This is a genomic window from Asticcacaulis sp., assembly GCF_035497195.1.
Lineage (GTDB): Bacteria > Pseudomonadota > Alphaproteobacteria > Caulobacterales > Caulobacteraceae > Asticcacaulis.
Genome location: NZ_DATJDZ010000014.1, coordinates 798,873 through 856,543, shown reverse-complemented (window position 1 = coordinate 856,543; position 57,671 = coordinate 798,873). Strand labels below are relative to the sequence as shown.

Annotated in this window: 38 protein-coding genes (2 of these 38 cut by a window edge); 15 read left to right on the top strand and 23 right to left on the bottom strand. The window is 60.9% G+C overall.

Features of this window, described 5'->3' with window-relative positions; genetic code table 11:
- Nucleotides 1-1,337: the 5' portion of a PQQ-binding-like beta-propeller repeat protein gene (locus tag VL130_RS08045; protein WP_325362249.1), read on the bottom strand. The gene continues 775 nt to the left of window position 1, outside the view; the window shows 1,337 of its 2,112 coding nt (coding positions 1-1,337); it begins with the start codon at nucleotides 1,335-1,337; its stop codon lies beyond the left edge, outside the window.
- Nucleotides 1,338-1,480: 143 nt separating this feature from the next.
- Between VL130_RS08045 and VL130_RS08040 the strand changes: the two genes are divergently transcribed.
- On the top strand, nucleotides 1,481-2,359 hold the full coding sequence (locus tag VL130_RS08040; RefSeq protein WP_325362248.1) for an MBL fold metallo-hydrolase: 879 nt from the start codon (nucleotides 1,481-1,483) through the stop codon (nucleotides 2,357-2,359).
- A 7-nt stretch (nucleotides 2,360-2,366) separates the two neighbouring features.
- Here VL130_RS08040 and VL130_RS08035 read toward each other — a convergent pair whose 3' ends face one another.
- From VL130_RS08035 to VL130_RS07985, 11 genes are all read right to left on the bottom strand, one after another.
- Complete coding sequence (locus tag VL130_RS08035; protein ID WP_325362247.1) at nucleotides 2,367-3,101, bottom strand: hypothetical protein; 735 nt, start codon at nucleotides 3,099-3,101, stop codon at nucleotides 2,367-2,369.
- A gap of 167 nt (nucleotides 3,102-3,268) precedes the next feature.
- Nucleotides 3,269-4,387 carry an endo-1,4-beta-xylanase gene (locus VL130_RS08030; protein ID WP_325362246.1) on the bottom strand — a complete coding sequence of 373 codons (1,119 nt, stop codon included), beginning with the start codon at nucleotides 4,385-4,387 and terminating at the stop codon, nucleotides 3,269-3,271.
- Nucleotides 4,387-5,946 carry a glycoside hydrolase 43 family protein gene (locus VL130_RS08025; protein WP_325362393.1) on the bottom strand — a complete coding sequence of 520 codons (1,560 nt, stop codon included), beginning with the start codon at nucleotides 5,944-5,946 and terminating at the stop codon, nucleotides 4,387-4,389. The genes VL130_RS08030 and VL130_RS08025 overlap by 1 nt, the downstream gene beginning before the upstream one ends.
- A gap of 149 nt (nucleotides 5,947-6,095) precedes the next feature.
- Nucleotides 6,096-7,652 (bottom strand): MGH1-like glycoside hydrolase domain-containing protein, encoded by a 1,557-nt coding sequence (locus tag VL130_RS08020; protein ID WP_325362245.1) that lies wholly within the window; start codon nucleotides 7,650-7,652, stop codon nucleotides 6,096-6,098.
- Nucleotides 7,649-9,160 (bottom strand): glycoside hydrolase family 28 protein, encoded by a 1,512-nt coding sequence (locus VL130_RS08015; protein WP_325362244.1) that lies wholly within the window; start codon nucleotides 9,158-9,160, stop codon nucleotides 7,649-7,651. The genes VL130_RS08020 and VL130_RS08015 overlap by 4 nt, the downstream gene beginning before the upstream one ends.
- Nucleotides 9,161-9,348: 188 nt before the next feature.
- Nucleotides 9,349-12,465, bottom strand: a complete 3,117-nt coding sequence (locus VL130_RS08010) for a TonB-dependent receptor domain-containing protein (RefSeq protein WP_325362243.1) — start codon at nucleotides 12,463-12,465, stop codon at nucleotides 9,349-9,351.
- A gap of 601 nt (nucleotides 12,466-13,066) precedes the next feature.
- Complete coding sequence (locus VL130_RS08005; protein WP_325362242.1) at nucleotides 13,067-15,571, bottom strand: glycoside hydrolase family 9 protein; 2,505 nt, start codon at nucleotides 15,569-15,571, stop codon at nucleotides 13,067-13,069.
- An 80-nt stretch (nucleotides 15,572-15,651) separates the two neighbouring features.
- Entirely contained in the window at nucleotides 15,652-16,683 is a 1,032-nt protein-coding gene (locus VL130_RS08000; protein ID WP_325362241.1) for a cupin-like domain-containing protein, read from the bottom strand.
- A gap of 5 nt (nucleotides 16,684-16,688) precedes the next feature.
- Complete coding sequence (locus VL130_RS07995; protein ID WP_325362240.1) at nucleotides 16,689-17,411, bottom strand: SapC family protein; 723 nt, start codon at nucleotides 17,409-17,411, stop codon at nucleotides 16,689-16,691.
- Nucleotides 17,412-17,441: 30 nt separating this feature from the next.
- Nucleotides 17,442-18,932 carry a tryptophan halogenase family protein gene (locus VL130_RS07990; RefSeq protein WP_325362239.1) on the bottom strand — a complete coding sequence of 497 codons (1,491 nt, stop codon included), beginning with the start codon at nucleotides 18,930-18,932 and terminating at the stop codon, nucleotides 17,442-17,444.
- 89 nt (nucleotides 18,933-19,021) lie between these two features.
- Nucleotides 19,022-22,162, bottom strand: a complete 3,141-nt coding sequence (locus VL130_RS07985; protein WP_325362237.1) for a TonB-dependent receptor — start codon at nucleotides 22,160-22,162, stop codon at nucleotides 19,022-19,024.
- 772 nt (nucleotides 22,163-22,934) lie between these two features.
- Between VL130_RS07985 and VL130_RS07980 the strand changes: the two genes are divergently transcribed.
- Together VL130_RS07980 and VL130_RS07975 are read left to right on the top strand one after the other, a co-directional pair.
- Nucleotides 22,935-23,825 carry a ThuA domain-containing protein gene (locus tag VL130_RS07980; protein WP_325362236.1) on the top strand — a complete coding sequence of 297 codons (891 nt, stop codon included), beginning with the start codon at nucleotides 22,935-22,937 and terminating at the stop codon, nucleotides 23,823-23,825.
- The gene (locus tag VL130_RS07975) at nucleotides 23,822-26,071 is read left to right on the top strand and encodes a glycosyl hydrolase family 95 catalytic domain-containing protein (RefSeq protein WP_325362235.1); all 2,250 of its coding nucleotides are present in this window, start codon (nucleotides 23,822-23,824) and stop codon (nucleotides 26,069-26,071) included. Before VL130_RS07980 ends, VL130_RS07975 begins: the two co-directional genes overlap by 4 nt.
- Nucleotides 26,072-26,074: 3 nt before the next feature.
- On the opposite strand, the gene uvrC is transcribed toward VL130_RS07975, so the two are convergent.
- Nucleotides 26,075-28,000, bottom strand: coding sequence for an excinuclease ABC subunit UvrC (gene uvrC, locus VL130_RS07970; RefSeq protein ID WP_325362234.1), 1,926 nt, complete (start codon nucleotides 27,998-28,000; stop codon nucleotides 26,075-26,077).
- Nucleotides 28,001-28,209: 209 nt separating this feature from the next.
- Here uvrC and VL130_RS07965 point away from each other — a divergent pair, with 209 nt between their 5' ends.
- Nucleotides 28,210-29,397 carry an acyltransferase gene (locus VL130_RS07965; RefSeq protein ID WP_325362233.1) on the top strand — a complete coding sequence of 396 codons (1,188 nt, stop codon included), beginning with the start codon at nucleotides 28,210-28,212 and terminating at the stop codon, nucleotides 29,395-29,397.
- Between the two features lie 154 nt (nucleotides 29,398-29,551).
- Here VL130_RS07965 and VL130_RS07960 read toward each other — a convergent pair whose 3' ends face one another.
- A complete protein-coding gene (locus VL130_RS07960) occupies nucleotides 29,552-30,025 on the bottom strand; it encodes an NUDIX domain-containing protein (protein ID WP_325362232.1) in 474 nt (157 codons plus the stop codon).
- A 241-nt stretch (nucleotides 30,026-30,266) separates the two neighbouring features.
- Here VL130_RS07960 and VL130_RS07955 point away from each other — a divergent pair, with 241 nt between their 5' ends.
- Nucleotides 30,267-31,016, top strand: a complete 750-nt coding sequence (locus VL130_RS07955) for an SDR family oxidoreductase (RefSeq protein ID WP_325362231.1) — start codon at nucleotides 30,267-30,269, stop codon at nucleotides 31,014-31,016.
- A 73-nt stretch (nucleotides 31,017-31,089) separates the two neighbouring features.
- Here the strand turns inward: VL130_RS07955 and VL130_RS07950 are convergent, their stop codons facing one another.
- From VL130_RS07950 to VL130_RS07940, 3 genes are read right to left on the bottom strand one after another with little or no spacing between them, the layout of a single operon-like run.
- Nucleotides 31,090-32,613 carry a helicase HerA-like domain-containing protein gene (locus tag VL130_RS07950; RefSeq protein WP_325362230.1) on the bottom strand — a complete coding sequence of 508 codons (1,524 nt, stop codon included), beginning with the start codon at nucleotides 32,611-32,613 and terminating at the stop codon, nucleotides 31,090-31,092.
- A gap of 30 nt (nucleotides 32,614-32,643) precedes the next feature.
- A complete protein-coding gene (locus tag VL130_RS07945) occupies nucleotides 32,644-33,897 on the bottom strand; it encodes an acyltransferase (RefSeq protein WP_325362229.1) in 1,254 nt (417 codons plus the stop codon).
- Complete coding sequence (locus VL130_RS07940) at nucleotides 33,851-34,888, bottom strand: polyprenyl synthetase family protein (protein ID WP_325362228.1); 1,038 nt, start codon at nucleotides 34,886-34,888, stop codon at nucleotides 33,851-33,853. The genes VL130_RS07945 and VL130_RS07940 overlap by 47 nt, the downstream gene beginning before the upstream one ends.
- A 270-nt stretch (nucleotides 34,889-35,158) precedes the next feature.
- Here VL130_RS07940 and VL130_RS07935 point away from each other — a divergent pair, with 270 nt between their 5' ends.
- Entirely contained in the window at nucleotides 35,159-35,929 is a 771-nt protein-coding gene (locus VL130_RS07935) for a methyltransferase (RefSeq protein WP_325362392.1), read from the top strand.
- Here the strand turns inward: VL130_RS07935 and VL130_RS07930 are convergent.
- The 4 genes from VL130_RS07930 to VL130_RS07915 all read right to left on the bottom strand — a co-directional run bounded on the left by VL130_RS07930 (nucleotide 35,895) and on the right by VL130_RS07915 (nucleotide 41,606).
- Complete coding sequence (locus VL130_RS07930; RefSeq protein WP_325362227.1) at nucleotides 35,895-37,754, bottom strand: acyltransferase family protein; 1,860 nt, start codon at nucleotides 37,752-37,754, stop codon at nucleotides 35,895-35,897. The two genes, VL130_RS07935 and VL130_RS07930, sit on opposite strands and share 35 nt — an antisense overlap.
- Nucleotides 37,755-37,833: 79 nt before the next feature.
- Nucleotides 37,834-39,120 (bottom strand): hypothetical protein, encoded by a 1,287-nt coding sequence (locus tag VL130_RS07925; protein ID WP_325362226.1) that lies wholly within the window; start codon nucleotides 39,118-39,120, stop codon nucleotides 37,834-37,836.
- A gap of 102 nt (nucleotides 39,121-39,222) precedes the next feature.
- Nucleotides 39,223-40,317, bottom strand: a complete 1,095-nt coding sequence (locus VL130_RS07920) for an NADH:flavin oxidoreductase (protein WP_325362225.1) — start codon at nucleotides 40,315-40,317, stop codon at nucleotides 39,223-39,225.
- Nucleotides 40,318-40,493: 176 nt separating this feature from the next.
- The gene (locus tag VL130_RS07915; RefSeq protein ID WP_325362224.1) at nucleotides 40,494-41,606 is read right to left on the bottom strand and encodes an Mrp/NBP35 family ATP-binding protein; all 1,113 of its coding nucleotides are present in this window, start codon (nucleotides 41,604-41,606) and stop codon (nucleotides 40,494-40,496) included.
- An 87-nt stretch (nucleotides 41,607-41,693) separates the two neighbouring features.
- On the opposite strand from VL130_RS07915, the gene miaA reads away from it, so the two are divergent.
- The 4 genes from miaA to VL130_RS07895 all read left to right on the top strand — a co-directional run bounded on the left by miaA (nucleotide 41,694) and on the right by VL130_RS07895 (nucleotide 48,623).
- Nucleotides 41,694-42,560 carry a tRNA (adenosine(37)-N6)-dimethylallyltransferase MiaA gene (gene miaA, locus VL130_RS07910; RefSeq protein ID WP_325362223.1) on the top strand — a complete coding sequence of 289 codons (867 nt, stop codon included), beginning with the start codon at nucleotides 41,694-41,696 and terminating at the stop codon, nucleotides 42,558-42,560.
- Nucleotides 42,561-42,631: 71 nt separating this feature from the next.
- Entirely contained in the window at nucleotides 42,632-44,611 is a 1,980-nt protein-coding gene (locus VL130_RS07905) for a S9 family peptidase (RefSeq protein ID WP_325362222.1), read from the top strand.
- Nucleotides 44,612-44,646: 35 nt separating this feature from the next.
- Nucleotides 44,647-46,659, top strand: coding sequence for a S9 family peptidase (locus VL130_RS07900; RefSeq protein ID WP_325362221.1), 2,013 nt, complete (start codon nucleotides 44,647-44,649; stop codon nucleotides 46,657-46,659).
- Nucleotides 46,660-46,682: 23 nt separating this feature from the next.
- Complete coding sequence (locus tag VL130_RS07895; protein ID WP_325362220.1) at nucleotides 46,683-48,623, top strand: S9 family peptidase; 1,941 nt, start codon at nucleotides 46,683-46,685, stop codon at nucleotides 48,621-48,623.
- Nucleotides 48,624-48,684: 61 nt separating this feature from the next.
- On the opposite strand, the gene araD1 is transcribed toward VL130_RS07895, so the two are convergent.
- Complete coding sequence (araD1, locus tag VL130_RS07890; protein WP_325362219.1) at nucleotides 48,685-49,692, bottom strand: AraD1 family protein; 1,008 nt, start codon at nucleotides 49,690-49,692, stop codon at nucleotides 48,685-48,687.
- 131 nt (nucleotides 49,693-49,823) lie between these two features.
- On the opposite strand from araD1, the gene VL130_RS07885 reads away from it, so the two are divergent.
- From VL130_RS07885 to VL130_RS07870, 4 genes are all read left to right on the top strand, one after another.
- Nucleotides 49,824-50,642, top strand: a complete 819-nt coding sequence (locus VL130_RS07885) for a FadR/GntR family transcriptional regulator (protein ID WP_325362218.1) — start codon at nucleotides 49,824-49,826, stop codon at nucleotides 50,640-50,642.
- A 228-nt stretch (nucleotides 50,643-50,870) separates the two neighbouring features.
- Complete coding sequence (locus tag VL130_RS07880) at nucleotides 50,871-52,073, top strand: aldose epimerase family protein (protein ID WP_325362217.1); 1,203 nt, start codon at nucleotides 50,871-50,873, stop codon at nucleotides 52,071-52,073.
- A 9-nt stretch (nucleotides 52,074-52,082) separates the two neighbouring features.
- Nucleotides 52,083-53,882, top strand: a complete 1,800-nt coding sequence (locus tag VL130_RS07875) for an IlvD/Edd family dehydratase (protein WP_325362216.1) — start codon at nucleotides 52,083-52,085, stop codon at nucleotides 53,880-53,882.
- Between the two features lie 34 nt (nucleotides 53,883-53,916).
- Nucleotides 53,917-55,566 (top strand): GH39 family glycosyl hydrolase, encoded by a 1,650-nt coding sequence (locus tag VL130_RS07870; protein ID WP_325362214.1) that lies wholly within the window; start codon nucleotides 53,917-53,919, stop codon nucleotides 55,564-55,566.
- Here VL130_RS07870 and VL130_RS07865 read toward each other — a convergent pair.
- Nucleotides 55,547-56,719 (bottom strand): MFS transporter, encoded by a 1,173-nt coding sequence (locus VL130_RS07865; RefSeq protein WP_325362212.1) that lies wholly within the window; start codon nucleotides 56,717-56,719, stop codon nucleotides 55,547-55,549. The genes VL130_RS07870 and VL130_RS07865 overlap by 20 nt on opposite strands.
- 93 nt (nucleotides 56,720-56,812) lie before the next feature.
- Between VL130_RS07865 and VL130_RS07860 the strand changes: the two genes are divergently transcribed.
- A protein-coding gene (locus VL130_RS07860) for a LysR family transcriptional regulator (RefSeq protein WP_325362211.1) crosses the window boundary here: on the top strand, nucleotides 56,813-57,671 show its 5' portion. It continues 44 nt past the right edge of the window; the window shows 859 of its 903 coding nt (coding positions 1-859); it begins with the start codon at nucleotides 56,813-56,815; its stop codon lies off the right edge, out of view.

The following is a 57,671-nucleotide window of genomic DNA, read 5'->3' as shown; positions in this document are numbered from 1 at the left end:
GGATCATAGGACGCGCCGCCCCATTCGGCGCCGCCATCCATGCCCGGCAGGAGCACTGTGCCGCCGATAGACGGCGGATCGAACGGCCCGCGCGACCGCAAGCCTGCAAAGGTTTTGGCCACCGCCGCATGGGCCTCGGGCGTCCGCTGCGTCAGGTTATCGGCGGTCAGTTGCTGGCGGTTATAGGGCAGCGGCTTCAATGGCATGACCTGCGTGGGGGATGTCACCTCGCCGGGGATATCCGAGGCCGGCGGATGCACCTCCGTGACCGGATAGAGTGGCGCGCCGGTCTTGCGATCGAGGATAAAAACCAGCCCCGCCTTGGTCGTCTGCGCCACCGCCTCGCGGCCACCCACCGTAATCAGGGTCGGCGGCGTCGGCGGATCACGATCCCATATGTCGTGTTTTACCAGTTGAAAATGCCAGACACGTTTGCCGGTATTAGCATCGAGCGCCACCAGCGATGTGCCGAAAAGATTGTCGCCTTCGCGGTCGCCGCCGTAGAAATCCTTGTTGCCCATGCCGGCCGAGCCAAGCGGCGCGAACACCAGCCCGTTTTCCGGATCGAGCGTCAGGCCCGACCAGGCATTGGCGCCCATCGCCGTCTTCCAGGCGTCCTTCGGCCATGTGTCGTAGCCCGCCTCCCCCGGCTGCGGGATGGTGTGGAATATCCATTTCATTGCGCCGGTGCGGACATCATAGGCGCGGATATGGCCAGGTGTATTGCCGGTCGAACCCATGATGATCAGGTCTTTATAGACCACGCCGGGCGAGACATTGCTGACCGAAACCGACACCGGATCCCGCCCCAGACCTTCTTTCAGATCGACCTCGCCATTATGGCCGAACCGATCGATCAGGCGGCCGGTTTTGGCGTCGACCGCCAGCAGGTGATTGCGGAAGGTAAAGAGGATGCGCGCGTCTTTACCATCGCTCCAGTACGACACCCCGCGCAGGCGCTGCCTGGTGTTGACCACATCGCCGAAGGCCGGATCGAAAACCCAGACCTGCGTGCCTTTGGCGGCATCGAGGCAGAACAGACGGCCCTTGGGAGACACGAAATACAGCCGCCCGCGAATGATCATCGGGTTGCCTTCCATGTCCGACTGGTTGCCGGCTTCTCCAAAAGAATCGCCGGAATCGAAGGTCCAGGCCACTTTCAGGGTCTTGACGTTCCCAGTATTGATCTGATCGAGCGTCGAATAGTGTGTGCCGTTGGGGTTGCCATGATACCACGGCCAGTCCGCCCCTGATTGCGAAGACGCGCCGCCTGTCGGTTTTTGGCACCCCGTCAATATCAGCGCCATGCACGCCACCACCGCCCCCAGACGCTTCATGATATGTCCCTGTCTTGTTGCACTGCTTTTCAGCGAGCGTAATCGATTACAAGAGCTAGCGGAAGCGGCAAGTTTTCCGCATTGCTTTTTGCCGGAAGAGATGAAAACTGTGCGCCAACCGACTCATACTTTCAGGACTCAACATGCGCCCGCTCAAAATCGCCCTGACCGCCCTCGCTCTTGTCCTGCCCGCCTGCGCGCAGGCCGATCCCGCCCAGGTGACACCCGAAGCCCACGCCTTCGATATCGGCGCCTTTAAGGCCTGGAGCCTGCGCGATCTGGTCAATGTCGTGCCCAATGACAACAGCGTCATCGGCCTGGCACAGACCCCCGAAGCGGTCGCCGCCGTATTGAAGGCCGCCGGCCAGCCGACCGACCAGATCACGCTGTCGATCGACGCCCTGCTGGTCAAAGCCGGCGACCGTCTGGTGCTGATCGATACCGGCATGGGACCGAAGGCGCATGGCGTGCTGATGGGCAGTCTGGCCAAGGCCGGTGTAACGCCGGACCAGATCACCGATGTGCTGATCACCCACAGCCACCCGGACCATATCGGCGGCCTGCTCACCGCCGAGGGCAAGCCGGCCTTCCCGAAAGCCACCGTGCGCCTGACCGATGCGGAATGGGCCAGCTTGCAAGCCAATCCGCAGCAAGCCGCATTCGTTGCCGCCGTCACGCCGCAGGTTCAGACCTTCGCCGGCGGCGCGGAAGTCCTGCCCGGCATTACGTCCGTCGTGCTCAAGGGCCATACGCCGGGCCATACCGGTTATGAAATCGTCTCCGGTGACGCCAGGCTGCTCGATATCGGCGATATGGCGCACAGCGTGGTCGTTTCGCTGGCCAAACCGGAATGGGGGATGGGTTATGACAGCGACAAACCCGCCGGTGAAGCCACCCGCCGCGCCGAACTGACCGTGCTGGCGAAGAGCGGCGAACCTATATTCGCCCCGCACTTTCCTTTTCCCGGTACAGGCAGGATCGTCGTCAAAGACGATGGTTTCGCTCTGGCACCAGCGAAATAATCTGGATTCAGAAAGCCTTTTCCAGATAGATTGCACCGCCGGTTTCATGGCCGCCTTCCTCGCGGCGCAGGCTCCGGCCGATGCGGGCTTTGAGGCCGACGCCTTCGACGAATTCCCATTTGAAACCCAGATTCAATTCGGAATCATACGCGCCCGGACGATCGGATGGCGCGGCCGTGGCGAGTTCGACGCCCAGTTTCAGGGTATCGGTGGCTGCCCACATAACCACGCCATTGGCCCCTATCTCGCCGCCTCCGTCTTCAAAACCCTGGCCATAGGAAATCATCGCCAGATAGCTGTAGCGCCCCCGGTTCCAGCCAAAAACCAGAGGCACTTCCAGCGCCCACTGTTCATCGCTGAAGCCGGCGCTCCCCGTCGGGATGATCAGAACCGGTTCGGTCGAAATACCAAAACCATCGCCCTCACCGGACGGCCGGATTTCCCATTTGATCGCCCATTGGCTATCGACCGCGCCGGATATCGCTTTCGCACCGGACGTCTTGAACGTCCCGCTGCCAAAGGTGATCGACGTTTCAAGACCGGGGCGGATCGGCGCGGTGATATCCATCTCGTAGCCGGTTTCATGCTCGAAACCATTGCTGGCCCATTGGTAGCTCGGTTTGATTTCCCAGGCGCGGGCGGCATCGAGGTCTGGCGTGCGGAAAGGTGCGGCCAAAACAGGCGTCGAGACGGCGGTTGCGACCAGGCTGAGCGCAATCGTGCGGAAAAGATAACGGAACATAGGCACTCCACGGGATCAGTCATGACGACTTTACCCGTTGCGTCCAATTGCGCCGCTCATGTCAGGCCGCTCAGTGCTGCGTTCGGGCCAAAGCCTGTCCCGTCAATGTAGCGGGACAGGCGGCCGCTGTGGCGGAGCCTTTTGTGATGGCGCCGGTGTGTTTTAGCTCAGGTCCGCGCCGGCGCATTCCGGAAGGCCGCCGCCATGGCGTCGTAAAGCGGCTTCTGCCGGAACTGGTCATCATAGGGCGTCGGGCGCAGCGGCAGCTTGTCGGTGCGCGGCGTGGTCGATTGCAGCCAGCTATATTTGTCGTCCAGGCCCCAGCACAGGAAATCCTTCACCGCCGTATTGCCGAGCGTCAGGTCGATATAGATCCTGGCCACTTCGGCCACCACGGCGTCGCGCCGGGCGATATCGCCGTCGACCTTGCGGTCATTGACATCGAACTCCGTCACCAGAAGGGTATAATCGAGTGCGGCGGCATCCGTCAGGAACTGCGTCCACGCGTCATATTGCGGCGTGGTGTCGTCGGTCGTCATCTGCCCCACCACGCTCTGATCGGTGCCGATATGGCCCTGGATGCCGAGGGCATCGACCGGCAGTTTCTGGTCACGGAACCAGCGCAGCAGGTCGAGCGCCGCCTGGCGATGCAGGGCATCCTTCGGCCGCCAGCTCATATAGTCGTTATAGACGAGCTGCATTTTCGGCAGGTGTTCGCGCGCCGCCTCGAAACAGATTCGCAGGGCGTCGCGGCCAAGAATACGCGTAAAGACATTGGCGCGGATATCGCCGGTCTTTTCATCGATGGCCTCGTTGATGACGTCCCATGAGGTCAGGCGATCACCAAAATGCTCGGTCACCTGACCGATATAGTCGCGCAGCAGCGCCTCGGCGGCGACCTTGGGCTTCGGACCGAAATCATGGGTCAGCAGCCATTTCGGCAGGAACTCATCCTTGGCCCAGAACAGCGTATGGCCGCGCAGGGGCATGTGGTTGGCCTCGGCGAAGGCCAGCACGGCATCGCCCGGCGCGAAGTCATAGGCATCTTCCGGTGTGTTGTGAATGGTATACATCTTCAGTTCGTTGCGCGGCACCAGGATGCGGCAGTCGCGCCTGAGGATTTGCGCCACCTGCGGATCGGTCAGGCCACCGGTTTTGACGCCCGTGGCCGAACCGAAACGGATGCCTTTCGCGGCGGCCAGGTCTCCGAGCGACGACGTAGATTGCGCAAGCGCAGGCGTGGCCAGCAGCGCCGTGGCGCCAGCGAGAAACAAACGACGATCCATTATCTGACCTCATGCGTGACGTGAACCCAGTCGATATCGACCGCGCCATTCGCGTCCTTTTTATTGAATGTGAAGAGCGCCGGGCGGCTACCTTTCCACCACGAAAATTTCGACAATGGCACCTGTTCGCCGAACGAAATGAACGCCTTGCCATGGAGGCTGTAGGCGAAGCGGCTGGTCTGGTCCGGCAGGGCCTCGGCACGCAATTCGACCGTCTGGCCGGTGACTTCCGGCCCCGGCGTTTCGACGCCCGCCGAGGCATAGGTGATCCGCGACACGCCGTTTTCGCGCACCACGCCGATCCACACCGGTTTGACGCCGAACAGGCTGACACCGGCGCGTTGGCCATCAGTCATGCGTGAAATATCGAGCCGCGCCGTCGTCTGCATGGCCGGACCTTGCAGAATCTGCGTCAGGGTATTGCGCGAAGTGGTCAGGCTTCGCGCCTCACCGGCCTTCAGGCGCAGCCAGCCCGACCGCTCGCTCAGGCTCCACCGGCTGTCATCGGGATTGTGGTTCCATGACCATTGCAGGCCCAGCGCCTTGCGGCTGAATTCGTCGGAATCCTGCAAGCGAAAATCGGAATGGCGGACACCGGTATCCGGCATCGCATGGGTCAATACCGGCTTGCCGTCGTCACCCATCACCGGCCAGTCATCCACCCATTTGACCGGTTGCAGATGATCGATGCGGCCAAAGGCGCCTTCCGAATTGAAATGCACGAACCAGCCCTGGCCGGACGGCGTTTCAACATAACCGCCTTGATGCGGCCCCTTGATATCGTTGGTGGGGACCAGCACATCGCGCCATTCATAAGGCCCGTAGATATTCTTCGCGCGGCCGACCGCCTGCGGCCCGGTGCCGACCCCGCCGATGGGCGCAAAAATATAATACCAGCCATTCCGCTTGTAGAGCTTCGGCCCTTCGAGCACCGGCAGCCGTTCCTTGTCGTCGGCCACCACCACGCCGTCATCGAGCACCTTGGTGCCGTCCGCGCTCATGCGGTGCAGGATCAGCGGTCCGGCGCCGACCTTGCCGTGGATCAGATAGGCCTGACCGTCGTCATCCCAGAAGGGGCACGGGTCTTCCAGCTTCGCCTGAGCGATGACCGCCACCGGCGCCGACCACGGACCGGCGGGGTCTTTCGCCGTCGTCAGGAAGATGCCCTCGTCCGGCGTCGGGAAATAGATGTAGAACAGGCCGTTATGGTGACGGATCGACGGCGCCCAGATACCGCCGGCATAATGGGTGCCCGTCACGGGTTTGGATTTGGCGTCGTCCAGTTCAAAGGGACCGGGCATGTCGTATGCCGGCGCGAAGGTCAGTTTCGGCACGGCATTGGTGATGAGCTTCCAGTGTACCAGGTCTTCCGATTTCAGCACCGGCAGACCGGGCGAAAAATGGAAACTCGACGCCACCATATAATAGCTTTTGCCGACGCGGATAATGTCCGGATCGGAATAGTCGGCATAGAGGATCGGATTGCTGTAGGTCGCCGGTTGCGGCGCAGCGGTAGCGCAGGCGGAAAAAAGCAGTGTCGCTCCCGAAAACAAAGCCACCAGCCCCAAAAATCTCCCCCTCTTGGAGGGGGAGGTGGCGCGTAGCGCCGGAGGGGGTAATACCGCCGTTCGTTTCCCCCCTCTGTCTTTTTGGCAAGCCCAAAATCCAGCGCCCCCTCCAGGAGGGGGAGAATGAAAACCAAATAATTTCACAGCGCGACCCTTTCGTTCGGCTTGATCGTCAGTTTGCGGACCGAACCACCGGTCAGTCGCAGGGTAATCTTTTCCGGCTTTTCGGAAATACCGAGAAGCGACTGTGGCGCCCCGGTCTTGCCGGTCACCAGCCGCGCCACGCCATCGATACGGCCCAATGGCTTGCCGGCCAGTGTTAGCGCCGCGCCCTTGCCGTCATAGGTCATGGCCGCCGTCGCACCACCATCAGTCGGCAGGCGGAAATTCGCCCCATCCGCCGCCGCATGACCAGGGCGGATATTCCAGTGCAGGGCCTCGGCCTCTTCGACCACACCCGCCAGACGCCAGGTGTAGTCCATCATCACCAGCGCCGCCGGCGAATAGTTTGGCAGGTCTTCCTGCGTGAATTTTCCCGTCACCGGGTCCATCTGCTGGCGGAAGGTCATGTCGGCCAGCAGCCCTTCGCACCAGCGCGTCATCATGAAGCTGAACTCGGCATCGCGGCCGTAATGCGCCATCCAGCGCGGCGCGCGCAGGGCGGTCAGGGCCTGCGTTGGCCCGCCCCAACTGTTCTTCGGTAATGGCCGCACGAACTGCGGATCATCAAGCGCCACCGACGGCATGGGATAACTGGTCCAGAAGGCTTTCGGATTATGGATTTGCCGCGTCCACAACTCATCGAACAGCGCCTGATCGACGACATGCTCGCCACACACCCGGCTAAGAATATCCGATCGCACCCGCACAAATTCATTATTGGCGTCGAGATCATAGAAGGCGGCATCTTCAGCGACGTAGAGTTTTTGCAGGATCAGGCGGCGCATTTCATCGGCGCTTTCGGCCCAGTGATCGGCCTCATTATTCTTGCCGAGCGCCTTCGCCATGTCGCTCAGCGCCAGACGCGCGCCATAGGTGGTGGCCGACAGGTCCGGGCATAGCCGCGGCAGGGCGAACCCCGCCGGAAAATACTTGGCGTCCTTGTTCGGGCACTGCGGCGGGATGCCTTCCCAGCGCGGCGAATTGTCATGACCGGTGTCGTAGGTACAGAAACCTTCGGTCAGGCCGGTGCCGCGGGTATTGCGATATTTCAACAGCCACGCATCCCACGCCGAACAGGCGGTATAGGCCGAATTGAGCAGCGCTTCATCCTTGGTCGCCTGCGCCAGCTCCCAGGCCGTGGCGGCGATCGGCACCACCATCTGGATCTGGCCGAACCCCGTTTCCGTCACCTTGTTATTGCACGGTAACTGACCATCCATGCGTTGCAGCTCGAAGAAGGTCATATGGCTGTTGCGGGCCACATCCGGGCGGAACTTGCGGTAGACCAATGACTCCTGCGGCCCGCATTCCATCCAGATACCGGCATAGTCGGCGCCTTCGATCAGCACCGGCCCGGCGTAGCGCGGCACCACCTGCACATTGCCCGCCAGCACGGCCAGCGCCTTGTCATAGGCGGCCTGCCATCGGGCATTGGCGGTCGTGAATTGTGGCTGGGAAACGGGCGTCTCCGCCCGCGCTTGACTGGCGATCAGGGCCGCCGCGCCCGTGGCGATTAAACTGCGACGATTGATCATGCCTGACATGCCTCCGTATCGGTTGTCATCCGGAATTGCGGACGCGGATCGGGCGTGGCGGGCACGAACTGCACCTTGATCACCGTCAGCCGCGTGACATGCCGCGCCCACAGGCCATAGGCGGGGGCATCGCCGCCCTTATCCTTGTCTAAAGCGCCCCAGGCTTCGTCGATCATATGGGCATCTGGATAGACGCCGCGCAGTTCGCCGATCTGGTCTTCCTCCAGCCAGCGCGTCGAGGCGATCATGCCGATCCTGATGTCGTGCAGCACCACGTCTTCGATATGCTTTTCCGGAATGCCGATGAAATATGACCCGCGCGGGCCATTATCGGCGCCGGTGATGCGCTCGAAAACCACCCGCCGCAAGCTACCCACCGCCGGTTTCGGCTGATCCGGCTGCACCCGGCCGCGATCCTCCAGCCGCATGAACAGGGGGCTGCGCGCCCGCACGATATGGATATCGGTGGCGAGGATATTCTCCGCCATGCCGCCATCGACCACTTCCCACGAAATGCCGGAATCGGCGCCCACCGGCTTGACGTGCCGCATGGCTTCGGACACCCCGCCGATCTCGCAATGACGCACCAGCACATTGCGGAAAACACTCTGGCTGTCGGTTCCCAGCTTCACCGCATTGCACGAACTGAAGAAGGTGCAATTCTCCACCAGCACGTTCTCGGTCGGGGCCTGGGCCGCGCCCTTGAAGCACAGGGAATCGTCACCCGAGCTAATATAGGATTTGCGCACGATCACATTGCGGCAGCCGTCGATATCTATGCCGTCATTGTTGAAATTGGCCTGGTTCTCGACCGTCATCTGGTCGACCAGCAAGTCGTCGCAATTGAGGTAGTTCTGCATCCAGCACGGCGAATCCTTGAGCGTGATGCCGTGAATATGAATGCGCCGGCAATCGATCACCCGGATGACAAACGGCCGGCCGGGCGTGCCGTGAATGCCCTCCTCACCGTGGAAGTTCGCCCCGCGCCCGTCAATGATGCCTTCGCCGCTGATCGAGATATCTTCGCAGCCCTCGGCAAAGATCAGCGACTGGTTCATGCCCATGTTTGTATCCTGGACCGTGCGGCGCTTCGCCACCCGTTCGGGATAATCCTTGAGATCCAGCGAGGCCAGCAGCCGCGCGCCCTTCCCCACTTCGAGCCGGACATGGCTGCGCAGGTCAAGCGTGCCGCTGACATAATCGCCCTTCGCCAAACGGACCGTGCCGCCGCCTTCCGACGCCACCTCTATGGCTTTTTGAATGAACGACGTCGCCAGGCCTTCGCCGGCATAACCGAACTGCTCCGGCGTTACGATGCGCTTCGGGCCATTCCACGGCTTCAAAGTTGCGGTCAGGCGTTTCGCCATCGCTTCCAGATCGGCGCGCAATGGCGCTACCCAATCTGGCAAGATGCAGCTTTCCGCCGCGACAGCGGTGCGGAATGTGGCGGCAATACCAAGGCCGGCAAAGCCAGCGGCCAGTTGGCGGCGTGAAGGAGAATATGGCATCGGTTTCCTTTCCATATGGTCCGCTTCTTCCGGCGGCTTACTATCAATGCACTGTATCAGAATAAAAAGAAGCCCGGCAGGGAGACCGGCCGGGCTTAAGTGGCAGAACCGGGGAATAAAGCAGGTTCTGGTAGTTATGGCGGGCGCAGCGCCAGGGAGGAAACGCTGCGCCTGCCAATCGGATCAGCCTAGAACTTGGCGTCCACGCTGACGAAGAACACCTGGCCCTGGACATCGTAGGTCGCCGGGATGGTGTTATCCGAAGGCAGCTGCGACGAGCCGAGGATCGGCGGGTCCCTGTCGAACAGGTTACGGGCGCCGACCGACAGACGGACTTTCGAGGTCAGGTCATAGGCCGCCGTCAGATCGATATAGGTCTGGGCGTCGATGACCGGGTTGGTCAGGGTGTTGAGCGCCGGCGGCGTCAGGCCCTTCGACTTCGGCAGCATGTAGGTATCGACCGTCACCTTGCCGATATAGCGGGCGCGGGCCGAAAGGGTCAGCGCACCGGTCTTCCAGGTCACGCGGCCGGAACCCTTCCACTTCGGAATCGGCTGGCCGCAGGTGGCGCCGAACGCGCCCAGGCAGTCGTTCTTGACCTCCGGCTGGTCCTGGATCGGCGTGCCTGTGAACTCGCTGACATAGTTGACATTGGCCGACACATCCCAGCGGCTGGCGCCCAGCAGGCCCCAGTCGGTGCGGAAGCCGTAATGGCCTTCGATATCGACGCCGGCGGTCGCCAGACGACCGACATTGGCGTTGGTGGTAGAGACGTAATCCGGCGCAGTGACCTGACCCGATGACGGATCGCGGTGGATGGCCTGACAGAAGACGCTGCTGGCGTCCATGATCGTCTTGTAGCAGAGGTCGAGGACCGACTGCACGCCGCCGCCGCCGAGGGTGGAGATGGCGTCGTCAAGCGTGATCTTGTAGTAGTCGACGCTGACCTGCAAACCGCGCACATAGCTCGGTGTCCACACCAGACCGGCAGTCGTGGTGTTGGAGGTTTCCGGGCTGAGGTTCGGATTGCCGCCGGTCGTCTGGTTGACGAAAGCCGTCGGCTGAACCGCCGAGGTGAAGACCGTCGCGGTCGGCACGCCGGTGGCCAGACACAGGGCCTTTAGGGCATCGGTCTGGTTGGCGACGGGTGTCCGGTCGGAGCAGGGGTCGCTCGCCATCGGGCCGTTTGTGCCGGCGCCGCCGAACAATTCGCCGACATTGGGCGCGCGGATGGCGTGCTGGTACTGGGCGCGGAAGGCGAGATCGCTGTTGAGCGCCCATTCGGAACCCAGCGAATAGGTCCAGACGCCGCCAACCCCTTCCAGGTCATATTCGGAATAGCGGAAGGCGCCGTTGAGACTCAGGCGCTTGGCCAGCGGCAGGTCGGCCAGGATCGGAACGCGGGCTTCGCCGTAGACTTCCTTGACCGTAGTCGATCCCTTGGTCGCCTTGGCGGCGTTCCAGCCGGACACGTCACCCGAAGCCAGATAGGTGTCGGGGATGTATTCGGCGGTGCTGTAGCGCCACTCGAAACCGGTCGAGAAATCGACCGGGCCGGCCGGCAGATCGAAGGCTTCACCGGTCAGGCTGCCGGCGAAGACCTGCTGCTCGGCGCGCAGGCCGGCGTTGGCATTGATGATGATGGCCGCCTTGCCGGCATCCGTCATGTTCTGGCCGAACGGATTGAGCACCGGCGCCGCCCCGCCCTGCGAAAGCACGGCCTGCTGGAAGTGGCTGAGCGAGATCGAACCCGTCTGGGTGTCGGATTCCGTCGTCTTCGCATAGGTGTAGTAGACGTCATACTTCAGGTCGCGCAGGTAGCTCGACGACACGTCGCCGAGATTGCCGCGCACGCCCAGCGCCGTGCGGAAGACCGCGTGGTCGGAGGTGGTGTAGCGCGGGCCGATATCCGACAGGCGGCGGTTGTAATTGATCACCGCAAGCCCGTCGCCGGGCGCATTGTTCAGGGTCAGGGTGCCGTTTTTGACCGTGGTCGGCCCGGTTTCCTTCAGGTCGAGCTGGCGCAGGACTTCCTGCATCGGCGCACCAAGGTAAGGGTTATTGACATCGAGCAGCAGGTTACCGCCGTAATTGGTCGGGGCGATCTGCACATCGGCGACATTGTCGCTGTAGTGCATTTCCATGTAGCCCGTGGCCTTGTCGTTGAAATCGTAGTGGGCGAAGATATTGCCCATCCAGCGCGTCTGCGGGGTGATGATGTTCGACATGCCACCCAGGTCATAGCTGTCGGCCGCGCCGGCATAAGGACGTACCGTCGTACCGTCATCGCTGAGGATGGCGCCGCCGGAACCCATGTTCTGAAGGCCGGCCGCCGCCAGGGCCGCGTCAAGACCGGCATTGGAACCTGCCGAACCGTAAAGCGGCAGGTTGCCTATGCCGAAACGGCCATTGGGTACGTTCGAGGAGCCGCTGTAGACCAGCCCCATACGACCGCCAGCATCCAGACAGGCCTGGCCATTGCCGGCGCCATTGGGCGTACCGGCACGATCATCACTCCACGAATCGGCGGTGACGCAACCATCCGACAGCGAAGGCATTGCCCAGTCACCGCGATCGGCGCGCGTATAGCCGCCACGGTTCATATAGTTGACCGAGGCGACGATATTGCCGCGGCCATCGGCGAAATTGCCGCCCGCCGTGATATCGACACTGTAGGTCGGCGTGCCGGTGTGCTGGTCCCAGGTCCGCTGCACGCTCGTTTCCACGCCTTCAAAATCGTCGCGCATGATGAAGTTGACGACGCCGGTGATGGCGTCAGACCCGTAAACCGCCGAAGAGCCACCGGTGACGACTTCGATGCGCTTGATCAGCGCTGCGGGAATGGTGTTGATGTCGGTCGTGAAATCGGGACCGGTAATGGCGAAGCGGCGGCCATTGACCAGCACGAGGTTGCGCGTCGGGCCGAAATTGCGCAGGTTCAGCGTGGCCGTGCCGACCGGCTGGCCGGCCTGGACCGTATTGGCCGTCGGGCTGTTGAGCTGCGAGCCGGTAAATTGCGGCGTGTCGGACAGCATGACGTCGACGTTCTGCGTGCCGGCGAGCTTCAGTTCCTGTTGATCGAGAACGGTGACCGGCGTCGGCGCCTTGAAACCGCGGTTGGACAGGCGCGAACCGGTGACGACAACGACCGTCTCGTCAACCGGGGCGGCGGCAGGCGCATCGGCTGTCGCGGCAGCGTCCTGGGCCATCGCCGGCAGCGCATTCAGACCGGCGCCCAAGGCCATCAGTGAGATAGATGCCGCCAGTATCGGTCGCAATGTCCCTGTTTTATTGTACTTTTTCATAATTTTTCTTCCTTCCAATTTTCTTTCATACCGCCAGCGCCGGTTGCTCCGGACACAGACTATCGCTCTTCGGATGACGCACATCATCCGGCTCGGCGCGGATATGGCTCCGGCACGACACAGTTATTCAGGGGCTTGGTGAGGCATGGGCGTTACGCCCGTGTCCTGAATTTCGCCCTGCATATGGCTGCGATCGCCGGTTTACGTCCGGCAGGCAGCTCTCGTTTGATAGACCCGTTGTTTTTGCCCGGCGCCTGATCTTAGGTTTGTGACACCGGTGTCAATTTTTATGATAACGCTAACATCTCACGACAAAAAACAAACGCATGTCGCGAAGAGAGGCTACGCGCCTATTTTTTGCAAATCAACTACCCGCTCTCTGGCCGTCGGAGCCATATGTGCTTCCAACGGCAAAGCCTTCCACATCATGGGATTCCGCCCGCCGGCATTCCCGTATAATGGGACTCCGGCGGGCGGTTAGCCTCAAAAATGGCCAATTCATTTCAATATTCGGGATAGATCTGCAAAATGTGACTTTTCAATCACAGTGCCGAAATATTGCCGGCCCGACGCAAACCATCTCTTTTTACGGGTAAAAAATTCACGGCTTCAACCGGGCATTGGCCTCATTGACCAGTTCGATATAGGCGGCGCCGACATTGATGACATACTCATTCTCCCCCCAGAAGAACGGCCAGTCCTCCTTGTTTTCGGGGAAATCAGGCTTGAGAATCAGCACACCGGGCACCACGCCGCCGGCGATGAAGCTGAAATCAGCGCGATTATTGCCGTAGGCCACTTCCTTGGAAACCGTGCCAACCCCGGAAACAAACGACACATTCGAGCCGGGATGCGTGCCGTACATGTAATCCAGCGCCTGATAGACCGCATCCGGGTTGATGATATCGGGGAATTCGTGGTTCAGCGCAGCGGCGGTCAGGCCGTATTCGACCACTGTGCCGCCGCCGGCCCAGCCGCCTTCGGTGATCGGCACACCGAACGGATTGGCACTGGCTAACTTGTCGGCCTCGGCCTTCCACGCCACCACCGCCGGACGGACCTTCGCCTTGAAGGCCTTCGGCATCAGGGGCAGCGCCTTGGCCAGCGTCGCGGCATTGGCGGCGAAGGTCTGGCTGACCTCCGGCCACAGGGCGTCGATCCGTCGGGCGTATTGCGGGTCTTTCGTCGTGATCAGCAGTTCGACGGCGGCCGACAGTTCTTCTTCGACCAGATCCCCGCCGGTCGTATTGCCATGGTGATAGAGATTAGGCGCATGGCTATGCTCCTCGGCCCAGACCTTCCTGGCGATGCCCAGCGACTTGTCTGCCAGCGGATCGTCAAAGCCCTTCAGCGCCCGGCTGGCGGCGGCCAATGCGGCGATCGAACCATAGTTGAGCGCCGAAGTGGTGTTGGTAAAGGCCCAGCGATCGTCGGGCATGCCGCTCCTGCCATCCTTCACCTCGTCACGGCCAAGCGACCGGTCATAGATCAGGCCATCTGTCTTGGTCACGGCGTCGCCAAGGTGCGGATATTCCGCCACGTCCGGCTCGACAATGCCGTTGATGGCGTGGCCGACGGCATCGAACTGCGCCACCAGTTGCAGCGTGCCGTGCTGGATCTGCTGCAACAGGTCGGGCTTGCCGTCCGGCACATGAATATCGACATAGCGGCGCTGATGATCGATCAGGGTGTCGTCGCGCGTCAGGCCGAATTTCTCCCAGCTCTGCACCAGCGAACGCACCACGGCATAGTGCGTCTGGGTGCGGATATCGAAATCGCCAGCATCGAACCAGCCGCCGACATTCAGGCCGGGGATGTGTTCATAAGGCTTGAATTGCGTGTCGGTGCCGCCCGGCTTCGAGGCATAAAGATCGATATGATCATCACCCGGCGGCGCCTGCATGGCGTCGTCCTTGTGGCTGTCGCCGTGCCAGACCCTATAGGCCTCATTGACCTTCATATGATCCATGGCGACCGGCAGGTAGACATCGAGCGTCGGCTCCCAGGCCGTGGCATAGATATCGGCGGCGATACGGAACGGACTGGTGCGCTGGCCTTCATATTCGATGACATAGAGGCCCGGCTTGGTGACGCGGGTGAAATCGAAGGTGCGGTAGTCATAACGCAGGTAATGGCCCCAGGGTTTGGCTTCGGCGGTCAGGACCGGCGTAAACGTGCCGTCGGCGGCAATCTCCAGCAAACGGGCCTCGCCGGCGGGTTTGTCGTTCGGATCAAGTTCGATGACGGCCTTCTTGGCCTGCGAAGGGGCGTAGCCAAGCTGTGAATGGGCGATCATCGGCGGCCGCACCCAGCCGGCGACCGAATTGGCAGTCATTGTCCACGAAACAACCGTGCCGGTCTTGCCGGCCGGCAATAGCGAGCGCACGACATACCAGCCATTCTGCGCCTGGTTGCGGCCGTCATAGAGGGCAATATCACTGTCAGAAGTCAGGGTGACGCGACGGGCTGGATCTTCCGGCGCCAGCACGAAGGTCTTGCCATGCGCCAGCGGCAAGGGTTCGGTTTGCGGCAGCAGACGCGACATCGGCACCCCTTCACCGAGGCTTTTCATAGGGCCGGACGGATAAAGCGGGAACGTGCCCGCCACGCCATCGGCGAGATAGCTCTTGTGGAAATAGGCCGCCGGCAGGAATTCCATATTGAAGCCCGCCTTGCCCGCCAGCGCTTCCGGCAGGGGCTTGTCGAGGATGACGCTTACGCTTACGCTCACGCCCTCGCCTTTCGGCGCGACACGCACCTGATAGGTGAAATCATATTTCGGGTAGCTCACCGTCGTGGTGACGACACCGGAAGCGGCATCGACCTGACGATCCTTTACCAGTCCCATTTCGTCCCACTGGCCCGGCGTCGGCATCAGGCGGACATCGCCATTGGTGGCCGTGCGCACGCCCTGCTGGATCAGTTCAACGCCGGCGATCTTGGCGTCGTTGAACAGGCTGTTGGCGCCATTGGCGAAGACCAGCACATTGACGCCGCGCGTTTCGAAATAGCCCTTGTCATTGAGATGCAGCGGTTCGGCACTGGCAGCCGCCGCCAGCATGACGCCGGCAGCAACGGACAGCATCAGCCTGGTGAGATTACGCATGTTCTTTTCCCTGTTATTTTTATGATAGCGGTAACATATCCAGTCGGGCGAAACTGTCAACGCGCATCTGGCCGGCTTTGTTATCGGTTCAATTTATTGAGCAGCATGGCCCGCAGCCGGCGCGCCTTCATATCGTCCATCGGCCCCAGATTGTCGCGCGCGTGTTCGGGCAGGTGCGCGCCGGCACGATCGGCAGGCCCAAAGACATAGTAGTCGAACAGTTCGCGCCATCCGGCCTTCTCCGCGTCAGGCCGGTCACGCAGACTGAGCAGGGCGTGCAGCAGCGTGTTCTGCGGCGTGTCCATGAAGGCCGGCGAGGTGTTCCACCAGTAATTGATCAGGATATTGAACGGTTCCAGCGCCTCGACATGGTGCCACCACAGGGCCGGATAAAACAGGACGTCGCCGGGTTCCAGCTCCGCCACCTGGCCCGCGGCCTGGGCCTCGCGGAAGCGGGGATAGCGCTCGAAATCCGGGTCACGAAAATCCACCATGCTGACGACCTGGCCGCCCGGTGTCGGTTCCAGCGGACCGGGATAGAGGTTCGCCACCTGGTCCGGCGGAAACAGGGTAAAGCGCCGCTTACCCGCAACGCAGACCGCCAGATTATGCGACATGTCGTAATGCGCCGTGGCCGTTGTACGGTTGCCGATCCAGATGCTGGCCAGCGGCGGATTGGCGGCGAACATCGGGTGGTTGAGCACCAGCTCGTCATGCGCGCGCAGCCCCGGCAGAAAGAGGTCAAGATCGGTCGAACCGATGTAGAAGGACGGCGGATTGGGATCGCCCATATGTTCGGCGATCCGATCAAGCGCCTCATTAAGGTCACTCCGCCCGCCCTGAAAATTGAAACCGCTGACATCATCATTATAGAAGAAGCGGCCGGCCTGTTCGGGTTCGGCGACAAACAGCGTCACCGGACGTCCCTGGTAAAAGCCCTTGAGGTAATCCATGGCGGCCTGCGGGGAATCAAGCCCGGCGCGCACCAGCGGCCAATCGCGCGCCACGCCTTTCAGGATTACGGGCGCCTGCGCGGCCATCAGGTCGTCATAGGGGATCTGATCCGGGGCGATGCCGGTGATGACCCGGCTTCTGGCGGTAACGCCCGACATGCCGCTCAGGCTCCCTGCCGTTTGCGGTTTTTGAGCGCGATCAGGTGCGGCACATTGCCAAGCGAGGCCAGCACATGGAAAGCCAGGCCTAAGTAGCCGCGCGCGTTGAGGCTGGCAAGGACCGCGCCATCCAGTCCGGCTAGCGCTTCACCGCTGATCGAAAACAGGTCGGGGATGTCATAGCCCGTGGCGTCGTCGATCCGGATATCGACCTTGACCGGCGCCAGAATGCCCGCCTCAAGCCAGGCGGCGAAAACAGCGTCATTGAGGCCCAAGCCGCCGTGAAGCGTGCGCAGGACCTGGAGATAACCCTCCAAAACCGGCGCATTGCCGCCGTGCGGCAGGAACAGGGGGGCACCTGCGCTACGGCTGAGGCGCGGATGGGCGGGATCGATCAGCATCATCGGCGCATCACCGTCAGTGCCCTCGCGGAAGCCCAGCAGGAAAGGCCCGCGATTCTGCCCCGCCGGCACATAGCGGGCGTTCCAGCCCTTACCATCAAGAAACAGGTTCTCGTCTCGGTCAAAACCGAGCAGGGCGATGGCGTAGAAGGCGCCTTCCTCGTCGCGGCGGAAGAAGATGGGATATTCGCGCTGGACCTCGGCAAACTCGTTCGGAAAGACCCGGACCTGGTTGACGGCATCCCCAAAGGCGGCGGAGTGGCCGGTAATGATGCGCAGGTCGTGATGCGCGACATTATCGAGAAGCACGGGCTTACTGTTTTCCATGATCGTCAGGTCCATATGCAGAAGCGTATCTTAAACGATAGCGGTTGGGCAATATTGCTTCAGGAAAGCATCGTGAGGCGTCATACTGGCAACGGAATGATCGACGGTCTGCTTCAATCCGTCAAACACCTGAGTCATTTCGTCCGGCTTCATGAACGCCCCCAGACGGTGCCATCCTTGCGGCTCAAGGCGTTGCCCAAGCATGACCTGCACCCACGAGTCCGTCCGGAACAATTCGCCCGGTCCCTGATAGGCCATACCGGACTCACGGAAAAGGTCTATACGCGCCTTCAAGGAGTCCGGGACGTCCATCTCCGCGTTTTCCGACCAGAACGTGGTGTCGGACCGCTGAGTCAGTTTGTAATGCAGAATAACAAAGTCCCGTGCGCCCTCGGCTTCCCGATCCGACATCTCGTTATAACGCTTCACCAGCGCATCAGTTATTCCAAAGAACGGAAAATTCTGGATGAGTTCCAAAACGGATTTTTGGAATAAATGAATGCTTGTGGACTCAAGCGGCTCGATAAAACCGCTGGAGAGGCCCATTGCCACGCAATTCTTATTCCAGATTTTCTTACGCTTTCCTGTTTTATATTTAATCACCCTGGGCGTGTTCGTCGTTGGCGCATCCAGACTTGCCGTCAGAAGCGCCTGCGCCTCATCGTCCGACATGTGCGCGCTGGAATAGACCAGGCCGTTGCCGACACGGCTCTGGAGCGGAATGCGCCAACGCCACCCGGCGGAATGAGCGACGACTTTCGTATTGGGGAAAAGCGGGCCGGCCGGATGCGTTTGCACCGCCAGGGCACGGTCCGTGCGTATCCAGTGGCTCCAATCGTCATAGCCGGTATGCAGGGTTTCTTCGATCAAAAGTCCCCGGAAGCCGGTGCAGTCGATGAACAGATCACCCGGAATCACCTCTCCGCTCGCCAGGGTCACTGAGGTTATGAAGCCCGTTTCGGCGTTTTGCTGCACGCTGACAATCTGACCTTCGTGGCGCTTTACGCCCGCCTCTTCACTCAGTTTGCGCAAGTATTTGCCATAGAGCACAGCATCCAGGTGATAGGCGTAATTGATGGGCAGGTTCTTATGGAGTTGAAATTTCCCGGCCTGCGCCGCTTTTGTTTCCAGGCTGTAATCATCCAGTGATCCGCCAAGCCCCTTGGAGCGGGCTTCCAGCCAGATATTGTAAAAATGCGCCATCCAGGGCGACTTGCCGAGCGTGCCGAAGGAGTGAAAATACCGGTCGCCCTCTCGCGCCCAGTTCTCGAAGTCGATCCCAAGTTTGAAGGTTGCGTTCGTCTCACGCATAAACGCCTGTTCGTCCACGCTGATGAGATGGTGAAACGCCCGTACCGTCGGAATCGTCGATTCACCGACCCCGACAATGCCGATGTCGGCCGATTCAATCAGTGTGATGTCAAGCACAGGACCGAGCAGACGCGATAAAGCGGCGGCGGCGCACCAGCCCGCCGTGCCGCCACCGGCGATCACTACCTTTTTTATGACCTGTGCATTCATCTGCCTGCCCTCTTAAATTCGTGTACTTTAGAAAAAAGGAAGGCCGCATTGTTATGCGGCCTTCCCCTCAAGTTAAACCGATAGCTGGTTTAGAACTTGTAACGCAGCCCCACATCGTAGCGTGTGTCAAGTTCCTGATACATGACAACATCGGTCGGCACGCGGATATATTGCACCACATGTTCCCGGTTGATGTTCAGGGCTTCGAACGTCAGCATGAGGTTCGGCCTGATTTCATAGTTCAGAGTCGCATCCCACTGACCGAAGGCCGCGACATAACGACCGCCGTTTTGCGAAGCATTGGCCTGGGCCAGATACTTATCGCGCCAGTTATAGACGATCCGGCCTTCGAAGCCGTACTTCTCATAGATACCCGTGATATTGTAGGTATTGCTGAGGCCTTCCAGGGCGAACTGGTTGTTGCCGGCGGCGGGTGAGGCACCATCATCCAAAGCCACATCGCCGTTAACCGTGGTCGCACTGGCGGCAATACCGAAGCCGGTGTCGCCGAAGAAGTGCTGGAGGGCGAACTCGAAACCGTCAATATTGGCCGTGTGGTTATTGATCGGTTGCGAATAGACGAAGTTCGCCAGAGGATCGGTGCTGTCGCTGACGACCTTCCAGTTGGGGTTGCCCCACAGATAGACCGAAAGCGCGTCCGTATCCGCAGACACATGGCCGTCGGGCGCGGTATTGCTGTTCCATTGCGCCAACGCCGTCGCCACATCCCCGCCGGCCTGATCGATGAGGATCGTCATGGCGGACAGGTTATTGGTGTTGGTGGAAGCGCCGATGCCCTGGAGCGCAGCGACCGCTGCGCCGGAGCGCGTGCCCGCCTTGCCGGAAGCCGGATCGGTCAGACCGAACAGAGTGGTAGTGGTCGTACCATTGCCAACGAAGTTTTGCACGGCCTTGCGGTAATAACCCAACGATACATAGCTGTTCTTACCGTAATACCATTCAGCCGAGACGTCGAAGTTTTCCGAGACCAGCGGCTTTAGAGCGGGATTGCCCGAAGAGGCCGTATAAATCGCGTTGTTATAGCTGGCGTCGCCCGGCGCGTTCACCCCGATTGTTGCATACATCGAGCTGTATTGCGGACGGGCATTTGTTACCGAGAATGACATACGACCAATGAAATCATCGGTGATGTTCATAGCCATATCGAGGCTGGGCAGCAGGTTGGAATAGTGGGATTTATAGTCGTAAGCCTGAATGTCCGTCCCCTGAACGACCGAGAAGTTGTTCTTCTGATCCCAGCGCAGGTTGGTCGGGGTATTCTGGTAGGCGGTAACCGTGACATCGGTGTTTTCATAGCGCACGCCGGCCAGAATTTTGACCGGACGACCGACAAGCTCAGCCTTCATGGAGAACTGCGCGTAGGCGGCCGTAACCTTTTCTTCAACGGCGTTGTGAGCAAAGCCGCTGGGGTTAGGCTTATTGGCCTTGGCGCCGCCGGAAGGCAGAACATTGGCGAAGTTGGCGTCGTCACCATAATAGGCTTTCAGGCCATTATAGGCGTCGACGGCGTTAAAGCGATAAGCCGTACCGTCAGCGGTGGGCATATCGACCGAAGTGAACTGGCAGGACAGGCAGAAAGTCTTGATGTCCTGAGTGCCATACTTCTGGATGTCGCCAGGGTTAAGGCCACCCCAGTCGCCAAACTGTGCCTGAAAGCTGTTAAAGTTTGATTCGTTGACATTCTTGTAAGCATCAAGACCGAAACTCAGCTTGCTGTTGTCATCAACCTGATAGGTGGCGTCAAACTTAGCCTGCTCAAGCTCGTCCGTCTGCTGCGAGAAGAACTGATTGCTATAACCCGAGGCGATCGAGGCGATGTCCTGCTTGCCGGTCACCGACTTGCTCGGATCGAGAACCACATGCTGAATCGGCGCCGCCAGTTCACCAAAGATGGTTGTGTTGGAGGCGACATAGGTCTGGGCCGCACTGACGGTATCCGACGACGAGCCATCCGGGTTGTTACCGCCCGAGCTGGCCTTGGACGCCGACAGATCGGCCGACAGGGTCCAGTTGTCGGTCGGATGCCACTTAACATTCAGGCCCGTCGACTGGATCGTCGATTCCACGGCGCGCAGTTCGTTTTCGTACCCCTGATCCTTGCCGGTCGGGATCGTGTCGGTAACCGAAATCGCCGACTTGACAATCGGGTTATCGTCAAACGTGATGGCCGCATAGGGGCTGCGCGAGAACCAGTTGGTCAGTTCGGAGCGGGCTTCCTGCGCCTCGGTGTGGGTATAGAAGCTGTTGGCCGTGACGGTCAGGTCCTCGGTCGGATTCCAGCGCAGAGTGACGGCGGCATTGGAGCGCTTCAGCGAATTTTCGGCATAGGTCAGACGGCTGTCCGTCGGCACCGCGATCAACTGATTCATGTCGGTCGGCGCGTTGGTGATGTTTGCCGCCGCAGGCGCCTGGCCGGTCGTCAGCCAGGTTGCGTAGGTCTGGACATTCCAGGAATTGACGGTGTCCGAACGCGTCGAGCCGGTTTTTTCCTGATAGGAGCCAAACAGGGCGACGCCGAAATTGCTGCTGTCATTGGTCCACTGATAGGCGCCGGAGATTTCAGGCGTGACGGACTTCTTGTCCAGAACCGTACCGAGGCCCGGATTGTCGGTGGTCAACGCTTTGACCGTGAAGCTGCCCTTCGAGCCACTATGGAGAAGCGGCTGCAGGGTGGCGATATTGATCGTGGCGCCGATGCCGCCGGAATTGAGGTCGGCACGGCCGGTCTTGTAGACCTGAACAGCCGACACGCCGTCCGATGCGATATTGCTGAAATCGAACGCGCGGGTGTTGCCCTGGTTACCGTCAGCGCCTTGACCGCCGCCGATGACGCCGATGGTCGAGGCCGGCATGATGCGACCGTCGACGGTCGTCATGTTATAGCCGGGACCGAAGCCGCGAACGGTGACCTGCTGGCCTTCGCCGTTGACGCGGTTGATCGACACGCCGGTGACGCGTTGCAGCGAGTCGGCCAGGTTGGTGTCCGGGTACTTGCCGACGTCTTCCGCCGAAATACCGTCGACAACGCCGTCGGCGTTCTTTTTGATGTTCATCGAGCGTTGCAGCGAACCGCGGATGCCGGTGACGACAATAACCGTCGAATCGTCCGTGGCCGTGGCCGTGGCTGGCGCGGCGTCTTGCGCGAACGAAGGCGCGGCGATCGCACAAATGGCCAGCGTCGAAACGCCGCCCAGGAATGCGGTGCGCAACAGACTGCCTGCGCGCTTACCTTGTACTCTACTCGTCATATTGTATCCTCCCAACGTGATTTATTTTATGATCGATATGCCCGCCGCCGGTCACATGCCCCCTCCCGCAAAGGGTCTAAAGACAAGCCAGATAACAGACACATTTCTCCGCTCCGCGACAGCCATCAATCAGCCGCCTCGGTGAAGCCCCAAACGGGCATTGCGCGGCAGGGCATTCGCCCCATCCATGCGCAATTTCCCAACACTATGATACCGGATAGTCCGACAACGTTGTCAGGATTAATTCCGTATCACAGAATTTTTATATGGCACAAGCCGTAATGGTGAATTCCGGCGTCTCTTCTCCAATTTTATTATTACCCGCGCGCCCTGTTCATCAGACCCGCATCGTCCACTTGTTTGCTTTACAACTCAGGCTTTCCCGATCGAAAAGATTATGGAACGTTAGCGGTAACACCACGCCCTACACCCGTCAATTATGGAAAAAGCCTGTGGCTCGTTTTTATGGATGATTTGCAATTTTGCAACAATGTGGGCATGGAAATCGCATTCACAGCCCTTAATTGTAATATTAATGCAGCTTTTATAATATAATTATTGCGCATTTCAGACGCAAATTGCCTCATATCCGAATCGTTGACCGCACGCCTCCATACCCATTACTTGTCGCAGAGCCTTTCCCCTTATTATATTATGTATTATGTTTAAAGGCTATCAGCCTTTAAACTGCCTTGCGATTGGCTGCTGATAAATTTCAGGGGGAGAAACTGCCGTGCGTATTCTGTTGATATCTGCCCTGCTGGCGTTGGCTTTGCCAGCACACGCCATGCCGCCTAAAGTTCACGTTCTGATCATCGATGGCGTCAACAATCACGACTGGGCGCAGACCACGCCGGTGCTGGCCGGTCTGCTGGAAGACAGCGGCCGTTTCGAGGTCGAGGTATCAACCACGCCGCCGCGCGGAGCCTCCCCCGACGCCTGGGCTGGCTGGCACCCCAATTTCCGGCACTACGATGTGGTGATCAGCAATTTCAACGGCGGCGATCACGGCAAGGATGTCGTTATGTGGCCGAAGGCCGTCGAGGCGGATTTCGAATCCTATGTGAAGAACGGCGGCGGCTTCGTCAGCTATCACGCCGCCAATAACGCCTTTCCTGGCTGGATCGCCTATGAGGAGATGGTTGGCCTGCTGTGGCGGTCCAATACCTTCGGCCCCGGCGTAGTCTTCGATGATAAAGGTCAAAAGCAGATCATCGAGACCGGCGCCGGCCTCAATCCGAACCACCCGAAGCGCTACGACTTTAATCTCGCCATCGCCAACCGCACGCACCCGATCACCCGCGGCCTGCCCACCACCATCGCCCTGCAATCCGAGCAACTGACCTATGGCCAGCACGGCCTGGAGACCGTGGTGCGCGGCGACGCCCTCACCTTCCTGACCTATGCCTGGTGCGAAAGCGTCAAGCGCAACGAACCGCTGGACTGGGTGCGCGATTATGGCAAGGGCCGGGTTTATGTCACCCAACTGGGCCACACCTGGCACGACGAGCCTTCGCCGGACCTCGCCAATGCCGGCTTCCGCACGCTGTTCCTGCGCGGTGTCGAATGGGCGGCCACCGGCAAGGTCACCCTGCCGCTCCAAAGGGGATATACGGCGCCATGAAGATTTCCCGCCGCGCCCTGCTGGCCACCTCCGCCATGGCCACCCTTGTCTTTGGCCAATCCGCCGAAGCTAAGTCCCGGATCACCACCGATATCGACTGGCCGGCCTTTCTGGCGCGGCACGATCTGGTGTGGAAACGCCTGCCGAAAATCTGGGGCGAGGCGCCCTTCCTCGGTAATGGCAAGCTCGCGCTGAGTGTCATGCTGGCCGAAGACGGCAGCCTGCGTTTCGCCGTCGATAATACAGACTGGTATGATCGCCGCGACGATAGCTGGGGATGGCCGGCCTATAGTCGCAGCCGCTATCAGGCCGGGGCGTTTCATCTGGTCACACCGAGCAAGATCACCGGCTGCGACCTGCGGCTATCGCTCCACGACGCCGAACTCAGCGGCATTATTACCACCGAAACCGGCGCACTTACGCTTAGCACCTTTGTGGCCGCCGATATCGACATCATCGCCATCGAAGTCTCCGGCGCGCATCGCTGGGAGTGGCGACCAGCTGAGGCCGTCTCGACACGGCCACCGGTAAGAACCGAGGCCGATCTCGCCGCCTACAAAAAGAACTATGGCCATGAAGGGCGTATCTGGGTCGATAATCCGCCGGGCGAACGGCAGGACGCTGATGGCCTCAACGGCTACGTCCAGCCCCTGCTGGCCGGCGGCGGCCTGGCGACCGTCTGGCGAGAAACAAACGACGCGCTGATTATCGGCAGTGCCGTCTCCTTCCCCGACAGCGGCGCGCTGGAAGCCGCCCGCGCGACGGTGCGTCAGGCCGATGTCCCTGCCCTGCGAAGCCGCCACCGCGCCTGGTGGCGCAGCTATTATCCGCGCAGTTTCGTCACCCTGCCGGATACGCAACTGGAGAGCTATTACTGGATCCAGATGTACAAATACGGCTGCATCGCGCGGCCGGACGGCGGCATCATCGATACCCACGGCCCTTGGCTGCAAAAATCCGGCTGGCCCTATATCACCTGGAACATGAACAGCCAGGTCAGCTACTACGCCCTGCAACCGGCCAACCGCCTCGATATGGGCAATGGCCTCTATAACGCCCTCGACCGCAATGCCGAAACCCTGCGGCGCAATGCCCAAGTGGAAGGCGATGTCGCCATCATGGGCCACTGTTCGCAGCAGGACATGGCCTGTCCGCTCGATATCGACATCCGCTATGCCCGCGAATGGGGCAATCTGCTCTGGGTCTGTCATAACTACTGGCTGCAATACCGCTTCTCGATGGATGAGGTCATGCTGCGCGACCGGCTGTTCCCGCTGCTGCGCCGGGCCGTCAATTTATACCTGCCACACCTGATCGAGGGCGCGGATGGGCATCTGCACCTGCCGGTGACCTATTCGCCGGAAATCGGTGAAAGCGCCGACTGCAATTACGATCTCGCCCTGTTGAAATGGGCGTGCGGCGCGCTGCTGACCGCCGCCGGCCGCCTGAAAATCGATGATCCGCTGACGGCGAAATGGCAGGATATGGTGACGCGGCTCGTTCCCTATCCCAGCGATGAAAATGGCTATCGCGTCGGCGCCGGCCTGACCTCCGGCGCGCATCGCCATTTCTCGCACTTGATGATGATCTACCCGCTCTACAGCGTGAATCGCGATCAGACCGACACCTTGCCACTGGCGATGAAATCGACCGAGCACTGGCTGAATGGCGCCATCGCTGAAAAACAGGCAGCGGGCTTCACCTATGCGGTCGGCGCTTCGTTCTATGCCGCCTTCGGGCGTGGCGATGACGCCCTGACCACATTGAAAGCTCTGTTCGTGCGCCGCGAAGGCATTGGCCGTATCTTCCCCAACACCATGTATGCCGAAAGCGGCCAGAATATCGAAACGCCCCTGGCGGCGGCGCAATCGCTGAACGACATGCTGATCCAGAGCTGGGGCGGCGTGATCCGCGTCTTCCCGGCCATGCCATCCAGCTGGGCCGATGCGGCCTTCCATGACATGCGGGCGGAAGGCGCCTTCGAGGTCAGCGCCGTGCGCAAAGGTGGCCTGACGCAGTGGCTGCGCGTGAAAAGCCTGGCGGGTGAACCCTGCATTGTCGAATGGCCGGGAGACGCGCCGCAGGTTCATGGCACGCAGGCGACCCCGCTTGGCAAGGATCGCTACCGGCTCGATCTCCAGGCCAGCGAAGAAGCCATACTGGCGATCAAGGGCGTGAAAACCTTCACCATCGCACCGCTTACCGCGAAAACCGATGCCATGAACAGCTTCGGATTACCGGCCTGAGCCTTATCCCTCCCCGTGGAAGAAGTCGTGGATTTTCTGCGCCAGGGCGGCGCTGATGCCTTCGATCTTCATCAGCTCATCGACCGTGGCGCGGCCGACCTCACGCCCGGAACCGAAGGCCGCCAGCAGGGCGCGCTTCTTGCGCGGGCCGATGCCCTCGATCTCGTCGAGCGGATTCTTGGTGATGGCGGCGTCACGTTTCTGGCGATTGGCGCCGATGGCGTAACGGTGGGCCTCGTCGCGCAGGCGCTGCAAATAATAGAGCACCGGCGATTTCGGCTCCATCATGAAGGGCAACCGCCCTGGCATGAAAAAGCGCTCCATGCCGGCGTCGCGGTCCGGCCCCTTGGCCACGCCGACGATCGGAATATCCTCCAGCCCCAGGTCTTTCATGACCGCCAGCACGGCATCGAGCTGCCCCTGCCCGCCATCGACCAGCACGAGATCGGGCCGGCCGAAATTCTTCTCCCCTTCCGGCAGGTCTTTTTCCTTGATCAGCCGCATGAAACGCCGGCGGAAAACCTCGGCCATCATGGCGTAGTCATCGCCCGGCTTGCTATCGAGATCGCGGATGGTGAACTTGCGGTACTGGCCTTTCAGGAAGCCTTCCGGCCCGGCCACCACCATGCCGCCGACCGCGTGGGTGCCGCCGAGGTGCGAGTTGTCGTAGACCTCGATGCGCACCGGCGGCGCCTCCAGCCCGAAGGCCTCACACACGCCCTGCAGCAATTTCGACTGCGCGCCGCTTTCGGCCAGCCGACGGCCGAGCGCGGCGCGGGCATTATTGAGCGCGTGCTGCACCACCTCGCACTTGTCGCCGCGCTGCGGCCGCAACACCTGCACCTTGCGTTCCGCCTTTAGCGACAAGGCTTCCATCATCAGTTCGGGCTCATGCAGGTCGTGCGACACCAGGATCAGGCGCGGCACCGGCCGGTCCTGGTAAAACTGCCCCAGAAAGGCATCGAGAATGGCGCCGGCGTCGTCTTCCTGATCAACGCGCGGGAAATAGGCGCGGTCGCCCCAGTTCTGGCCGGCGCGATAGAAGACGCTCTGGACGCAGGCCGATCCGCCTTCGTTGAAGACGGCGAAAACATCAGCCTCTTCCTCGCGCAAATCGACCGACGACGACATCGACACATGGTTCAGCGCCCGCACCCGGTCGCGCAGATGGGCGGCGCGCTCGAAATCCATATCGTCCGAGGCCTGCATCATCTCCTTCGACAGGCGCTCGATCACCGAGCGGCTCTTGCCCTTGAGGAAATCATGCGCCTGCCGGGCGAGATCGCTGTAATCGGCCAGGCTGATCACGCCGGTGCACGGCGCGCTGCACCGCTTGATCTGGTGCAACATGCAGGGCCGGGTGCGCGAAGCATAAACGCTGTCGGTGCAGGTGCGCAGCAGGAAGGCTTTCTGCAAAGTATCCAGCGTGCGATTGACCGCCTGGGTCGAGGCGAACGGACCGTAATAGTCACCGGGAATCGAATGTGCGCCACGATGCTTGGTGATCTGCGGCGCTTCGTGATCCTTGCGCACCAGGATTTCGGCGAACATCTTGTCGTCGCGCAGCAGCACATTGTAGCGCGGCTTGAGCGCCTTGATCAGCCGCGCTTCGAGCAGTAGCGCCTCGCCCTCGGTATCGGTGCGCAGCAGCACCATTTCGCGGGTCAGGGCCACCATGCGGGCGATGCGCTGGGTATGGAAGCGGCCTTGCGCATATTGCAGCACGCGCTTTTTCAGCGACTTCGCCTTGCCGACATAGAGCACTTCGCCATCGACGCCCAGCATCCGGTAAACGCCCGGCTTATCCGGCGCCAGGGCGGCCTCACGCCGGATCAGGGCAGACCCGATCAGCGGGGCTTCCGCCGGTGTTTCGGGAAAGCCCTGCGGCGTTTCTATGATGATTTCTGGATTTTCGGCTTCGGGGGTCATTGGACGCTTTACTTAGCATGAATCGCGATTTGTATATGGGAAGGCTGTCACAAATTCCCACGCGGGATTGTCAGCAGACGAGACGCTCCGCACAAAATAAAGCCCCCTTCCCTGAAACAATCTTTCATCACGGCTCCGTGATTGTGATTTGGCGGATGTCAGTCAATGCCCTATAGGGAGGGACTTCCCGCCAACCGTTTCGAGTGTTCATGACGCCCGCCGCCACCCCGACGCCTGCGCCGAAATCGCGTGAAATCCGCGCCCTGACGGGTCTGCGCGGCATCGCGGCCCTGTATGTGGTCTTCTTCCACGCCAACGGCCTGCACGCTTTTCCATCATTAGTGCGCCCCTTCGTCAGCCACGGCTACATTGCGGTCGACCTGTTCTTCATTCTGAGCGGATTCGTCATGGCCATGACCTATGGCGGCCTGTTTGAGAACGGCTTCAACTTCAATAATTTCAAGAAGTTCCTGCTGCTGCGTCTGGCGCGCATCTATCCGCTCTATATCCTGATGACGGTGATCACCGCCGTTATGATCACCACGGTTCTCAGCGGCACCTATCATTTCGACGACAATGTGCTGCGCGCCCTGCCCTATAATCTCACCATGAGCCACGTCTGGGGGCTGGCCTATTCGATCGTGCCGCCATCGTGGTCGATCAGCACCGAATGGGCGGCCTACCTGCTGTTTCCGGTCAGCATTTTCGTCGCCATGTGGCTGCCGCGCCGTTATGCCCTGCTGGGCGTGGTGGCGGCTTTCGGCATCCTCATATCGGTCGCCTACGGCCCGCAATGGCTGACGCATCACGCCCATAAGGGCATCGGCAAGCTCGATGTGGTTCACTCCTATGCGCCCGGCACCACCCTGCGCTGCCTGGCTGGGTTCTACATCGGCCTCGTCGCCTTCCGCTTCAGGGATCTCGTGCCGTCGCGCGCCGCCGGGATATGCCTGCCGCTGGCGCTGCTCCTGTTGTGTTACAAGTCGAATGATGTCTGGCTGGTCGCCGTCTTCGCCGGCCTGATCATGAGCCTGAGCCATGATGAAGGCGTGATCGCCCGCCTGCTGCAAAGCCGGATCGCCTACTGGCTGGGCCTGGTGTCCTTCGCACTCTATCTCGTGCATGACCTGGTGCAGAAGATCATCTTGAAATCGTTCCCGGCGTGGGGCATTGATCTTGGCCTGTCGAAAATGACCTGGGTGTTCGTGTCGGTCGCTATATCGCTCGGCATCGCGGCCCTGGCCCATTATTACTATGAAAAGCCGTCCCGCGTCTGGGCGCGCAACCTGATCAAGGCGCTGGAAAGCCGCACACCGGTCTTCAGCCGCGCCACCTATGCCAAGGTCGTCAGTTATGTGCGTTCGGTCGCCATTCGCCCCACCACGCCTGCAGAATAACACATAATACTGTCGCGGCAGGCCGGCCTGATGAGTCGAAACGTAGTTCGGCGCAGCCAAAGGCGTTAGCTTTTGAGCACCTGACGCGACGTGTACTTTGGTACACGAGCTAAGGCGCGCAAAAAGATGACGGCTTGCAGACCATCGGGGCGAGCTACCAAACAGGATCGGCGGGAAAGCCCATCAGCGCTTCCTGAATCCGCCGCAATGACCCTTCGTTGATATTTTCCGGCAGGGCATCAAGCGCGAAGAAACCGACATTCTTGATCTCGGCATGTGAGGTCATCGGCACGTCTTCGTAGGTATCGACACGAAACAGCAGGACGTGATCCCCCGGAAAGAATTGTTCATTGCTGTGAACGGACAACAGCTTCGGCAGTTCCAGCGGATGGACCCCGGCCTCCTCACGCAGTTCACGCGCCACGGCGTCGTGCGCCGTTTCTCCGGCATCGACGCCACCGCCCGGCAGCCACCAGCCTTCGAGATAGGTGTGCTCGATCAGCAGCACCTCACCTTTCGGATTGACCACCAGTCCGCGCACACCAAGCGTCTTGCCCCGCGTCGCCCGCGAATAGGCGAAGAACAGCGGGCGCGAATAGGGTTCTACAACTCTTTTCCAGTCTTCCATGAACACAGAATGGCGGGATTATCCGGCCGGCGCAAGACGGCGGGGTGACGTTGCGGTATTAAATATAGGTCATCTGTTCGTGATTAAACGTGAACGGATCGCGCTTGCCTCTTGTCTCGTCTGCGCAAGACGGTTATCAAAAAAACATTCAGTTTGCGGAGTCTTTCCATGCTCGCCATTTCCATCCTCGGTCTGTTCCTCGTTTTCATGGCCGTCATGAACATCATCGACTTCGGCCGCGTTGACTAAAACAGCTTTAGTCACCGGCGCCGCCAAGCGGATCGGCCGCGCCATCGCCATCACCCTGGCCAAGGCTGGCTATAATATCGGCGTCCATTACGGCCAGTCGCGTGATGATGCCCTGGCGCTCGTCAGCGAACTTGAAACGCTGGGGGTTCACGCGCACGCCATTCAGGGCGATCTCAGCGACGTGGCCAATGTCGCCGGCGTGATCGACAAGGCCCGCGTGGCGCTCGGCCCGCTCGATGTGCTGGTCAATAACGCCTCCGTATTTGCCGACGACCGCGCCCGCAGCCTGACCATTGAGAGCTGGCAGACGCATATGGACACCAATCTTCTGGCGCCCGTTCTGCTGTCTCAGGCCTTTGCCGCACAAGGCGATATCCGCCCCGGCGCCTCGATCATCAATATGATCGACCAGCGGGTGCTCAAACCCTCCCCCCCGTTTTTCAGCTACAGCATGTCCAAGGCCGGCCTGTGGCACGCCACGCGCACCCTCGCACAGGCATTGGCGCCGCATATTCGCGTCAATGCCGTCGGCCCCGGCCCGACCCTGCGCTCTATCCACCAGAGCGAAAAGGATTTCGAGCGCGAGGCCCGATCCACCCTGCTGCAAAAGCCGACCTCGCCGGAGGAAGTGGCGGCGGCGGTGATCTATCTGCTTAATGCACCCAGCGTTACCGGCCAGATGATCTGCGTCGACAGCGGCCAGCATCTGAACTGGAAAACGCTGGATATGTTTGATCTTTAATGATCCTCCCCTGCTTGCGGGGGAGGTGTCGAGCAAGCGAAGCGCGTCGAGACGGAGGGGGCTTTGCCGATCATCAACGCCGTTTGGCATTGCCCATCATGCCGCGCACCAGACTACCCATAATCGCGATGCCGACGGACCGGATGATCGGCACGGCCACAGAAGTCACGGCCTTCATGGTCTGTTGCTGCGCCTTTTCCTTGGCCTTCTGCTCGGCCAGACGTTCGCGCTCTTCAAGCTTTGCCTGTTGCGCCGCGGCCCTGGCCGCTTCTTTTTCAGCGGCGGAAGGCGGCGGGGGTGGCGCAGAGGCCTGGATAGCCGCAATCTTGGCGCTCAGGATTTCATAAGCCGACTCCCGATCCTTCACCGCATCATAGACACCGGCGACCGGTGATTTCGCCATGATGTCGGCGCGTTCCGCATCCGTCGCCGGTCCCATGCGCGAGGCCGGCGGACGGATCATCGTGCGGTCGCAGATATTCGGGATGCCCTTGGGATCGAGCAGCGACACCAGCGCCTCGCCGGTGCCCAGTTGCTGGAGCACATCGATGGTCTTGAAGGCCGGATTTTCGCGGAAGGAATCCGCCGCCGCCTTCAGGCCCTTCTGCTCCGAGGGCGTATAGGCGCGCAGGGCGTGCTGCACCCGGTTGCCGAGCTGGCCCAGCACCGTATCGGGGATATCGGCCGGGTTCTGCGTGATGAAATAGATGCCAACGCCCTTGGACCGGATCAGGCGCACCACCTGTTCGATCTTTTGCAACAAGGCCGGTGAGGCTTCGTTGAACAGCAGGTGTGCTTCATCGAAGAAGAACACGAGACGTGGCTTTTCCGGATCGCCAACTTCCGGCAACTCCTCGAACAGCTCCGACATCAGCCACAGCAGGAAGGTCGAATAGAGCTTCGGATTCTGCATCAGGCGATCGGACGTCAGGATATTGACATAGCCCTTGCCGGCGATATTGGTGCGCATCAGGTCTTCGAGGCGCAGGGCCGGTTCGCCGAAAAAGTTGACCGCGCCCTGGTTTTCCAGGGTCAGCAGATTGCGCAGAATAGTAGCCACCGTCGTCGGCGATACCTGTCCATAGGTCTGGCTGAGGTCTTTGGCATTGTCCGAAATATGGTTGAGCATGGCGCGCAGGTCATTGAGATCGAGCAGCAGCAGGCCATCCTTGTCAGCGACAGCGAAGGCGATATTGAGCACGCCTTCCTGCACGTCGTTCAGTTCGAGCAGGCGCGCCAGCAACAGCGGTCCCATCTCTGAAATGGTGGCACGGATCGGGTGCCCCTTCTGGCCGTAGAGGTCCCAGAAGATGACCGGCGCCGCCGCCGGCTGGAGATCAAGCCCCATCGATTTGGCGCGTTCCAGCAGTTTGTCGTTCGGCGCGCCGGGCTGCGAAATGCCCGACAGGTCGCCCTTGATATCGGCGGCGAAAACCGGCACCCCGGCGTCGGAAAAGGCCTGCGCCAAAATCTGGAGCGTGATCGTCTTGCCCGTGCCGGTGGCGCCGGCCACGATACCGTGGCGGTTGGCCCGGCCGTAAAGCAGAATTTCAGGCGCTGTGGCCTGTCCGACAAAAGCACCCGTAGAGTCCGCCATGAGTCTGCTCCTTGAAATCTGTGATCTGTTCTAGCCCGCTGTCGCCGGCTTCGCCAGATGCTGCGTCAGCCAACCGCGTAAAAAACGCTGCACCGGCATTTCAAAATAGCGATGGCTCAGCCAGGCCAGCCCCATAGCCACCGCAAAGAAGGCCAGGAAAACCAGGGGGGAGCCGAAAAACATCGCCCTTGCCGCAAAGGGCCAGTGGGCCAGCACCATCATGACGGCCAGTTGCAGCGGGAAATGCAGCAGGTAGATGGAATAGCTGATATCGCCGATCCATGACCAGCGGTGCAGAGTCTCGCGTCCCAGAAGCGGCGTTTTCCAGCGGTCCTGCATCAGGCCGAGCGCCAGAAGCGTCAGGGGCAGAAGCACATAAAGAAAGGTGTCAATGCTCAGCAACCGCGACAGGATATCGCTCTGCGGGACGGCCGGCGGCACAATCCCGCCACGCACATAGCTCAGCGCCCACAGGCAGGGCAGCGCCACCGCCAGTCCCGTCAGGATGCGCCGCCGCCACGTCACGCGGTCCGGCTGACGCAGGCGCCGCACGGCATAAAAGACCAGCCCGCCAAGGAAAAAATTCGGTGCGCCACGGGCGAAGTCATTGATCTCCATCAGGTGGGATACCCTGTAGAGATGGCCGGCAAGAAACAGGGCGATCAGGATCGGGATGGTGTTCGCGCGGAAATAGCAGACAATGAAAAAGACGATGTAGAGAAACATCTCCACCGAAATTGACCACGCCGGCCCGTTAAACATCTGCGGCGCATTGATCGTCCATTGCTGCACCACGAAAAGATTGAGCAGGAAATTGCCCAATGTATTGTGCGGGTAGATGAAATCGGCGCCGTACAGATAACGAAAAACAGGCTGCGCCACAGCGACGAAAATCAGCGTCACGAAATAGAGCGGATATAGCCGGGCGAAACGCGCGATGAAGAAGCTTTTAGCGCCGGTGCGGTGGCTCGATACGGCTTCGCCATAAAGCCAGAAAAACACATAGCCGGAGATCGAAAAGAACAGTTCGACGAAGAACTGGCCATAGAGATAGACCGGCAGCAGGATGGTGTGAAACGGCAGATGGTCGTAATCGAAGCCCGCCGCATCGCTGATCAGCAGGAAATGCTTGTAGTGAAACATCACAACGATAATCGCCGCCACACCACGCAGGATATCCAGCTCGTAAAAGCGGGCTTCGCGGGGATGCAGGGGGGCGGCGGCTGACAAGGCGGCTTTAGGTCTGGCGTTCGACGCTATAGACGGCGAGGTTTTCCAGGGCATTCCGCCACGGTCCCGGCTCGAAAATACCAAGGGCGGCCCGCGCCCGATCGGCATAGGCACACGCCACCTCGCGGGCGTCCGCCAACGCACCGGACGATACCATCAGGGCCTGCGCGTGACTGAAATCACCGTCCTTTTGCTCACGGCGGGCGATGGTGCGCTCCCAGAAGGCGGCGTCACTGGCGCGCGTCGCCTGCATGGCCAGGATCAGCGGCAGGGTGGACTTGCCCTCGGCGAAATCATCACCGGCGTTCTTGCCGAGATCAGCGGCCGCGCCCTGATAATCGAGGATATCGTCCTGAATCTGGAAGGCGAGGCCCAGGTTCATGCCGTAGTTGCGCAGGGCAGCGATTTTCTCTTCCGGCGCGCCGGAAGCGACCGCGCCGCTCTCCGAAGCCGCCGCGAAAAGCGCCGCCGTCTTCGACGAGATGATCTCGATATAGTCGGCCTGACTGAGATTGAGGTCGAAGGCCTTCATCAGTTGCAGCACCTCGCCCTGGGTGATGACCGCCGAGGCTTTCGACAGGATATCAAGCGCGCGCAGGGAGCCGGTTTCGACCATCAGCTCAAAGGCGCGGGCGAACAGGAAATCCCCCACCAGCACGGAAGACGGCGCGCCCCAGATCAGGTGCGCGGCCACCTTGCCGCGGCGCAGTTGCGAGGAATCGACGACATCATCGTGCAGCAGGGTAGCGGTATGGATGAATTCGACCGCGGCCGACAGATTGTGGTGATGCGTATTGGTCGTGCCGCACAAACGCGCCGCCGCCACGCACAAAAGCGGGCGCAGGCGTTTGCCGCCGGCGGCGATCAGATGCGCGGCGAGCGCGGGGATAACCGCCACTTCCGACTGCATCCGTTCGGTGATCAGGGCGTTGATATCGGCCATGTCCGGATCGCACAGGCTGACCAGCGCCCTGACATCGGCTTTCGCCGTGTCCTGAACCGCTTCCAGCGCGGGGCGCACAGTGTCGATATTGGCCGAATCCAAAGTGGCTACTCCTGAACTTTAACCTTTAGGCCATAAACCGCCTTGACGGCACAGGCAATGGGCCGCGATACTATTTAGTCACTTAACTTGTGACAGTTTGCGGCATTATCGCCGGAAAACTATCAGGAAACGATCAGGAACATGACCGGGGAAATGCCCCTTGCCCCTCCACATTCTGCCACAAGCGTGACATCCCCGCATCTATTGGGCCCGCATCTATTAGGCCAGCATCTGTTGGGCACGCATCTGTTGGGGGGGCGCGTCAAAGTGATGCAGCCGCAGAAGGGCTATCGCATCGGCATGGATGGCGCCCTGCTGGCGGCGGCCTGCGCCAGCCTGCCGAAGGTGAAGCGTGCGCTGGAACTGGGCTGCGGCGCCGGCGGCGCGCTGTTGTCGCTCAAAAGCCGCTGCCCATCGCTGGACCTGACCGGCATCGAGCGCGAACCGGACTATGCCGCACTGGCGTGGGAGAATATCCGGCTGAATAACTTTACCGATATGCAGGTGATCGAGGGCGATATTGGCACGGGCTACAAAACCCTCTTATCCTCCCCATTTCTCAAATGGGGAGGTGGCAGCGCGAAGCCCGAAGGGCTGGTGTCGCTGACGGAGGGGGCAAAACCACCGCCACAGCGCTTCGATCTCGTCTTCTCCAACCCGCCCTATTTCGACGATCCGGACACCCTGCGCGCCCCGCACGAGGCCAAACGCCCGGCCTGGATCGCCGACGACGGCCTGGAAGCCTGGCTCGATTTCGCGCAAGCCGCCGTGGTCGATAACGGCCATATCGTCTTTATCCATCGCGCCGACCGGCTGGCGGATATCCTCGGCGGCCTGTCGAAAAAATGCGGATCGTTCGTGGTGCGGCCTGTCCTGCCCTTCGCCGACAAGGACGCCAAGCGGGTTATTGTCAAAGCGCAAAGACTGGGGAAAGCGCCGCTGCGACTGCTCCCGCCGCTGATCCTGCACGATAATGGCGAACGCAAGCATACCCCGGAAGTAGAAGCTATTTTGCGTGGGGAAGCGGGATTGAACTGGTAAGCTGTTTCGCACCGGCCATACTCAAATGCTGGCCATTGAAGTATAGCACACCGGCTTTTCCATCATAGACATGGCAGCGGGTCGCATCACACAATACATCCGATGGTCTCAAAACCGCCAGTTCATGGCTTCGCGCGAAGGCATCCAGTTCGGCGATGGCCGGGCCGTTATCACGCTCGAACTGCGCCCGGCTCATCCCAACGCCTAGCGGATCGCGTCCTAGCCGCATCGCCAGCCCGACCTGTGACGGCGGGTCGAAGTCGTAGACCGGCACCGGATAGACCAGCACGACCTGTTTACCGGCCGCTTTCAGTTCAAGGGCGCTCAGTTCCAGTCCGCTCAGCATGGCCGCGCTGTTTTCATCCGCATAGCGACGGTAATCGGCGACCAGAACAACCGTCGTGATCCGCCGGTCGGTCTTGAGATGCAGCAGCATATCGGCATTATGATCGCGGCAGGCGCGATTATAAGCGATGGTGAAACCGACGCTTGGCGGGCAAGCCGAAGCCGTAATCTGGCGCACCGCCACGCCTTGATCCGCCAGCGCCCTCGCCAGTTCCACGCCTTCGCTGTCGCCCCAGACGGCAACCGAGGCGGCGGCTCCCCCCAGGACACAGGTATCGCGGTACTCCCGGCGGACATTCTGCGCCAGATGGCAGCGCTTGCGGTCCGGGCTGAAATCCTCGCTGGCGGCGAAGGCGGCCTGTTCGGCGGCATTGAAGCGCTGAGGCAAACCCCTGGCGTTGAAGATCAGCAAGGCGGAGACAATCGATACCGCCATCGCCCCGCCGACCAGAAACCAAAGCCGGCGCGGGCGTTTTTCGAGAAACGGCTGTTCGATATAGCGCCGCGACAGGGCGGCCAGCACGAAGGCCGCGATTACTACCGGCACGGCCAGCCAGATCGAGTCCCCGAACAGGAGACGGGAAAAAACCAGCAGCGGCCAATGCCACAGGTAGAGCGAATAGGAGATATCGCCGGTCCAGACCAGAGGCGGCGCGCTGACCAGTTTGTTGCCCCAGCCATTCGCGGTCAGCAACAGCAGCGCCGCGCCCAGGCAGGGCGGCAGGGCATACAGGCCAGGAAACGGCACGCGGTCATTGAGCAAAATCAGGCTGGCGATCAGAAGACCGACGCCCAACAGTGACAGAAGCCGTTTGGTCTTGTCGCTCAGGGAAAAGCGTCCTTGCGCCCAGACAGTCAACGCACCGATCAGCAGTTCAAAGGCGCGGGTCGTCGGCAGGTAAAAAGCCGCTTCCGGGCGGCTCGTTACTTGCGCCGCGATCAGTGACACGACCGCCAGACCCGCCAGAATCGGCCACAGAAAACGCCGGGCGAATTTTCGCAAACCCAGCAGGATCAGCGGAAAGACGAGATAAAACTGTTCTTCGACGCCGAGCGACCAGCTGTGCAGCAAGGGTTTCAGGCTGGCCGTGGCGTCAAAATAATCCGCCAGCCGCGCGAAGGCGAAATTTGACAGGAACAAGGTGGTGAAAAACTGGCTGTAAACGAGTTCGCTGAGCAGCTTCGGGGGCAGGATGATCAGTCCGACGACCAGCGTAAAGGCCAGCACCGCATAGAGCGCCGGAAACAGCCGCCGCACGCGCCGCTGATAGAAATCACGCAAACGAAAACTTCCCGCTTCCATGTCGCGCAACAGGATTTGCGTGATCAGATAGCCGGAAATGACGAAGAAGATATCGACGCCGGCAAACCCGCCCGGCAAGGCGCTACGGCTGATATGGAACAGCACCACCGCCAGCACGGCGATGCCGCGAAGCCCCTGAATATCAGCGCGTTTATGTTCGGAAAACGTAGCCCTCATCCCGCAGGCTTAACATGGCCAGAAGCTCAGGCAAACGCCCCCCGCCCTCAAGTGGCTGAATAAGCATCGCCCGCGCTCGTTACGGTATCAGTCCCGCACCGGCCTTGACCATATCCCCCAAACCAAAACCCTTTTTCTTCTTTTTCTTGCCATCCGCAGGTTGCGCGCTGTCATCACCGCTGTTGGCGCCCATCATACCAGCCATGTCCTGACCGAGCATCCCGCCCGTTGCCGTGCGATAACGCACCTTGGTTTCCCACTGGATATTCCACGGCGTCTTCATATCAGCCGGACGCGGCGGATAAACGAAATTGGCCTCGCCCCCATAGGCGGTAATGCCATAGATCGCGCCCTGGACAGCTTTTCCAACCTCGGCCGGCACGGTGCAGGTGGTGGTATCGCCCGGCAGCAGCGCCTTGTTGCCCAGCAGGCGGTCGATATCATTGGCCGTGAGGTAGTCCGGCGCCATGCCCATCCAGCCGGTCTGGATCTGCGCCGAGGTCCACATCACCACGACCGTCTCGCCATTTTCCTGGCCGCCGCCCATCGCGGTGGCGACTACGCCTTTCGCACCGGGGATAGCCGTCCAGGTCAGCCGCGTGGCGCCGGAGGCATCGGTCGTATTGCCGGTGACATCGATCGGGTCCATGAAATCCTGGGTCTGCGACAGGGTGAAATCGATCTGCGGGCTGTAATTGCCCTTCACCGTATGCGCGCCGATCAGGGAGCCTTTGACATCCTTCGTGCTTTTGCTGTTCGGCCATTCGCCATAGGATTTGAAAGTCGTCGGCGACGGCGGCCGCACCGTATCGAGCGTGACCGGTTTGAACATCGACAGCGCCATGGTCTGGCGCTGCGCCGGATCGGTAATTTTCGCCAGATCGATCACCAGCGGCTGACCGGCCGGCGCGTGCTGGCCGCAGCCCCAGAAGATCAGTATCTTGCCCTTGGGCGTTTCATGATCACCGGTTTCGCCCGACGCATAATCATGCTTTACCGGCTTACCGGGCTGATAATAGAGCGGCAGGTCATTGCCGGCGCTCAAGCCCGCCGGCGGCAGGTGGTCGGCCGTCGCCTCGCCGCTGGCGGCCTGTGTTGAGCCGAGCCGCAGATAGAGGCTGTGATGAACATTACTGCCACCGCCCATCATCCCCATGATTGAACTCATGGAGGGCTTGCCGGCTCCCATCGTCATGCCGCTGGTGGTGGCCGTATCGACCCAATATTCCGCCACCGGACCGGTCACAACCTGTTTGGCCTGTGTTGTGGTCACGGCCTTTTTTGGCGTGGCGGCATTAACAGGCACAAGCACCAGACCGGCGCCCGCGACAACACACACGACTGACAGACGCTTTACAATACGCATAGCCACCTCCGCGCCGACCGGCATTTCCAATTCGCAATATGAGAGAATTACTGCAAACTGGATACGCCAGATTGGCGCGGCTGGCAATCTGGAAGAACGGCGTTAGACGAGCGAGCCCAGAAGCGCCCGTTCAAAACCTTTTGTGTCTTCACCACGGCCGGCGCGGATTTTTTCCACCCATTGCGGATCGGCCAGCAGGGCGCGGCCGACGGCCACCAGATCGAACTCACCGGCATCGAGACGCTTGAGCAGGCCATCGATCGAAGCGGGATGCGACACCTCGCCGCCAAAACCGGCAATGAATTCGCCCGAAAGGCCGACTGAACCGACCGTGATGGTCGGCACGCCGGTAATCTTCTTGGCCCAGCCGGCGAAATTGAGATCGCTGCCGTCAAATTCCGGCTCCCAGAAACGACGTTGCGAGCAATGCAGGATATCGACGCCGGCCTCGACCAGCGGTTTCAGCCACGCTTCCATCTCGGCTGGTGTGGCGGCAAGCTTGTTATCGAAGGCGCCAGACTTCCATTGCGACAGGCGCAGGATGATCGGGAAATCCGGGCCGACCGCCGCGCGCGCCGCTTTCACGACCTCGGTGGCGAACAGGTTGCGTTCGGCGATGGTGGCGCCGCCCCACTTGTCGCTACGCTTATTGGTCTGGTTCCAGAAGAATTCGTCGATCAGATAGCCATGCGCGCCGTGCAGTTCGATGGCGTCAAAACCGATACGCCTGGCGTCACCCGCCGCGCGTCCGAAGGCGGCAATGGCGTCGGAGATATCAGCTTCCGACATCGGCGCGCCAATGATTGCGCCATCAAGCCCAAGCCCCGAAGGCGAATCCATCGGGGTCGGGCGATAGTCCGGATTGTTGCCGAAGGCCGCACCTGTGTGCCAGATCTGCGGCGCGATCTTGCCGCCCTTGGCATGAACGGCCTGAACCACCCTGGTCCAGCCATCCAGCGCTTCCCCGTAAATATTGGGGATATTGGCCTCGTTCTTCGAGGCCGGGCGCTCAATCACCGTGCCCTCGGTCAGGATCAGACCGACATTGCCCTCGGCGCGGCGCTCGTAATAGTCAGCCACCGCCTGGTTGGGGATGCCACCGGGTGAAAAATTGCGCGTCATCGGCGCCATGACCACGCGGTTTTGCAGGGTCAGGTTTTTCAGCGTGAAGGGCGAGAACAGGGTATCGAGGGACATGCAGCGGCTCCGATGAATTGCATCTGTCGCTGATATAGTTACGGTATGTTGCAGTGCAAGGTGGTCACTGCACAAGAAAGCACGAAACCCCACACCCCGCCTTCGGCGTTTTCTTGTACCTCCCCGGCTATGCTGGGGAGGGGGACCGCGCCCGAAGGGCGGGGTGGTGGGGTATCTTACTTAACCAATCCGTCCAGGACCTTCTGCGCCATGACCTTGAAGCGCGCCGCCAACGCACCATCCGGTTCCAGCGCCGTCACCGGACGGCCCTCATCGCAGCCCTTGCGCATCGCCGGATCGAGCGGCACTTCGCCGAGGAACGGCACCTTCAACGCCTCCGCCATGCCCTTGGCGCCACCCCGGCCGAAAATCTCCATTTCCGAACCATCCGGCATCATCAGATAAGCCATGTTCTCGACTACGCCGAGCACCGGTATCGCCGTCTTGCCGAACAGGGTCACGGCGCGGCGGGCATCGCTCAGCGCCATTTCCTGCGGGGTGGACACCACCACCGCCCCATCGATCAGGGTCTTCTGAGTCAGGGTCAGTTGCACATCCCCGGTGCCCGGCGGTAGATCGACCACCAGCACATCGAGCGGTTCTTCCGCGGTGCCCCAGCGGCTTTGCGTCAAAAGCTGCGTCAGGGCCTGAGAGGCCATCGGCCCGCGCCAGATCATCGCCTGATCGGGATCGACCAGGAAGCCAACCGAATTGACCTTGAGTCCAAAGGCTTCCAGCGGTACCATCAGCTTGTCGGCGCCAAATTCCGGCGGGTGGCGAAGGCCGAGCATGACCGGCGCCGAGGGGCCATAGATATCGGCGTCGAGATAGCCGACGTTCAGGCCCAGTTGCTGCAAGCCGATGGCCAGCCCCAGCGAGACGGTCGATTTGCCGACCCCGCCCTTGCCGGAACCGACGACAATCACCTTTTTCACATGGTTCGGGCGCACACCGGCGACCGGCGCCTTCGGCCGGCTGTCCTCGACGGCGCGTTCGGAAAGCTTGGCCGACGGCTGCTTTTGTGGTTGCGGATTGGGCGCCAGTTCGGCGGTCAGGACCACCTGCGCCTTTTTCACGCCGTCTAGCTTCGCCAACAGCTTTTCCGAAGCCAGCCGCACCGGACCATATTGCGTCACGCGGTCCTGCGGCACTTCCAGCATGAAGCCGACCCGCTCAGGCGAGAGGATCAGGGCGCGCACCAGTCCGGCATCGCTCAGGCCCTGACCGCTCACAGGATCGATGACGGTATTCAGCGCGGCCAGCACAGTCTCGCGGTCAGGATGGGGCATGGACTATCTTTCAACGAAGCTTGGTTGTAGAAATCGCGTTCCACATAGGCTCTAAGCGCCGTCAATTAAAGTCCAAAAGCCCGCCTGATGCAAAATGACGCGCCCCTTTACCTGCTGGCCGGCCCGACCGCTTCGGGCAAGTCCGCCAAGGCGCTGGCGTGGGCGGAACAAACCGGCGGCACCATCCTCAATGCTGACTCGATGCAACTCTACGCCGACGTGCCGATCCTCACCGCACGCCCGGACGCGGCGGAAACGGCCCGCGCGCCGCACCGGCTTTACGGCCATCTTGACGGCCAGACCCTGTGGTCCACCGGCGACTGGCTGCGCGCCGCCCGCCCCTATATCGCCGAAGCGCTGGCCGGCGGCAAACCGCTGTGCATCGTCGGCGGCACCGGCCTCTATTTCAACGCGCTGGTGCACGGGCTCGCGGAAATTCCCGATATCGACGAGGCGGTGCGGATTGAAGCACGGGCAGCTTTCGAGGAGATGGGTGAAGCGAGATTACGCGATTTCCTGAAACAGCACGATCCGCAGGCCGAAGCCCGCATCATGCCGAACGACCAGCAGCGCCTCTCCCGCGCTTACGAAGTCTGGCTGCAAACCGGCCGTGCGCTGACCGACTGGCAGACCCATACCGTGCCGGAACTGGCGGCGGATACCTACAGGCTGGACATCCTGCATCCCGATCGCGCCTGGCTTTATGAGCGCTGCGACCGGCGCCTGCAAATCATGCTGGATCATGGCGCGCTCGATGAGGTTCGGGCACTGATAGATAAGGGCCTGACCCCCGACTGGCCGATCATGCGCGTATTGGGACTTGGCGAATTTACGGCGCATCTGCGCGGAGATATGACCTTAGAAGACGCACTCACCCTGGCCCGGCAAAAAACCCGCAACTACGCCAAGCGGCAATCGACCTGGTTCCGTAACCAGTTCAAACAACCGGGATAAGTCTTCAACCCCGCTTGCGCCCCTTACGGGAAAGAGATACCTTTTCCCGGAGCAAACCTGTGGGGGGTTCCATGACATTGAAACTAGATCGCCGTTCCCTTTTGCGGCTTTCCGGCGCCGTATCCGCACTCGGCTTTCTGCCACACGCTGCGCGAGCGGACGACAAGACCGCGCCGGCTTCCAGCGGTCCGCCGCAGATCGAAATCTATGCCGCCACCCCCCAGGTCGATAACATCGCCCTGTCGCCGGATGGCAAGCGCGTCGCCGTCATCAGCCAGACCGGCGACGACAAGATGCTGATCTATTTCGATGTCGCCGATCCCTCGGCGAAAAGCATTCGCCTGGGGCCGGCGAAGATCCGCAACCTGTTCTGGGGCGATAACGACCACGTCGTCATCGTCGATTCGCAAACCACCTCCCTGCCCCAGTTCACCGGCAGCAAACAGGAACTGAGCTTGGCGCGCGTGCTCGATCTGCGCACGGTCAAGCTGCGCACCCTGTTTGACAAGGAAGATGATTTTTACGGCATCGTCATGGGGCCGGTCTACCGCGTCAAGATCAACGGCGTCTACAGCCTGATGGCGGCAAACTATCGTATGCGCGGCGAATATAACTACTGCATGTATCAGTTCGGTCTCGATTCCCCGCGCGGCAAACTGGCCTATGAATCGTCACGCGACACCGAAGGTTTCGTCGTGGCGCCGGATGGATATCTGGTCGCCTATTCCGAATTCGACGATATGCGTAAGGAATGGCGGCTGTATTACAACATGGCCCCGCGCGGCAAGATAGAGACCTTCAAGGTCATCCACAAGATGAAGGAAGCGCTCGATTATCCGTCGCTGGAGGGCCTCGGCCGCGACGGCGCCTCCGTCGTCGTCTATTTCAGCAAGGGCGAGACCAAGGGCGAATATCACGAGATTTCCGCTGAAGGGATATTGGGACCTTCGCTCGACACCAGTGACTATATCAGCACTTCGCCCTTGTATCATCCGGTCACTCGCCGGCTGGCCGGGTTTTCCCATAATGACGACTGGATAAGATACGATTACACCGATCCGCTGCTGAAGAAGATTGCCGACTCTCTGCCGCAACTGATGGGTGATGACTACCGCGCGGCGATCATCGAATATGCCGAAGATCCGCGCAAGATGATCCTCTACGGCGAAAACGCCGAGGACGCCGGCACCTATTATTTCGCCGATCTCTCGACCGGCGACCTCCAGGTGCTCAGCCAGAACTACGACAACCTGCCCGTTGAATGGATCACCGAGAAGACCGCCATCGCCTACAAGGCGGCCGACGGGCTGGACATTCCCAGCTACCTCACCCTGCCGCATGGCAAGCCGGCGCAGGATTTGCCGCTGATCGTCCTGCCGCACGGGGGCCCGCAAGCCCGCGACTATATCGGTTTTGACTGGCAGGCCCAGGCGCTGGCGTCACGCGGCTATGCCGTGCTGCAACCCAACTTCCGTGGCTCCGACGGCTACGGCAGCGGATTTACCGATGCCGGACATGGCGAATTCGGCCGCAAGATGCAGACCGACCTCAGCGATGGCGTGCGCTATCTGGTCAAAAAAGGCATGGTCGATCCGAAGCGCGTGGCGATCATGGGCGCCTCCTATGGCGGCTATGCGGCCCTGGCCGGCGCCACGCTCGATCCCGGCATCTATAATTGCGCCGTGTCGATCGCCGGCGTCAGCGATCCGAAGAGCTTTATCAGCTTTGTGGCCGAAAAAACGGACAGCCGCAGCAGTTCCAGTGTGTTGTACTGGAAGCAGTTCATGGGCGATCCGGATACCTATGACGAAATATCGCCGGTCAAACAGGCGGCGAAGGCGTCCTGCCCGATCCAGTTGATCCACGGCACGGACGATACCGTGGTGCCGATCGACCAGAGCCGGCGCATGGAAAGCGCGCTGAAAAAGGCCGGAAAGCCGGTAGAGTTCGTCACCTACAAGGGACAGGACCACTGGGAAACCGTCGGCTCGTCACGTATCGAAATGATGAAGGTGGCGCTGGCCTTTCTCGATAAACACAACCCGGCCTGACTACAAATTTGCAGGTTATATCCGAGGGGGAATTCATGACTATTTTCAATCGCCGCCATTTATTAACGACCGCCGGCGCCGGCGCCATTACCGCCACGGCCCTTGCCCGTTCTGTTCGCGCCGCTGATGCGCCGGCGCCTTCCGGGCCGCCCGCTATCGAGATTTACGCCGGCTCGCCGCTCGTGGACCAGATCGCCCTGTCGCCCAATGGCCAGCGCATCGCCATCGTTACTCAGAAGGGCGATGAAAAGAAGCTGCTATATTACGACATCGCCAATCCGGCGCCCAAAAGTATTGCTCTCGGCCCGGCCAAGGTGCGTGACCTGTTCTGGGGCGATAATGACCATGTGATTCTGGCCGATTCCGAGACCCGGGCGCTCGCCGGCTTTGCCGGCTATCGTCACGAATTCCTTCTGGCGCGCAGCATTGATGTCAACACCGCCCAGATCACGACCTTCTTTTACAATATGGGCGGCTTCTACAATATCGTGATGGGCGACTTGCAGCGCATCAAAACGCCTGAAGGCTATCGCGTCACCGCTTCCAATTATCGCCTCCAGACCGATGATGGGGTGAATTCCCTCTATGACGGCAAGCTGTACCTGTACAGCTTCAGCCTGGATAAGGCCGCGCCGCGCATGATTTGCGACGCCTCGCCGGAGGCGGTAAGATTCACTGTAGGGCCGGACGGGACTCCCATCGCCTATGTGGAGCAAATCTCGCTGCATAATGAATGGCGCCTCTATATCAACAGCACGCCGGGCGACAAGGACCCGCATTTCCGCCTCGCCTACAGCATGAAAGACCCTGTGGATCTGCCCAGTCTCGAAGGCATTGGGCGCGATGGTCAATCCGTAGTCGTATTCTTCAACAAGGGCGAAAATCAAGGCGAATTCCGTGAAATTTCCGCCGACGGCACGCTGAGCGACCCCCTCGATCCCGATGCACAGCTTGACCGGTCGCCGCTGTTCCACCCGGTCACGCGTCGGCTGGCGGGTTTCAGATATGCCGATGACTGGCCGCGCGACGATTATTTCGATCCGATGCTGAAAAAGCTGGCCGAGGCTCTGCCGCAGGTCGTCGATGCCGGCGACCGCGTTAGGATTGTCGATTTCGCCGAAGATCCACGCAAGATGATCATCTATGTCGAGAATGCGCATAATGCCGGGAACTACGTCTTTATCGATTTCACGACCGGCGGCGGCTCAACGGTGGCTACCAATTACGCCACCTTGCCACCGGAGTGGATCACGGAAAAGCAGCCGATCGACTACAAGGCCGCTGACGGGCTGGACATTCACGCCTATCTGACTCTGCCCCCGGAGGTGGCCCTGAACGGGCGGCCCGCGAAAAACCTGCCGCTGGTCGTATTGCCGCATGGCGGTCCGTGGTCGCGTGATTTCGTTGATTTCGACTGGCAGCCGCAGGTGCTGGCCTCGCGCGGCTATGCGGTGCTGCAACCGGATTTTCGCGGCTCAAGTGGTCACGGGCGCGCCTTCATGGATGCGGGCAATGGCGAATTTGGCCGCAAGATGCAGACAGATCTGTCCGATGGCGTGCGCGCGCTGGTGAAGCAGGGCCTTGTCGATCCGAAGCGCGTGGCGATCCTGGGCGCCTCCTACGGCGGCTATGCCGCGCTGGCGGGCGCGACGCTCGATCCCGGCGTTTACAACTGCGCCGTCTCCATCGCCGGGCTTTCCGATCCCCGCGCTTTCGTCAGTTACCTGCTCGAATCGACCAACAATATGGATACCCCCGGCATTGTGCATTGGCGTCAGGTGCTGGGCGACAAGTCAGACTGGGACGACATCGCGCCTGCCCGTCAGGCGGCGAAAGCCTCCTGCCCGATTCTGCTGATTCATGGCACCGACGATACCGTGGTGCCGATCGACCAGAGCCGGCGCATGGAAAGCGCGCTTAAGGCGGCTGGCAAGGACGTCCAGTTCATTACCTACAAGGGACAAGACCACTGGGAAACCGTCGGCTCATCCCGCATCGAAATGATGAAGGCGGCGCTGGCCTTTCTCGATAAGCACAACCCGGCCTGATAAGTCGTATTTTGGAAAGCTTCATGACTATTGCCTTCAACCGCCGTCACCTGCTGACCGCCGTCATCGCCGCCGCCTTTGCGCCCAAGGTGTTCGCAGGAGATGCGCAAACCCCGCCGCGCCCTTCCATCGAAGACTGGGCAAAAGCGCCCGAGCTCAGTCATGTCGCCCTGTCACCGGACGGCACGCAGATCGCCTATATCCGCGAGCAGGAAGGCAATAAGCTTATCTATCATTACGACAGCCGGACAAAGCAGTTCCAGACCTTCAATACCGGCGTCAATCCGATTGGCATTGTCAGTTGGATAGATAACGAACATCTGGCGGTGAGCACGCATTACTCGATCGCCAAGTCGTCTTTTATGGGCCTGCGGAACAATTTTTTTCAGGTCAGCCTCTATAATGTAACTCAGAAGAACCTGATCACCCTCTTCGACCCGATGAAGGACACATCTTCAGAAAGGGCCTGGTGGATGGGCAGCATTCAGCGCCTGATCATAAACGGCGTTCCCTTTGTCCAGACAGCCTGTCTGCGCGGTGAACAACGGATGCTGGTCCGCTTTGCAATGGACAAACAAGCCTACGATATCATCGATACTGGTGGCGATGAGATTGAGAACTGGGTGACGACACCTGATGGCGCACTGGTCGCCCGCGCTGAATACTATGCAGTGAAAAAAACCTGGACACTCAGCTTCCGCCGTAGCGGGTTGTGGAAGGAAGTGTACAGCTACAAGGGTGAATTGGACTCCCCTTCCCTGCTTGGCCTGGGCCGTGATGGCAAGACAGTCGTGGTTTATCAGGAAAAGGAAAACGACAACGGTCAATATTACGAAGTCGATTCCGAAGGCAATTTCTCGGCACCACTCGATGCGCCTGGCATCAGCCGCAGCGCTCTGTTCGATCCCCTGACCTTCCGTCTTGCCGGTTTTGCGACCTTCGACGGCTGGTTCAGCTATCATTATTTCGATCCGAAACGTCAGGATCTCGTCTCCAAGGCGGAAAAAGCTGTCGAAGGCTACCGCATGTCGATCGCCGAACAGGCCGACGACCCCCGCAAGATGATCGTCTATTCCGAAGGGGGCGATGACGCCGGCACCTTTTACCTGATCGATTTCGGCACCGGCCAGACCATGACGATTGGCGAGGCCTATCCGCACATTCCGCTCGAATGGATCACCAGTAAGAAGCCGGTCAGGTACAAGGCGGCCGACGGGCTGGAGATTGAAGCCTACCTCACCTTGCCGCCAAACCGCGAGGCGAAAAACCTGCCTCTGGTAGTCCTGCCACATGGCGGGCCGGCCTCGCGCGATGATCTCAGCTATGATTGGGAAGTCCAGACCTATGCCTCACGGGGTTATGCCGTATTGCAGCCGAACTTCCGGGGCTCCAGTGGGTATGGGTATGCTTTCGAGCGCGCCGGAGACGGCCAGGTCGGCCGCAAAATGCAAACCGATCTGTCGGATGGCGTACGTTATTTGGCAGCGCAAGGCCTGATCGATCCGAAACGCGTGTGCATCATCGGCACTTCCTACGGTGGTTACGCCGCATTCGCCGGCGCTACCCTTGATACCGGCGTCTATAATTGTGCGGTTTCGATCGCCGGCCTTTCCGACGCGACCAAGTGGCGCGAAGGAGAACGCTATTATCTCGCGGGCGTTATTTCCCCCGCCTATACCTATGCCAGGCGCCTGCTTGGAGATGCGCCAAAGCTAGACGATATTTCGCCGATCAAGCACGTTGACAAGGTTACTATTCCCGTCCTGATCATGCACGGCAAGGATGACAGCGTGGTGCCAATCAATCAAAGCGTGGACATGTACAAGGCGCTGAAAGCCGCCGGCAAAACTGTGATCTATAAAGAAGTGGAACATGCCGAACACGGCGCCACCACGGAGGCGTCGCGTATCGAAATGCTCAACACAACTATCGCTTTCATCGAAAAGTACAATCCGCCAGCATAAGCCGCACTAAAAAAGCCGCCGGATCGCTCCGGCGGCTTTTTTGTTTCAGTTGCAAAGTCGCTTACAGCGCCTTGATAGTCACCTTTTCCTCAGCCCGCGTGATCAGCGGATTGCGCAGGCCGTAGGCGTAAGGGGCGGCAGTGATTTCAAACACGTCGCCATCCTTGGTCTGTATGCCGTCGGCAAAGGACGCCGTGGCCGTGCCGAAGCAATGGACATGGACATCGCCCGGCTGACGGAACAGGTCGTACTTGAAATGGTGGTGTTCCAGGTTATCGAGCGAGTGGGACATGTTGTCCTCGCCCGAAATGAATGGCTTTTCCCAGATCACCTCATTGCCGCGCCAGATGCGCGACGTGCCACGCACATCCTTCGGCAGGTCTCCGGTCAGGATTTCGACGCCGAGCGACGCCGGACGCAGCTTGGAGTGGGCCAGCCACAGATAGTTCTGCTTCTCGGTGACGTGATCGGAAAATTCGTTGGCGAGGGCATAGCCGATCCGGTACGGCGCGCCATCATCGCCGATAACGTAGATGCCGGCCATTTCAGGCTCCTCGCCGCCATCTTCGGCGAACGACGGCGATTGCAGGTCGGCGCCGGGGCCGACCAGCGTCGTGCCATTGCCCTTATAGAACCATTCGGGTTGCGCGCCAACCGTACCGGCTTCCGGCTTGCCGTTCTTCACGCCCATCAGGAACATGCGCATCGAGTCGGTCTGAGTTTCGGCAGCGGCGGCGGCTTTGTGCATCTTGTCGCGGCCCTCGGCGGAACCGAGGTGGGTCAGGCCTGTGCCAGTGACGTGCAGGTGGGCGGCATCGGGGTGATCGATCGGCGCCAGAACGCGGCCTTCCGACAGCGCTACAGCGACATCAACCTCTTCGCCCAAGCCTTGCGCCGCCACCTGATCGCCCAACGATTTGCCGGCCGCGATGGCCTTGCGGGCCAGTTCGTAGGTGGATTTGACGCCGGCAATGACGCGTGCAGACCCGTCCGCCTGGCCCGCCAGAACGCGGCGTTCGCCTTCCGGCGTGACAATCTGTATAAGGCGTAGGGCGTCTTTCGCGGACATGGCACGATCCTCTCTGTGCGGGCATGATTAAAGCAACGCCCGCTATTAACTCAGACAAATAGCTATAGCAGCCGCTCTTTAACTTGTAAATTCACTTTGTCAAACAGACAATTCAATGTCATGTGTGAAGCATGAGGAAACCTATATCGAATACGCCCCCGGACGAGCGGTCTACAGGCAACCGGCTGAAGATCAGCAGCTCCCGTCCCCTGCGTGGCGACAGCCAGCACAATGCCGCCACCCACGGCCATACCATGTATCAGGGCCGCCTGCATGGCGCCCTGGCGCACCGGCTCGGCGTCGATATCCTGCGCGGCACCTTCAAGTCCGGCGAGATCCTGCCCAACGAAATCGAATCGAGTTCCAAGCTCGCTATCTCGCGCTCAGCCTACCGTGAGGCGATTCGCATCCTGGCCGCCAAGGGCATGGTCGAAAGCCGCCCGAAAACCGGCACCCGCGTCACCGAACGTGAGCGCTGGAACCTGCTCGATCCCGAAGTGCTCGGCTGGATGTTCGAGACCGAACCGAGCCAGGACTTTATCAAGGCGTTATTCGAACTGCGCCTGATCACCGAACCGGCCGCCGCCGAACTGGCCGCCATCCGCCGCAGCGACGAACAGGTAGAGCAGATGCGCGCCGCGCTGGAGATCATGAAGCGCGACACCCTGCAAACCGAAACCGGCCGACGGGCCGATCTCGAATTCCACCACGCGCTGATTCAAGCCACAAGCAACGAAGCCCTGGCTTCGCTCTCAAGTTCCATCGAGGCCGCCGTTTCGTGGACCACGCGTTACAAGGCGCGGCACAACGCCCTGACCCGCGATCCCGTGCCCGATCACGAACGGGTTTTCGAGGCGATCGAGCGCCGCGACGCCGGCGGCGCGCGCTGGTGCATGGAATCACTTATTCGCATGGCGCACGAAGATACGCAAAAAACATTTCACCCTTAAAAAGTAGAGTGGAGGCAAGCGTAAGCCGCCGGTCCGCACGACGGATTCGATCACTTTTGCGCTTTATTTTGTACGATATATGCTTTTTTTATTGTCTGACTAATGCCCAGGCGGTATGACAGGTCACGACAATCATAAACGCGTGCCTGATATAGGGCGCGGCGATGCAGGATGAACAGCCGGTGCCGCCTGGTGGCGCCATTAACGGTTTCAGAGAGGATGTCATTAATGTCAGTTACGAAGAGAATGCTACTGGTCGCCAGCCTGAGCGCGCTGAGCGTGGGCGCGATGCTGTCCTTGAGCGCGTGCAGCGACAAGACCGCGAAAACCGAAAGCGCCGCTACGGCCGCCGCCGGCGTCACCGCGACCCGCGCCGACTTCGGCAAGCTGTCCGACGGCACCGCCATTGAAAGCGTCACCCTCAAAAACACCAAAGGCATCACCCTCAAGCTGATCACCTACGGCGCCGCCATGCAGAGCCTGATGGTGCCTGACAAGGCCGGCACGCCGGCCGACATCATCATCGGCTATGACTCGATCGAAGGCTACGAAAAGACCCCGAACTACACCAATGTGACGGTCGGCCGTTACGCCAACCGTATCGCCGGCGGCAAGTTCACACTTGAGGGCAAGACCTACACCCTGCCGATCAACGACAAGACCAACACCCTGCACGGTGGGCCGAAGGGCTGGGACAAGAAGGTCTGGGCCATCAAGGACGTTCAGCAGGGCGCCGACCAGGCTTCCGTCACCTTTACCCTGACCTCGCCCGACGGCGATGAAGGCTTCCCCGGCACCGTCGTCGCCGAAGTGACCTATACGCTCAATGAAAACAACGATGTCGCCATCAGCTACAAGGCGACGACCGATAAGCCGACCGTGGTCAACCTGACCAATCACGGCCTGTATAACCTGGGCGGCATCCCCGCCACGCGCCTGGCCACCGACGCCGAACTCAAGATCGAATCCGACGCCATCCTGCCGGTTGACGCCCACCTGATCCCGACGGGCAAGGAACTGCCGGTCAAGGGCACGCCGTTTGACTTCACCACGCCGGCAGTGGTCACCGACCGCGCCAAGTCGAACGATCCGCAGATCGTTCTGGTCAATCAGGGCATCGACCACAACTACATCATCCGTGGCGGCGTGACCGCCACGCCGAAGCTGGCCGTGACGCTGGAAGACAAGACCTCCGGCCGCGGCATGACCATCTCGACCACCGAACCGGGCATCCAGATGTATACCGGCAACTTCCTCGACGGCAAGATCGTCGGCAAGGGCGGCCAGTCGCTGGTCAAGTATCAGGCCATCGCCTTTGAGGCCCAGCGCTATCCGGACAGCCCCAACCATCCGGCCTTCCCGACCACGCGTCTTGATCCGGGCCAGACCTATACCCAGACTACCGTTCAACACTTCTACACAGTAAAGTAAACCGACCCTATGTCCGACTCCGCCACACCGCAAAAGCTCCGTTCCCGCGCCTGGTTCGACAATCCGTCGAACCCGGACATGACGGCGCTGTACCTCGAACGCTACATGAACTTCGGTTTGTCGCTGGAGGAACTGCAATCGGGCAAGCCGATCATCGGCATCGCCCAGACGGGGTCGGACCTTTCTCCCTGTAACCGCCACCACATGGTGCTGGCCGATCGTATCCGGGCCGGCATCATCGAGGCCGGCGGCATTCCGCTGGAATTCCCGGTTCACCCGATCCAGGAAACCGGCAAGCGCCCGACCGCCGGCCTTGACCGCAACCTGGCCTATATCGGCCTCGTCGAGGTGCTTTACGGTTATCCGCTCGATGGCGTGGTGCTGACCATCGGCTGCGACAAGACCACCCCCGCCTGCCTGATGGCGGCCGCCACCGTCAATATCCCCGCCATTGCCCTCTCCGTTGGTCCCATGCTCAACGGCTGGTACAAGGGCGAGCGCACCGGTTCCGGCACCATCGTCTGGAAGGCCCGTGAACTGCTGGCCGCCGGCGAGATCGACTATCAGGGCTTCATCAAGCTCGTCGCCTCGTCTGCGCCATCCACCGGCTATTGCAACACCATGGGCACGGCCACCACAATGAATTCGCTGGCCGAGGCACTGGGGATGCAACTCCCCTATTCGGCCGCCATCCCGGCGCCGCACCGCGACCGCCAGGAAATCTCCTACCTCACCGGCAAGCGCATCGTCGGCATGGTCCATGAAGACCTGAAGCCTTCGGATATCCTGACCAAGGAAGCCTTCATCAACGCCATCCGAGTCAATTCGGCCATCGGCGGCTCGACCAACGCGCCGATCCACCTCAACGCCCTGGCCCGCCATATCGGCGTCGATCTCAAGGTCGAGGAGTGGCAGGAGTTCGGTGAAGAAGTGCCGCTGCTGGTCAACCTGATGCCGGCCGGCGAATATCTCGGCGAGGATTATCACCATGCCGGCGGCGTGCCCGCCGTCGTCAAGCAACTGATGAACCAGGGCCTGATCTTTGAGAACGCCATCACCGCCAACGGCAAAACTATCGGCGAAAACTGCGGCAAGGCCGTCATCGAAGACGAAAAGGTCATCAAGCCTTATGACCAGCCGCTGAAAGAACGCGCCGGTTTCCGCGTCCTCTCCGGCAACCTGTTCACCTCGGCCATCATGAAGGTGTCGGTCATCTCGCCGGAATTCCGCCAGCGCTACCTGTCTAATCCCGCCGATCCGGAGGCCTTTGAAGGCCGCGCCATCGTCTTCGACGGGCCGGAAGACTATCACCATCGCATCGATGATGAATCGCTGAATATCGACGAGCACTGCATCCTGTTCATGCGCGGCGCCGGCCCGATCGGCTATCCGGGCGCCGCCGAAGTCGTCAACATGCGCTGCCCCACCTATCTGCTGGCGCGCGGCATCCATAGCCTGGCCTGTATCGGTGATGGCCGCCAATCCGGCACCTCCGGCTCGCCCTCGATCCTCAACGCCTCCCCGGAAGCGGCGGCGGGCGGCAACCTGGCCCTGCTGGTCACCGGCGACCGTGTGCGCGTCGATCTCAATACCAATACGGTCAATGCGTTGATTTCCGACGCGGAAATGGCCCAGCGCCGCGCGAAACTGGAAGCCGAAGGCGGCTTCAAGTATCCCGCCAGCCAGACACCGTGGCAGGAAATGCAGCGCCGCACCATCGGCCAGATGGATACCGGCGCCTGCCTGGAAGACGCCATCGAGTTCCAGCAGATTGCACAGACCAAGGGCCTGCCCAGGGATAATCATTAATACCGCACCGGCGGTTAAACTGAGGAAACCGTCGATGAGCTTATTGAAAACCGCCTTGTTGACGGCCGCGCTCTTTATAAGCGCGGCCGTTTCCGCATCCGCCGACAGCTTCCCGGTCAGGATCGAAATCGACGCCGCAAAGACCACCGGGCCGGTCGAGCCGATCTGGCGCTTCTTTGGCGCCGACGAACCCAACTACGCCACCATGAAGGACGGCCGTTCGCTGCTCACTTCGCTGGGCGAACTCTCCCCCGGTCATGTCTATTTTCGCGCCCACAACCTGCTCAGCACCGGCGACGGCACCCCGGCCTTCAAATGGGGCAGCACCAACGCCTATACCGAGGATGCGCAAGGCAACCCGGTTTATAACTGGACGATCATCGACCACATCTTCGACACCTACCTGGCGCGCGGCGTAAAGCCCTATGTCGAGATCGGCTTCATGCCGGAAGCCTTGTCCACCAACCCCGAACCCTATCAGCATCAGTGGCGCCCCGGCCTCGATTACCGCGACATCAAGACCGGCTGGGCCTATCCGCCCAGGGACTACGCCAAGTGGCAGGAACTGGTCTATCAGTGGGTCAGACACTGCGTCGAGCGCTACGGCCACGACGAGGTGGCGAGCTGGTACTGGGAAACCTGGAACGAGGCCAATCTCGACTTCTACTGGGGCGGCACGCGCGAGGAATTCTTCAAACTGCACGAGGTCTCGGTAAAGGCCGTGCGTCGCGCCCTGCCCGACGCCCGCGTCGGCGGCCCGGACATGGCCGGTTCGGACAAGACATTCCTTACCGGCTTCATGGACCATATGGAGCAGACCAATACCCCCACCGACTTCCTCTCTTTCCATGCCAAGGGCGGGCCGGAATTTATAGACGGTCATGTCCGCATGGGCATCGCCCAGCAATTGAAAGGCGCGGATAACGCTTTCGCCACCATCGCCGCCCGTTCGGCCTTCAGGGACAAGCCGATCATCATCGGTGAGTTCGACCCCGAAGGCTGCGCCGCCTGCCAGGGACCGGCCAACGCCTATCGCAATGGCACCATGTATTCGAGCTATACGGCCGCCAGCTTTCCGCGTGTCGCCGAACTGGCGCAAAGGCGTGGCGTCAAGCTGGAAGGCGCGCTAAGCTGGGCGTTCGAGTTCGAGGACCAGCGCTATTTCGCCGGTTTCCGTCAACTCGCCAGCAATGGCGTCGATATGCCGGTGCTCAATGTCTTCCGCCTGTTCGCCCGGATGAAGGGCCAGCATGTGGCCGCCACATCGGATCATGAAACGCCGCTGGATGCGGTCCTGTCCGGTGGCGTGCGCGGCGATCCCGATGTCGGCGTCACGGCGGCCCGCGATGGCGACACCTTGAGCGTACTCGTCTGGCACTACCATGATGACGATCTCGCCGGACCTGATGCCGAGGTGTCTCTGGCGCTCGATCACCTGCCGGCGGCGTTCAAAAAAGGCGCGGTGATGACGCGCTACCGCGTCGACGCCACCCACGCCAACAGCTTCGCTGCCTGGCAGGCGATGGGGTCTCCGCTGGCGCCGGACAATGCGCAATACGCCACCCTGAAAGCCGCGGCGCAACTGACGCCCGACGCGCCGGTGGCCGTAAAAGCCAACAGCCTGGCCTTCGACCTGCCGCGTCAGGGCGTCACCCTGCTCGTCATTACACCGGCGCCGAAATAGCCGCCTTGCGTTCCAGCCGGATCGCCAGCCAGGCCACGGCGAAGGCCGAAACCGGCAGGATGGCCGCGACGTAAGGCACGGCGTTCAGGCCATGAAGACTGCCTGCGATCACGGCGCCGCCGATGCCGGCGCCGATGGCGTTGCCCAGGTTGAAAGCGGCGATATTGAAGCTCGACGCCAGGCTCTGGCCGGAGCCTTCCGCCTTGCTCAGCACCCAGATTTGCAGGGGCGGCACGGTGGCGAATCCGGTGACGCCAAGCAGGCCCACGAACACCACGGCGGCGATCTTGTCATGCAGGGCCAGCCCCATCAGCGCCAGCACCACGAACAGGGCGATGACGGAGCCGAGCAGCGCACCGATCAGGTTTTTGTCAGCCAACCGGCCGCCGAGCAGGTTGCCCAGCACCAGACCGCCGCCAAAGACCAGCAGGATCGGCGCGACTGCGCCTTCGCTGAAACCGGTGATCGTCGTCAGGAGCGGCGCGATATAGGTGAAGACGGCAAAGACGCCAGCAAAACCGAGCACCGTCGTCAGCAGGCCCAAGAGAACGGGCCGGCGGGTGAATATCTTGAAATCGGCCTTCCAGTCATCGGTCGTTTTCGGCGCCTCGGTGTGCGGCACGAACGCCGCCAGCACCGTCATGGCCGCCACGCCGATCAGGCCTACCGCCCAGAAGGTGGCGCGCCAGCCGTAATGCTGACCCAGCCAGGTGCCGAAGGGCACGCCCAGCACATTGGCGACGGTCAGGCCGGTGAACATCAGCGCCACGGCGGAGGCGCGGCGCTCGGCCGGCACCAGCGAGGTGGCCAGCACCGAGCCGATGCCGAAGAAGGTGCCATGCGCCAGCGCCGTCACCACGCGCGCGGTCATCAGCAAGCCGTAGGTTGGGGCCAGGGCGCAGGCGATATTGCCGATGGTGAAGATCAGCATCAGGGCGATCAGCGCCTTCTTTTGCGGCCAGCGCGACATCCAGCCGGTCAGCAATGGCGCACCGGCGACGACGCCCAGGGCATAACCGCTGATCAGCAGACCGGCTTTCGAGACACTGACATTGAAATCATGGCCGACATCGAGCAGCAGGCCCATGATGACGAATTCGGTGACGCCGATACCAAAGGCGCCGATGGTCAGGGCATAAAGAGCGAGAGGCATAAACAACTCCTTGAATGGAGCCGCCAACATAGACAGTTTGCTTGAGGTGAATTAGATTGCCATTCAGACAAATATTTATGAATTGAATTCACTATGCGTCAGGATAGCAACCGCTTCGGCGACATGGAGGTCTTTGTGCGGGTGGTCGATCTCGGCGGCTTCACCTCGGCCGCGAAGGCGCTCGCCCTCACCCCTTCAGCGGTCAGCAAACTGATCAGCCGGCTGGAAGCGCGGCTCGGCGCCCGGCTGATCAACCGTTCCACCCGCCGCCTTCTGCTGACGCCGGAAGGCGAACAGTTCTACGAACGCAGCGTGCGCCTGCTGGCTGATCTGGTTGATGCCGAACGCAGTATCGGCGCCGATCGTACACCGCGCGGCCGCCTGCGCGTCAGCGTCAATGTGCCGGTGGGGCGGCGTATCCTGCTGCCGCTGGTGCCGGCCTTCCTGGCGCTCTATCCGGACATCGAACTCGATATCTCGATGACCGACCTGGTGGTCGATCTGTTCGAGCAGCGCACCGATGTCGCCATCCGATCCGGCCCGATGAAAAGCTCCGGCCTGATGGCGCGCAAGCTCGGACAGACCACGCTCAAAATCGTCGCCACGCCCGGTTATCTCGAACGCCACGGCACACCCCGGACGCCGGACGATCTGGCCCGTCATCGCTCGGTCGGTTTCGGCTATAGCCGCCAGATGGATGGCTGGCCTTTGCGGATCGATGGCCAGACGCAGATTTTCACCGTGCCCGGCCCGGTCAAGGTCAGTGACGGCGACAGCGTTTACGGCCTGTGCCTCGCCGGCGTCGGTTTGGCGCGGCTGGCCCATTACATGATCAGCAATGATATTGCCGCCGGACGGCTGGTGCCCGTGCTGGAAGACTGGAATCCGCACGATATCGAAGAGATGCACGCCGTCTATCTCGGCCAGGGCGGACATATGCCCGGCCGTATCC

What these genes read in the sequence shown, in the direction of transcription:
- VL130_RS08040 (WP_325362248.1), top strand. Translation starts at nt 1,481, where the DNA reads ATGCGCCCGCTCAAAATCGCCCTGACCGCCCTCGCTCTTGTCCTGCCC.
- VL130_RS08035 (WP_325362247.1), bottom strand. Translation starts at nt 3,101, where the DNA reads ATGTTCCGTTATCTTTTCCGCACGATTGCGCTCAGCCTGGTCGCAACC.
- VL130_RS08030 (WP_325362246.1), bottom strand. Translation starts at nt 4,387, where the DNA reads ATGGATCGTCGTTTGTTTCTCGCTGGCGCCACGGCGCTGCTGGCCACG.
- VL130_RS08020 (WP_325362245.1), bottom strand. Translation starts at nt 7,652, where the DNA reads ATGATCAATCGTCGCAGTTTAATCGCCACGGGCGCGGCGGCCCTGATC.
- VL130_RS08015 (WP_325362244.1), bottom strand. Translation starts at nt 9,160, where the DNA reads ATGCCATATTCTCCTTCACGCCGCCAACTGGCCGCTGGCTTTGCCGGC.
- VL130_RS08010 (WP_325362243.1), bottom strand. Translation starts at nt 12,465, where the DNA reads ATGAAAAAGTACAATAAAACAGGGACATTGCGACCGATACTGGCGGCA.
- VL130_RS08005 (WP_325362242.1), bottom strand. Translation starts at nt 15,571, where the DNA reads ATGCGTAATCTCACCAGGCTGATGCTGTCCGTTGCTGCCGGCGTCATG.
- VL130_RS08000 (WP_325362241.1), bottom strand. Translation starts at nt 16,683, where the DNA reads ATGTCGGGCGTTACCGCCAGAAGCCGGGTCATCACCGGCATCGCCCCG.
- VL130_RS07995 (WP_325362240.1), bottom strand. Translation starts at nt 17,411, where the DNA reads ATGGAAAACAGTAAGCCCGTGCTTCTCGATAATGTCGCGCATCACGAC.
- VL130_RS07990 (WP_325362239.1), bottom strand. Translation starts at nt 18,932, where the DNA reads ATGAATGCACAGGTCATAAAAAAGGTAGTGATCGCCGGTGGCGGCACG.
- VL130_RS07975 (WP_325362235.1), top strand. Translation starts at nt 23,822, where the DNA reads ATGAAGATTTCCCGCCGCGCCCTGCTGGCCACCTCCGCCATGGCCACC.
- uvrC (WP_325362234.1), bottom strand. Translation starts at nt 28,000, where the DNA reads ATGACCCCCGAAGCCGAAAATCCAGAAATCATCATAGAAACGCCGCAG.
- VL130_RS07965 (WP_325362233.1), top strand. Translation starts at nt 28,210, where the DNA reads ATGACGCCCGCCGCCACCCCGACGCCTGCGCCGAAATCGCGTGAAATC.
- VL130_RS07960 (WP_325362232.1), bottom strand. Translation starts at nt 30,025, where the DNA reads ATGGAAGACTGGAAAAGAGTTGTAGAACCCTATTCGCGCCCGCTGTTC.
- VL130_RS07950 (WP_325362230.1), bottom strand. Translation starts at nt 32,613, where the DNA reads ATGGCGGACTCTACGGGTGCTTTTGTCGGACAGGCCACAGCGCCTGAA.
- VL130_RS07945 (WP_325362229.1), bottom strand. Translation starts at nt 33,897, where the DNA reads ATGCCCTGGAAAACCTCGCCGTCTATAGCGTCGAACGCCAGACCTAAA.
- VL130_RS07935 (WP_325362392.1), top strand. Translation starts at nt 35,159, where the DNA reads ATGCAGCCGCAGAAGGGCTATCGCATCGGCATGGATGGCGCCCTGCTG.
- VL130_RS07930 (WP_325362227.1), bottom strand. Translation starts at nt 37,754, where the DNA reads ATGAGGGCTACGTTTTCCGAACATAAACGCGCTGATATTCAGGGGCTT.
- VL130_RS07925 (WP_325362226.1), bottom strand. Translation starts at nt 39,120, where the DNA reads ATGCGTATTGTAAAGCGTCTGTCAGTCGTGTGTGTTGTCGCGGGCGCC.
- VL130_RS07920 (WP_325362225.1), bottom strand. Translation starts at nt 40,317, where the DNA reads ATGTCCCTCGATACCCTGTTCTCGCCCTTCACGCTGAAAAACCTGACC.
- VL130_RS07915 (WP_325362224.1), bottom strand. Translation starts at nt 41,606, where the DNA reads ATGCCCCATCCTGACCGCGAGACTGTGCTGGCCGCGCTGAATACCGTC.
- miaA (WP_325362223.1), top strand. Translation starts at nt 41,694, where the DNA reads ATGCAAAATGACGCGCCCCTTTACCTGCTGGCCGGCCCGACCGCTTCG.
- VL130_RS07905 (WP_325362222.1), top strand. Translation starts at nt 42,632, where the DNA reads ATGACATTGAAACTAGATCGCCGTTCCCTTTTGCGGCTTTCCGGCGCC.
- VL130_RS07900 (WP_325362221.1), top strand. Translation starts at nt 44,647, where the DNA reads ATGACTATTTTCAATCGCCGCCATTTATTAACGACCGCCGGCGCCGGC.
- VL130_RS07895 (WP_325362220.1), top strand. Translation starts at nt 46,683, where the DNA reads ATGACTATTGCCTTCAACCGCCGTCACCTGCTGACCGCCGTCATCGCC.
- araD1 (WP_325362219.1), bottom strand. Translation starts at nt 49,692, where the DNA reads ATGTCCGCGAAAGACGCCCTACGCCTTATACAGATTGTCACGCCGGAA.
- VL130_RS07885 (WP_325362218.1), top strand. Translation starts at nt 49,824, where the DNA reads ATGAGGAAACCTATATCGAATACGCCCCCGGACGAGCGGTCTACAGGC.
- VL130_RS07880 (WP_325362217.1), top strand. Translation starts at nt 50,871, where the DNA reads ATGTCAGTTACGAAGAGAATGCTACTGGTCGCCAGCCTGAGCGCGCTG.
- VL130_RS07875 (WP_325362216.1), top strand. Translation starts at nt 52,083, where the DNA reads ATGTCCGACTCCGCCACACCGCAAAAGCTCCGTTCCCGCGCCTGGTTC.
- VL130_RS07870 (WP_325362214.1), top strand. Translation starts at nt 53,917, where the DNA reads ATGAGCTTATTGAAAACCGCCTTGTTGACGGCCGCGCTCTTTATAAGC.
- VL130_RS07865 (WP_325362212.1), bottom strand. Translation starts at nt 56,719, where the DNA reads ATGCCTCTCGCTCTTTATGCCCTGACCATCGGCGCCTTTGGTATCGGC.